General features: G+C 72.3%; 52 protein-coding genes (1 of these 52 running past the window's edge). 28 read left to right on the top strand and 24 right to left on the bottom strand.

Translation table 11 applies throughout. From position 1 onward, the window contains the following. The 6 genes from yeiP to WQ56_RS01305 all read right to left on the bottom strand — a co-directional run. Positions 1–224: the start of an elongation factor P-like protein YeiP gene (gene yeiP / locus WQ56_RS01330; protein WP_047135242.1), read on the bottom strand. Its footprint begins 343 nt before the window's first position; the window shows 224 of its 567 coding nt (coding positions 1–224); it begins with the start codon at positions 222–224; its stop codon lies beyond the left edge, outside the window. 13 nt (positions 225–237) lie between these two features. Next, positions 238–810 (bottom strand): retropepsin-like aspartic protease, encoded by a 573-nt coding sequence (locus tag WQ56_RS01325; RefSeq protein ID WP_047135241.1) that lies wholly within the window; start codon positions 808–810, stop codon positions 238–240. Between the two features lie 4 nt (positions 811–814). Next, on the bottom strand, positions 815–1585 hold the full coding sequence (locus WQ56_RS01320; protein WP_047135240.1) for an SDR family oxidoreductase: 771 nt from the start codon (positions 1583–1585) through the stop codon (positions 815–817). Positions 1586–1652: 67 nt separating this feature from the next. After that, a complete protein-coding gene (locus tag WQ56_RS01315) occupies positions 1653–2543 on the bottom strand; it encodes a hydroxymethylglutaryl-CoA lyase (protein WP_047135341.1) in 891 nt (296 codons plus the stop codon). A gap of 17 nt (positions 2544–2560) precedes the next feature. Further along, positions 2561–4537, bottom strand: coding sequence for an acetyl/propionyl/methylcrotonyl-CoA carboxylase subunit alpha (locus tag WQ56_RS01310; protein ID WP_047135239.1), 1977 nt, complete (start codon positions 4535–4537; stop codon positions 2561–2563). Continuing rightward, complete coding sequence (locus WQ56_RS01305) at positions 4530–5324, bottom strand: enoyl-CoA hydratase-related protein (protein ID WP_047135238.1); 795 nt, start codon at positions 5322–5324, stop codon at positions 4530–4532. Before WQ56_RS01305 ends, WQ56_RS01310 begins: the two co-directional genes overlap by 8 nt. A gap of 115 nt (positions 5325–5439) precedes the next feature. On the opposite strand from WQ56_RS01305, the gene WQ56_RS01300 reads away from it, so the two are divergent. The 3 genes from WQ56_RS01300 to WQ56_RS01290 are packed head-to-tail and all read left to right on the top strand — an operon-like array spanning position 5440 to position 7777. After that, positions 5440–5685, top strand: coding sequence for a FeoA domain-containing protein (locus tag WQ56_RS01300; RefSeq protein WP_047135237.1), 246 nt, complete (start codon positions 5440–5442; stop codon positions 5683–5685). Between the two features lie 14 nt (positions 5686–5699). Continuing rightward, positions 5700–7538 (top strand): ferrous iron transporter B, encoded by a 1839-nt coding sequence (locus WQ56_RS01295; RefSeq protein WP_047135236.1) that lies wholly within the window; start codon positions 5700–5702, stop codon positions 7536–7538. After that, a complete protein-coding gene (locus tag WQ56_RS01290; protein WP_047135235.1) occupies positions 7535–7777 on the top strand; it encodes a DUF6587 family protein in 243 nt (80 codons plus the stop codon). Before WQ56_RS01295 ends, WQ56_RS01290 begins: the two co-directional genes overlap by 4 nt. A 148-nt stretch (positions 7778–7925) precedes the next feature. Here the strand turns inward: WQ56_RS01290 and WQ56_RS01285 are convergent, their stop codons facing one another. From WQ56_RS01285 to WQ56_RS01260, 6 genes are all read right to left on the bottom strand, one after another. Further along, positions 7926–8312 carry a hypothetical protein gene (locus tag WQ56_RS01285; RefSeq protein WP_047135234.1) on the bottom strand — a complete coding sequence of 129 codons (387 nt, stop codon included), beginning with the start codon at positions 8310–8312 and terminating at the stop codon, positions 7926–7928. A gap of 1 nt (position 8313) precedes the next feature. Beyond that, positions 8314–8862, bottom strand: a complete 549-nt coding sequence (locus WQ56_RS01280; RefSeq protein ID WP_047135233.1) for a polymer-forming cytoskeletal protein — start codon at positions 8860–8862, stop codon at positions 8314–8316. A 135-nt stretch (positions 8863–8997) separates the two neighbouring features. After that, a complete protein-coding gene (locus WQ56_RS01275; RefSeq protein WP_047135232.1) occupies positions 8998–10605 on the bottom strand; it encodes a carboxyl transferase domain-containing protein in 1608 nt (535 codons plus the stop codon). Between the two features lie 145 nt (positions 10606–10750). Next, entirely contained in the window at positions 10751–11110 is a 360-nt protein-coding gene (locus tag WQ56_RS01270; protein ID WP_047135231.1) for a hypothetical protein, read from the bottom strand. A 351-nt stretch (positions 11111–11461) separates the two neighbouring features. Continuing rightward, positions 11462–11797 (bottom strand): hypothetical protein, encoded by a 336-nt coding sequence (locus WQ56_RS01265; RefSeq protein WP_047135230.1) that lies wholly within the window; start codon positions 11795–11797, stop codon positions 11462–11464. Positions 11798–11922: 125 nt separating this feature from the next. After that, entirely contained in the window at positions 11923–13098 is a 1176-nt protein-coding gene (locus tag WQ56_RS01260; protein ID WP_047135229.1) for an acetyl-CoA C-acyltransferase, read from the bottom strand. Positions 13099–13288: 190 nt separating this feature from the next. Here WQ56_RS01260 and WQ56_RS01255 point away from each other — a divergent pair, with 190 nt between their 5' ends. Together WQ56_RS01255 and WQ56_RS01250 are read left to right on the top strand one after the other, a co-directional pair. Next, the gene (locus WQ56_RS01255; RefSeq protein ID WP_231583313.1) at positions 13289–16105 is read left to right on the top strand and encodes an autotransporter serine protease; all 2817 of its coding nucleotides are present in this window, start codon (positions 13289–13291) and stop codon (positions 16103–16105) included. 454 nt (positions 16106–16559) lie between these two features. Further along, positions 16560–16964: a transposase gene (locus WQ56_RS01250; protein ID WP_343123201.1), complete on the top strand. Its 405-nt coding sequence runs from the start codon at positions 16560–16562 to the stop codon at positions 16962–16964. Between the two features lie 358 nt (positions 16965–17322). Here WQ56_RS01250 and WQ56_RS01245 read toward each other — a convergent pair whose 3' ends face one another. The 3 genes from WQ56_RS01245 to WQ56_RS01235 all read right to left on the bottom strand — a co-directional run bounded on the left by WQ56_RS01245 (position 17323) and on the right by WQ56_RS01235 (position 21633). After that, complete coding sequence (locus tag WQ56_RS01245; protein ID WP_047135228.1) at positions 17323–18480, bottom strand: acyl-CoA dehydrogenase family protein; 1158 nt, start codon at positions 18478–18480, stop codon at positions 17323–17325. A 149-nt stretch (positions 18481–18629) separates the two neighbouring features. Further along, complete coding sequence (locus WQ56_RS01240) at positions 18630–19730, bottom strand: Glu/Leu/Phe/Val dehydrogenase dimerization domain-containing protein (RefSeq protein WP_047135227.1); 1101 nt, start codon at positions 19728–19730, stop codon at positions 18630–18632. A 340-nt stretch (positions 19731–20070) separates the two neighbouring features. Continuing rightward, positions 20071–21633 carry a phospholipase D family protein gene (locus WQ56_RS01235; protein ID WP_047135226.1) on the bottom strand — a complete coding sequence of 521 codons (1563 nt, stop codon included), beginning with the start codon at positions 21631–21633 and terminating at the stop codon, positions 20071–20073. A gap of 168 nt (positions 21634–21801) precedes the next feature. On the opposite strand from WQ56_RS01235, the gene mltG reads away from it, so the two are divergent. Genes mltG through WQ56_RS01215 form a run of 4 tightly spaced genes read left to right on the top strand, consistent with a single transcriptional unit; the run spans position 21802 to position 24920 of the window. Beyond that, a complete protein-coding gene (mltG, locus tag WQ56_RS01230; protein WP_082132114.1) occupies positions 21802–22962 on the top strand; it encodes an endolytic transglycosylase MltG in 1161 nt (386 codons plus the stop codon). Then, positions 22959–23600 (top strand): dTMP kinase, encoded by a 642-nt coding sequence (tmk, locus tag WQ56_RS01225; protein WP_047135225.1) that lies wholly within the window; start codon positions 22959–22961, stop codon positions 23598–23600. Before mltG ends, tmk begins: the two co-directional genes overlap by 4 nt. Beyond that, positions 23597–24538 (top strand): DNA polymerase III subunit delta', encoded by a 942-nt coding sequence (locus WQ56_RS01220; protein ID WP_047135224.1) that lies wholly within the window; start codon positions 23597–23599, stop codon positions 24536–24538. Before tmk ends, WQ56_RS01220 begins: the two co-directional genes overlap by 4 nt. Positions 24539–24560: 22 nt before the next feature. Then, entirely contained in the window at positions 24561–24920 is a 360-nt protein-coding gene (locus WQ56_RS01215; protein WP_047135223.1) for a PilZ domain-containing protein, read from the top strand. 18 nt (positions 24921–24938) lie between these two features. Here WQ56_RS01215 and WQ56_RS18380 read toward each other — a convergent pair whose 3' ends face one another. Further along, the gene (locus tag WQ56_RS18380; RefSeq protein ID WP_047135222.1) at positions 24939–25199 is read right to left on the bottom strand and encodes a hypothetical protein; all 261 of its coding nucleotides are present in this window, start codon (positions 25197–25199) and stop codon (positions 24939–24941) included. Between the two features lie 78 nt (positions 25200–25277). On the opposite strand from WQ56_RS18380, the gene WQ56_RS01205 reads away from it, so the two are divergent. Then, a complete protein-coding gene (locus WQ56_RS01205) occupies positions 25278–25853 on the top strand; it encodes a TetR/AcrR family transcriptional regulator (RefSeq protein WP_047135221.1) in 576 nt (191 codons plus the stop codon). A gap of 31 nt (positions 25854–25884) precedes the next feature. On the opposite strand, the gene WQ56_RS01200 is transcribed toward WQ56_RS01205, so the two are convergent. After that, complete coding sequence (locus WQ56_RS01200; RefSeq protein WP_047135220.1) at positions 25885–27954, bottom strand: 3-hydroxyacyl-CoA dehydrogenase NAD-binding domain-containing protein; 2070 nt, start codon at positions 27952–27954, stop codon at positions 25885–25887. A 236-nt stretch (positions 27955–28190) separates the two neighbouring features. On the opposite strand from WQ56_RS01200, the gene rpoE reads away from it, so the two are divergent. From rpoE to recO, 9 genes are all read left to right on the top strand, one after another. Beyond that, positions 28191–28817 carry an RNA polymerase sigma factor RpoE gene (rpoE, locus tag WQ56_RS01195; RefSeq protein WP_047135219.1) on the top strand — a complete coding sequence of 209 codons (627 nt, stop codon included), beginning with the start codon at positions 28191–28193 and terminating at the stop codon, positions 28815–28817. Then, positions 28814–29761: a sigma-E factor negative regulatory protein gene (locus WQ56_RS01190; RefSeq protein WP_047135218.1), complete on the top strand. Its 948-nt coding sequence runs from the start codon at positions 28814–28816 to the stop codon at positions 29759–29761. Before rpoE ends, WQ56_RS01190 begins: the two co-directional genes overlap by 4 nt. An 80-nt stretch (positions 29762–29841) precedes the next feature. Beyond that, positions 29842–31383 carry a Do family serine endopeptidase gene (locus WQ56_RS01185; protein WP_052772752.1) on the top strand — a complete coding sequence of 514 codons (1542 nt, stop codon included), beginning with the start codon at positions 29842–29844 and terminating at the stop codon, positions 31381–31383. 172 nt (positions 31384–31555) lie between these two features. Beyond that, positions 31556–33364, top strand: a complete 1809-nt coding sequence (gene lepA / locus WQ56_RS01180) for a translation elongation factor 4 (RefSeq protein ID WP_156170174.1) — start codon at positions 31556–31558, stop codon at positions 33362–33364. Between the two features lie 93 nt (positions 33365–33457). Next, a complete protein-coding gene (gene lepB, locus WQ56_RS01175) occupies positions 33458–34252 on the top strand; it encodes a signal peptidase I (RefSeq protein ID WP_047135217.1) in 795 nt (264 codons plus the stop codon). Between the two features lie 27 nt (positions 34253–34279). Continuing rightward, the gene (locus WQ56_RS01170) at positions 34280–34660 is read left to right on the top strand and encodes a DUF4845 domain-containing protein (RefSeq protein WP_047135216.1); all 381 of its coding nucleotides are present in this window, start codon (positions 34280–34282) and stop codon (positions 34658–34660) included. Beyond that, complete coding sequence (gene rnc / locus WQ56_RS01165; protein ID WP_047135215.1) at positions 34644–35327, top strand: ribonuclease III; 684 nt, start codon at positions 34644–34646, stop codon at positions 35325–35327. Before WQ56_RS01170 ends, rnc begins: the two co-directional genes overlap by 17 nt. 62 nt (positions 35328–35389) lie before the next feature. After that, positions 35390–36298 (top strand): GTPase Era, encoded by a 909-nt coding sequence (era, locus tag WQ56_RS01160; RefSeq protein WP_047135214.1) that lies wholly within the window; start codon positions 35390–35392, stop codon positions 36296–36298. A 95-nt stretch (positions 36299–36393) separates the two neighbouring features. Beyond that, a complete protein-coding gene (recO, locus tag WQ56_RS01155; RefSeq protein WP_052772751.1) occupies positions 36394–37125 on the top strand; it encodes a DNA repair protein RecO in 732 nt (243 codons plus the stop codon). Positions 37126–37137: 12 nt separating this feature from the next. Here recO and WQ56_RS01150 read toward each other — a convergent pair whose 3' ends face one another. After that, positions 37138–37866 (bottom strand): response regulator, encoded by a 729-nt coding sequence (locus WQ56_RS01150; RefSeq protein WP_197076395.1) that lies wholly within the window; start codon positions 37864–37866, stop codon positions 37138–37140. 34 nt (positions 37867–37900) lie between these two features. Between WQ56_RS01150 and WQ56_RS01145 the strand changes: the two genes are divergently transcribed. The 9 genes from WQ56_RS01145 (at position 37901) to WQ56_RS01105 (ending at position 46609) form a co-directional block, all read left to right on the top strand. Then, positions 37901–39943, top strand: a complete 2043-nt coding sequence (locus WQ56_RS01145) for a hypothetical protein (RefSeq protein WP_047135212.1) — start codon at positions 37901–37903, stop codon at positions 39941–39943. Positions 39944–39978: 35 nt separating this feature from the next. Next, positions 39979–40572, top strand: coding sequence for a YdbL family protein (locus WQ56_RS01140; protein ID WP_047135211.1), 594 nt, complete (start codon positions 39979–39981; stop codon positions 40570–40572). Between the two features lie 621 nt (positions 40573–41193). Next, positions 41194–42531, top strand: coding sequence for a 23S rRNA (uracil(1939)-C(5))-methyltransferase RlmD (rlmD, locus tag WQ56_RS01135; RefSeq protein WP_047135210.1), 1338 nt, complete (start codon positions 41194–41196; stop codon positions 42529–42531). Between the two features lie 4 nt (positions 42532–42535). Continuing rightward, the gene (locus WQ56_RS01130; protein ID WP_047135209.1) at positions 42536–43039 is read left to right on the top strand and encodes a CYTH domain-containing protein; all 504 of its coding nucleotides are present in this window, start codon (positions 42536–42538) and stop codon (positions 43037–43039) included. Positions 43040–43077: 38 nt separating this feature from the next. Then, positions 43078–43761, top strand: a complete 684-nt coding sequence (locus tag WQ56_RS01125; RefSeq protein WP_047135208.1) for a DsbA family oxidoreductase — start codon at positions 43078–43080, stop codon at positions 43759–43761. 88 nt (positions 43762–43849) lie between these two features. Further along, positions 43850–44830 carry a beta-N-acetylhexosaminidase gene (gene nagZ / locus WQ56_RS01120; RefSeq protein ID WP_047135335.1) on the top strand — a complete coding sequence of 327 codons (981 nt, stop codon included), beginning with the start codon at positions 43850–43852 and terminating at the stop codon, positions 44828–44830. Further along, the gene (locus WQ56_RS01115; RefSeq protein ID WP_047135207.1) at positions 44827–45387 is read left to right on the top strand and encodes a hypoxanthine-guanine phosphoribosyltransferase; all 561 of its coding nucleotides are present in this window, start codon (positions 44827–44829) and stop codon (positions 45385–45387) included. The genes nagZ and WQ56_RS01115 overlap by 4 nt, the downstream gene beginning before the upstream one ends. 167 nt (positions 45388–45554) lie before the next feature. Further along, positions 45555–46310 carry an S-methyl-5'-thioinosine phosphorylase gene (locus WQ56_RS01110; protein ID WP_047135206.1) on the top strand — a complete coding sequence of 252 codons (756 nt, stop codon included), beginning with the start codon at positions 45555–45557 and terminating at the stop codon, positions 46308–46310. A gap of 92 nt (positions 46311–46402) precedes the next feature. Next, positions 46403–46609: a cold-shock protein gene (locus tag WQ56_RS01105; RefSeq protein WP_047135205.1), complete on the top strand. Its 207-nt coding sequence runs from the start codon at positions 46403–46405 to the stop codon at positions 46607–46609. Positions 46610–47603: 994 nt separating this feature from the next. Here WQ56_RS01105 and dld read toward each other — a convergent pair. The 6 genes from dld to btuB all read right to left on the bottom strand — a co-directional run bounded on the left by dld (position 47604) and on the right by btuB (position 55853). Further along, on the bottom strand, positions 47604–49319 hold the full coding sequence (dld, locus tag WQ56_RS01100; RefSeq protein ID WP_047135204.1) for a D-lactate dehydrogenase: 1716 nt from the start codon (positions 49317–49319) through the stop codon (positions 47604–47606). Positions 49320–49329: 10 nt separating this feature from the next. Continuing rightward, positions 49330–50472, bottom strand: a complete 1143-nt coding sequence (lldD, locus tag WQ56_RS01095; protein WP_047135203.1) for an FMN-dependent L-lactate dehydrogenase LldD — start codon at positions 50470–50472, stop codon at positions 49330–49332. Between the two features lie 11 nt (positions 50473–50483). After that, entirely contained in the window at positions 50484–51287 is an 804-nt protein-coding gene (lldR, locus tag WQ56_RS01090; protein WP_047135202.1) for a transcriptional regulator LldR, read from the bottom strand. Then, the gene (gene lldP / locus WQ56_RS01085) at positions 51284–52972 is read right to left on the bottom strand and encodes an L-lactate permease (protein ID WP_047135201.1); all 1689 of its coding nucleotides are present in this window, start codon (positions 52970–52972) and stop codon (positions 51284–51286) included. The genes lldR and lldP overlap by 4 nt, the downstream gene beginning before the upstream one ends. A gap of 246 nt (positions 52973–53218) precedes the next feature. Further along, positions 53219–53848 carry an NAD(P)H-binding protein gene (locus WQ56_RS01080; protein WP_047135200.1) on the bottom strand — a complete coding sequence of 210 codons (630 nt, stop codon included), beginning with the start codon at positions 53846–53848 and terminating at the stop codon, positions 53219–53221. Positions 53849–53987: 139 nt separating this feature from the next. Then, positions 53988–55853 carry a TonB-dependent vitamin B12 receptor gene (gene btuB / locus WQ56_RS01075; protein ID WP_047135334.1) on the bottom strand — a complete coding sequence of 622 codons (1866 nt, stop codon included), beginning with the start codon at positions 55851–55853 and terminating at the stop codon, positions 53988–53990. Positions 55854–55986 lie beyond the last annotated feature (133 nt).

The following is a 55986-nucleotide window of genomic DNA, read 5'->3' as shown; positions in this document are numbered from 1 at the left end:
TACGAGAAGCTGGCCTGGCGCCGGGCCAGGTCGACCTCGCGCAGGTCGTCGTCGCCGTCGAAGCTGGCGTCGAGCTTGTTCCCGCCCGGCACGCTGTACATCGTGAAGCGGAAGCGCACGTTGCCGCCGCGGCCCTGCGGCGAGCTGCGCTCGATGTCGCGGATCTGGTAGACCCCGCCGTTGTGTTCGACCACGTTTCCTTTCTTGACGTCGTAGGCTTTCATTCGTTCTGCGCTTTCAGTGGGAGACGGACGCCGCGGGCGCGGCGGGATTGCGGAGATGGAGCCGCAGGTGGGGGTAGTCGATCACCGCCTGGCCGCGGTCGAGCACGTCGGCACCGAGCACGCCGTCGATCGCCGGCAGTCCGCGCTGCGCGAACGCGGCGGTCACGTGGTCGAGCGCCAGGAAGTGCGCGGTGAAGTCGTCGTCGCGGTAGTCGCCGATCGCCAGGCGGCTGCCGGGCAGCGTGGCGATGGCGAGGTTGCCGGCGCCGGCCCCGGTCGCCTGCAGCCCGCTCGAGGCGTCTGCCTGGCGGCCGTCGGCGAAGCGCGCCTGGCGGGCGCGGTCGATGACGGTGCGCCCGGCCCCGGTGTCGATCAGGAACGTGCCGGCGACGCCGTTGATGCGGACCTCGACCGCGAGGTGCGCCTCGCCGTAGCGGCGCATCGGCACCGTGTCGTAGCCGCGCTGGGCGAGCAGGCCGGAGAGCGTGCCCGCGCTGGCCGTCGTCGCGTCCCCTGCATGGGCCGGCGCGAACGCGAGCAGCGCGAGCAGCAGGCCCGTCGCCGGACCGGACGACGATGCGGGCATCGACCTACTTCGGCGCGAGCCGCACCGCGCCATCGAGGCGGATGGTCTCGCCGTTGAGGTAGCGGCTGGACAACAGGTGTGCGACGAGGTCGGCGAATTCCTCCGGACGGCCCAAGCGCGACGGGAACGGGATCGATGCCGACAGCGACTGCTGCACCTCCTCTGGCATGCCGTCGACCATCGGCGTCCAGAAGATGCCCGGCGCGATCGTGTTGACGCGGATGCCGAAGCGCGCCAGTTCGCGTGCCATCGGCAGCGTCATGCCGACCACGCCGCCCTTGGATGCGGAGTACGCGGCTTGGCCGATCTGGCCTTCGAACGCCGCCACGCTGGCGGTGTTGACGATCGCGCCGCGCTCGCCGTCCTCGCCGGGCGTGTTGTGCTGCATGACCGCGGCCGCGGCCTTGGCGACGTTGAAGCTGCCGACCAGGTTGACCATGACCGTGCGGCTGAAGGTCGCCAGCGGCATCGGCGCCTCGCGGCCGAGCACGCGCCCGGCACCGAGGATGCCGGCGCAGTTGATCGCGGCGTTGAGTCCGCCGAGGAAGTCGCGGGCGGCCTCGATGCTCGCCGCCACGCCGGCCTCGTCCGCGACGTCGGTGCGCAGGTAGCGCGCGGCGTCGGTGCCCAGCGCCTCGACCGCCTCGGCGCCCTTGGCGTCGTCGATGTCCAGCAGCGCGACGCGGCCGCCGTCGGCGACGATGCGGCGGGCCACGGCCAGGCCGAGGCCGGAGACGCCGCCGGTGACGATGGCGCGGACGGAATCGGGGGTCATGCACGATCCTCGAAGGACGGAAACGGGCAGTCTAACCGCTGCGCCGCGGCGTTTCGCGGTGTTGCGCTCATGCGCTCGCCGCGAGCGCGCGGCCGGCCTTGCTGCCGGTCTCGCGCCCCAGTCGCGCCGACAGCCAGGCGCCGGTCTGCGCCAGCAGCGGCAGGTCGACGCCGGTGCGCAGGCCCAGGCCCTCCAGCAGGTAGACCACGTCCTCGGTGGCGACGTTGCCGCTGGCGCCGCGCGCGTAGGGGCAGCCGCCGGTGCCGGCGACCGCCGCGTCGACGACGCGCACGCCCGCCTCGATGCAGGCCAGCACGTTCGCCAGCGCCTGGCCCCAGGTGTCGTGGAAATGCACCGCCAGCGCCTGCATCGGCACCTCGTCGGCGACCGCACGCAGCATCGCGCGCGCGCGGGCCGGCGTGCCGACGCCGATCGTGTCGCCGAGCGAGATCTCGTAGCAGCCCATGGCGTGCAGCGCCCGGGCCACGCGCACCACGTCGGCCAGCGGCACCTCGCCCTGGTAGGGACAGCCGAGCACGGTGGAGACATAGCCGCGCACGCGCACGCCATCGGCCTGCGCGCGTGCGAGCACCGGGGCGAAGCGCGCCAGCGACGCCTCGATGCCGGCATTGATGTTCCGGCGGTTGAACGCCTCGGAGGCCGCGGTGAACACCGCGATCTCGTCCGCGCCGGCCGCGCGGGCGCGGTCGTAGCCGGTCTCGTTGGGCACCAGCACCGGATAGGCGACGCCGTCGCGACGCGCAATACCGGCGAGCACGTCGGCGGCGTCGGCCAGCTGCGGCACCCACTTCGGGCTGACGAAGCTGGTCGCCTCGATCGTGCGCAGCCCGGTCGCCGACAGGCGGTCGACCAGCGCGATCTTCTCGGCCGTCGGCACGATCGCCGCCTCGTTCTGCAGGCCGTCGCGCGGCCCGACTTCGACGATACGCACGTCCACGTCGGCCGGGCGCGCGCTCACTCGAGCACCGCCAGCACCGCGTCGGCCTCGACGAAGTCGCCGGCGGCAGCGCGCAGGTCGGCGACGACGCCGTCGCGCGGCGCCTTGAGCGCGAGTTCCATCTTCATCGCCTCCATCACCAGCAGTTCCTGCCCGGCGTCGACCCGGTCGCCGGCCTGCACGCGCACCGCGACGACGCGACCGGGCATCGGCGCGCGCACGCGGTCGTCGCCGGCGGCAGCGTCGGCGCTGCGCCCGCGATCGGGGGCGACCGGCGCCAGCGCCAGCCGCACGTCGCCGTCGTGCAGCACCAGCATCGACGGATCGGCGAACACCGCAAGGCTGCGCCCGCGGCCGTTGATGCGCGCCGACAGCCGGCCGTCGCGCAGTCGCGCGCCGCGGACCTGGACCTGCGTCTCGCCAACGGCGACGTCGTAGTCGCCCGCGTGGCCCGACACCGCAAGGTCGTGCCGCTGGCCGCGATGCTCGAAGGCCACGCGCCGGGACGCGTGTGCGCCCAGGCGCCAGCCGTCGCCGCGTGCCCACGGTGAGGCGTCGTCGCCGGCGGCCTGCCCGGCGAGCAGCGTCGCCGCGGCGGCGGCCGCGAGCCACTGCGGATCGGGCGCCGCGTCGCCGGTGGCGGGCACGAACTCGTCGAGATGGCGGTCGAGATAGCCGGTGTCGATCGTGCCCTCGACGATCGTGCGGTGGCGCACCAGGCGCTCGAGGAAGGCGATGTTGGACTTCGGCCCCTCGACCGCGCACTGCGCCAGCGCTTCGCGCAGCCGCGCGAGCGCGCGCGGCCGGTCGCTGTCGTGGACGATGAGCTTGGCGATCATCGGGTCGTAGAAGATCGTGACCGTGTCGCCCTCGACCACGCCCGCGTCGATCCGGACCTGCGCCGAGGGCGTCGGCAGCCGCAGCCGGCGGAGCGTGCCCGAGCCGGGCAGGAAGCCCGCCTCCGGGTCCTCGGCGTAGAGCCGGACCTCGATCGCGTGGCCCTGGCGCGAGATCGCGTCCTGCGCCAGCGGCAGCGGCTGCCCGGCCGCCACGCGCAGCTGCCATTCGACCAGGTCCAGCCCGGCCGTCATCTCCGTCACCGGGTGCTCGACCTGCAGCCGGGTGTTGATCTCCATGAAGAAGAACTGCCCGTCGGGCGCGACGATGAACTCGACGGTGCCGGCGTTGGCGTAGTCGATCGCGCGCGCGGCCTGCACCGCGGCCGCGCCCATCGCGCTGCGCAGTTCGGGCGTCAGGAACGGGGAGGGCGCTTCCTCGAACACCTTCTGGTAGCGCCGCTGCGCCGAGCATTCGCGCTCGCCCAGGTGGATCGCATGGCCGTGGGTGTCGCCAAAGACCTGGATCTCGATGTGCCGCGGCGACTCGATGTAGCGCTCGAGCAGCACGCGGTCGCGTCCGAAGGCATTGCGCGCCTCGCGCTGGCAGCTCTCCAGCGCCGCGGCGAACGCGTCGGGCCCGCGCACGATCCGCATGCCCTTGCCGCCGCCGCCGTGCGCGGCCTTGATCATCAGCGGAAAGCCGATGCGCACCGCCTCGCGCGCCAGCAGGTCCGGGTCCTGGTCCTCGCCGGTGTAGCCGGGCACGACCGGCACGCCGGCCGCGGCCATCAGGTCCTTGGCCCCGGCCTTGCTGCCCATCCTGCGCATCGATGCCGCCGACGGCCCGACGAAGCGGATCCCGGCCGCCTCGACCGCCTCGGCGAAGTCGGCGTTCTCGCTCAGGAAGCCGTAGCCGGGATGGATGGCCTGCGCGCCGCTGGCGCGCGCGGCCTCGAGGATCGCATCGCCGCGCAGGTAGCTGTCGGCCGGCTGCGGCCCGCCGATCGGCCAGGCCGCGTCGGCCAGCCGCACGTGCTGCGCATCGGCGTCGGCCTCCGAATACACCGCGACGGTGCGGATGCCGAGCCGGCGGCAGGTGCGGATCACGCGGCAGGCGATCTCGCCGCGGTTGGCGATCAGGAGCGTGTCAAACATCCGGTGTCTCCACCCAGGCCGGCGCGCGCTTGTCGAGGAACGCCGACAGGCCCTCCTGGCCTTCGGCCGAGACGCGCAGCGCGGCGATCAGCGCGGCGTTGTCGTAGTCGAGCCGGTCGCGGTCGGTCGCCGCGACGACCTCGCGCACCAGCCGCTTGGCATCGCCCGCGGCGAACGGGCCGGCGCGCAGCAGCAGGGCCACCTGCCGGTCCACCTCGGCGTCGAGCGCGTCGGCCTCGACGACCGCGTGCAGCAGGCCGATGTGCAGCGCCTGCGCCGCGTCGAACACCTCGGCGGTCGCGAACCAGCGGCGCGCCTGCCGGGCACCGATCGCGGCGACGACGTAGGGCGAGATCACCGCCGGGAGCAGGCCGAGCCGGCTCTCGGTCAGGCCGAACTTCGCCCCGGGCACGCCGATCGCGATGTCGCAGCACGCCACCAGGCCGACCCCGCCGCCGAACGCGGCGCCATGCACGCGCGCGATCGTCGGCCTGGGCAGTTCGTCGAGCGTGCGCATCAGCCGCGCCAGCGCGAGCGCGTCGTCGCGGTTGTCCTGTTCGCTGGCGGCGGCCATGCCGCGCATCCAGTGCAGGTCGGCGCCGGCCGAGAACGAGGCGCCGGCGCCTTCGATCACCACCACCCGGACCTGCGGATCGTCGCCGAGCTGTTCCAGCGCCGTGGTCAGCGCGGCGATGAGGCCGGCGTCGAAGGCGTTGTGCAGGGCGGGGCGGTCGAGGCGGAGGCGGGCGACGGCGTCGCGGCGTTCGAGCAGGAGGGCATCGGGCATGGGCGCTGGCGTCGGGCGAAACAGACCGGATCATAACGAGTCGCGCGCAAAGGCCATGCCGCAGTGCAACCCGGGAGTAAGGTCGCGACCCATTCCCATTCGTGCCGGATCCGTCTTGAACCTCTGCCAGTTGCCGCGGCGCACGCCCGGCGTCGTCGCCGCCGTCGAGGCGGTCGGCGCGCACGATCCGATCGCCCGCCGGCTGGGCGAACTGGGCTTCGTGCCGGGCGAACCGGTGGAGGTGGTCGCGCTGGCGCCGTTCGGCGGCGACCCGTTGCTGGTGCGCGTGGGCTTCACCCGCTTCGCGCTGCGCCGCAGCGAGGCCGCGCGGGTCCGGGTGCGCGCGGAGACGCCGGCGTGAGCGCCACCGCACCGATGCCGCGGCTGGCGCTGGTCGGCAGCCCCAATGCCGGCAAGACCGCGCTGTTCAACCTGCTGACGGGCAGCCGGCAGAAGGTCGCCAACTACGCCGGCGTGACCGTCGAGCGCAAGGAGGGGCGGATGCGCGGCCCCGGCGGCGAGGACTGGGCGCTGCTCGACCTGCCGGGCGCCTACAGCCTGCAGCCGGCGAGCCTGGACGAGCAGATCACCCGCGACCTGTGCCGCGGCTTCTATCCCGGCGAGCCGGCCCCCGACGTGCTGGTGTGCGTGGTGGACGCGACCAACCTGCGCCTGCACCTGCGCTTCGTGCTGGAGCTGCGCGCGCTCGGCCGGCCGATGGTGGTGGCGCTGAACATGGCCGACGCCGCCGCGCGCCGGGGCATCGTCGTCGACGTTGCGGCGCTCGAGGCGCGGCTGGGCCTGCCGGTGGTCGAGACCGTGGCGATCCGCCGCGACGGCGCGCAGGCGCTGCGCGGGCGGCTGGCCGAGACGGTCGCCCGGCCGCGGCCGCCGGCCGGCGCGGACGACGGGGACGACCTGCACGCGCAGGTGCGGGCGCTGCTCGCGGCGACGGTGACGATCCCACGGCGCACCGCGCGCATCGACGACGCCCTCGACCGCTGGCTGCTGCACCCGGCGTTCGGCCTGCTGGCGCTGGCGGCGGTGATGTTCCTGGTGTTCCAGGCGGTCTACGCCTGGGCGACGCCGGTGATGGACCTGATCGACGCCGGCACGTCGGCGCTCGGCGGCTGGGTCTCGGACACGCTGCCGCCCGGGCCGCTGACCAGCCTGCTCGCCGACGGCGTCATCGCCGGCCTCGGCGGGGTGGTCGTGTTCCTGCCGCAGATCCTGATCCTGTTCCTCTTCATCCTGGCGCTGGAGGAATCGGGCTACCTGCCGCGCGCGGCGTTCCTGCTCGACCGGCTGATGAAGGGGGCCGGGCTGTCGGGCCGTTCGTTCATCCCGCTGCTGTCGAGCTTCGCCTGCGCGATCCCCGGGATCATGGCCACGCGCTCGATCCAGGACCCGCGCGACCGACTGGCGACGATCATGGTCGCGCCGCTGATGACGTGCTCGGCCCGCCTGCCGGTCTACGCGCTGCTGATCGGCGCCTTCATCCCGCAACAGCAGGTCTGGCGCGTGCTCAACCTGCAGGGGCTGGTGCTGTTCGCGCTGTACATGGCCGGCATCCTCAGCGCGCTGGCGGTGTCGTTCGCGATGAAGAAGTGGCGCCGGGACCGCAGCGAGCATCCGCTGCTGCTGGAACTGCCGTCCTACCGGCTGCCGCACGCGCGCGACCTGGCGATCGGCCTGAAGGAGCGCGCGATGATCTTCCTGCGGCGCGTGGGCGGGATCATCCTCGCGCTGACCGTGCTGCTGTGGTTCCTGCTCTCGTTCCCGGCGCCGCCCGACGGCGCGACCGGGGCGGCGATCGAGTACAGCTTCGGCGGCCGCATCGGCCATGCGCTGGCGCTGGTGTTCGCGCCGCTGGGCTTCAACTGGCAGATCTGCATCGCGCTGATCCCGGGCCTGGCGGCGCGCGAGGTCGCGGTCGCGTCGCTGGCCACGGTGTACGCGCTGTCGGCCGTCGACGACGATGCCGCGGTCCAGGCGCTGACCCCGATCATCACCGACGGCTGGTCGCTGGCCACCGGCCTGTCGCTGCTGGTGTGGTTCATCTACGCGCCGCAATGCCTGTCGACCTGGGCGACGATCCGGCGCGAGACCGGCTCCTGGCGGCTGATGGCGATCAACGCCGGCTACCTGTTCGCGCTGGCTTATCTCGCCTCGCTGCTCACCTACCAGGTCGCGGTCGCGCTGGGGGCGGGGTGAGCGCCGGTCCCGACCCGCAGCTCGTCGCGCAGTACGCCGCGGTCGCGGTGCTGGTCGTCGTCAGCGCCTGGATCGTGCTGAAGAAGCAGGCGCCGGCGGCCGCGCGACGCCTGCGCATCGCACTGGCGGTGCCGCTCGTGCGCGCCGGCCGGCCGGCGTGGATGCAGGCGCTGGGCCGGCGCATCGCGCCCGCGCCGCGGCCCGGCGCGGGGTGCGGTGGCTGCGACGGTTGCGGTTGACGCCGGGCGGGATCTCCCGCGCCCGATGCGGCGGGCGGCGAGGTCAGGAACGCGGCACACGCGTCGGGATCGAAGGTCGGCCGCGCGTACAGCGACGCGGTGCGGACATCGGGCGGATCGCGGCCGCAGGGAAGGGGCGGACGCGGGGTCAGTGCCGGCCGCGCCGGTTGGGCGCGCGCGGCGGGCGGCGCATGTCGTTGGTCGGCACGACCTCGACCGCCAGGTTGAACGTGCGCTCGTCGCCGGCGAACAGCGCGCCCACACCCACGACCTGGCGGTTGAGCTCCTTGCCCGCGTCGTCGCGGATCACCAGCACGACCGAGTATTCCCACGCGCCGCCTTCGCTCGGGTGACGGATCGTGCCTTCGACCTGCAGCGCGGTCGTCGCGTCCTGCGTGCCGACGCTGGTCGCCGCGTCGGCGTCGAAGCGCAGGTAGTGCCGGCACGCCGGACAGCGCGCCGAGCTCTCGAGGATCGTGGTCTTGCAGTGCGGGCAGACGCGCGTGGCACCCGCCGCACCGGCGCGGGCGTTCATGTCAGCCGGCGTCGAGCGTCGCCGCGTCCTTGCCGCGCGCCGCCGGGCGGTCGTCGGCCTTGACCTCGCCCCAGCCGCATTCGATGTGCCCGCGGATCTTCGAGCCCGCGGCGACGGTCAGCGAGCCGGCCTTGAGGTCGCCGGTCAGCACCGCCGAGTCGCGCAGCTCGACCAGCGATGCCGAGTCGATGTTGCCGTCGAGCTCGCCCGACACCAGCACCTGCTTGGCGCGCACGCCGCCGTTGAGCTTGGCGCCGTGCTCGATCGTCAGGTTGCCCTGCACGTTGACGTCGCCCTTGAAGCGGCCGGCGATGCGCACATCGCCCGTGCCCTCGATCTTGCCCTCGATCGTCAGGTCGGAGGCGATGATCGATTCCTTGGCCGACGGCGCGGCGGCGCTGCGCGGCGGGACGACCGGCGCCGGCGCGAAGTCGGCCACTGCCGGCGCGGGCGGCACCGGGTCGCGCAACGGGGCCGGCGGGAGCGGGGCGTCGTTGCCGGGAGCGGGCGAATCCTTCTTGACGGAACCGGACTGGGGGAAGATGGCCATGTCGCGCGTTACCTCGGGAATGGACGGGGACGGCCCCGACGCTTGCATCGGGGCGGGCCGCGCCGCGGGGACGACGCGGAAGGCCGAGACTAGCACGCACCCCGTTGCAGGCAACCGGCGCGGCCGCGCCGTCGATCACATGCGGAAGACGCCGAATCGCGCCGGCTCGATCGGCGCGTTGAGCGAGGCGGCGATGCCCAGCCCGAGCACGCGCCGGGTATCGGCCGGGTCGATGATGCCGTCGTCCCACAGCCGCGCGGTCGCGTACCACGGGCTGCCCTGGCGCTCGTACTGCGCGCGGATCGGCGCCTTGAACGCGTCCTCGTCGTCCGTGCTCCATTCGTCCCCGCGCGCTTCGATGCCGTCGCGACGCACCGTCGCCAGCACGCTGGCGGCCTGCTCGCCGCCCATCACGCTGATCCGCGCGTTGGGCCACATCCACAAAAAGCGCGCGCCGTAGGCGCGACCGCACATCGCGTAGTTGCCGGCGCCGAAACTGCCGCCGATGACGACGGTGAACTTGGGCACGCTCGAGCAGGCGACGGCGGTGACCATCTTCGCACCGTCCTTGGCGATGCCGGCGTTCTCGTACTTGCGGCCGACCATGAAGCCGGTGATGTTCTGCAGAAACACCAGCGGGATACCGCGCTGGTTGCACAGCTCGATGAAGTGCGCGCCCTTGAGCGCGCTCTCGGCGAACAGGATGCCGTTGTTGGCGACGATGCCCACAGGCATGCCATGGATGTGCGCGAAGCCGGTGACCAGGGTCTTGCCGTAGCGCGCCTTGAACTCGTCGAACTCGCTGCCGTCGACGATGCGCGCGACGACCTCGCGGACGTCGAACGGGCGGCGCGTGTCGCGCGGCACGATGCCGTAGAGCTCGTTGGCGGCAAACAGCGGCTCGCACGGTTCGCGCAGCGCCAGCCGCGACGTGCGCCGCAGGTTGCAGTGGCCGACGATGCCGCGCGCGATCTGCAGCGCGTGTGCGTCGTCCTCGGCGAAGTGGTCGGCCACGCCCGACAGGCTGGTGTGCACGTCGGCGCCGCCGAGCGCCTCGGCGTCCACGACCTCGCCGGTCGCAGCCTTCACCAGCGGCGGGCCGCCGAGGAAGATCGTGCCCTGTTCCTTGACGATCACCGACTCGTCGCACATCGCCGGCACGTAGGCGCCGCCGGCGGTGCAACTGCCCATCACGACCGCGATCTGCGGGATGCCGTCGGCGCTCATGCGCGCCTGGTTGTAGAAGATCCGGCCAAAGTGCTCGCGATCGGGGAACACCTCGTCCTGCAGCGGCAGGAAGGCGCCGCCCGAGTCGACCAGGTACACGCACGGCAGCCGGTTCTCGCGCGCGATCTCCTGCGCGCGCAGGTGCTTCTTGACGGTCATCGGGAAGTAGGTGCCGCCCTTGACCGTGGCGTCGTTGGCGACGACGACGACCTCGTGGCCCTGCACGCGGCCGATGCCGGCGACCACCCCGGCGGCCGGCGCGGCGCCGTCGTACATCTCCTCGGCGGCGAGCGGGGCGATCTCCAGGAACGGGGAGCCGGGATCGAGCAGCGCGACGATGCGGTCGCGCGCGAGCAGCTTGCCGCGCGCCGTGTGCCGGGCCTGGGCCGCCGCGCCGCCGCCCTCGGCCGCGCGCGCCAGGCGCCGACGCAGTTCCTCGGCCAGGCCGCGGTGGTAGCCGGCGTTGTCGACGAAGTCCGCCGAACGCGGATCGAGCTGCGAAGTCAGTGCCGGCATGTGCGAGAACCCGCCTGGAGGAAAACGGCAAGCATACGGAACCGGCGGCGCGCACGCAGGCGATGCGCACGCGCAAAGCCGCGTGGGGAGGCGCGCCACAAAAAAGCCCGCCTTGCGGCGGGCTCGGGACATCGTGCGTCGAGGCTCAGCGGTCGGCGCGCTCTTCCATCCGCTCGCCGGTGTTCTCGATCGCCTCGCCGGCGCGCTGGGTGGCGCGGCCGGTGGCGGCGGCGGCATCGCGCGCGGCGGCCTCGGAACGGGCGGCGGCTTCGTCGGCGGCGACTTCGGCACGGCGCATCGCGTCCGACGATGCGGCCGCGGCGGCGTCCGCGCCCTCGCGTGCGGCATCGCCCGTCGCCGATGCGGCGTCGGAGATTGCGCGGCCGGCGTTGTCGGCCGCGGCCGAGGCCTCGGCGCGCTCGCGCTCTGCATCGGCGCTGTGGTTGTTGCAGGCGGCCAGCGCCAGGGCGGCGACGGCAGTGGCGGTCATCAGGGTGAAACGCATGGCATGTCTCCTGTCGGGGCGGGTCTGGACACGGAGCGTGAATGCGCCGATGTGATCGCGATGACAAGGCGGGCCCCGCCAGTCAGAAAAGTCCTTCGTCGCAAGTCTGGGGAATCCTCCTGCGCACTTGACTGTGGCGGTCGGCTTCGGAGGCCGCGTCGCGCTGGCCGGGGACTGCTCCCCTGGCGGTAGCCCGATGGCTCTACTCGAAAGCGGTTACCGAAAGGCCGACCTTCCGCTGCCCATTTGAAGAGGCGCACTTTACGTACTTGGGAGAAAAACAAAAAAGCCGCCGGGCGAACCCGGCGGCTTTCTGCATTCAGCACGATGGCGCGAAGGCCATCGCGTGAATTACGGAGCGACGTCTTCCGCAGCGTCCTTGGCGTCTTCGGCCTTGGTCTCTGCGTGGTCGGCGGCGTCCGCAGCGTGCTCGGCAGCAGCGTCGGTGCCGGCAGCGGCAGCGTCGGCAGCGGCTTCGGCAGCGGCGTCAGCAGCGGCAGCGGCGTCGTCGGCGGCGGTCTGCGCGGTCTCGGTGACGGCCGGATCGGTCGTCTGGTCCGAAGCGACCTGGGCGTCGGCAGCGGCCTCGGCAGCGCCTTCGGCCGAGCTGTTGGCCTGGTCGGCGTTGCTGCAGGCAGCCAGCGCAACACCCATGGCCAGGGCAAGCAGAGCCTTGTTGATCGTCATTGTGTCTTCCTCGTCTGAAAGTGTGGGCAACGCGCTAAATGCGCGCCGGCAACATCATGACAAGCCGCGAACGGCTGTCAAGCGGGGCTTCGTGGTTTTTTCGTAAAAATCACGTTAACCGAAGTTCACGCCATTTCGACGGCAATTGCGGTCGCTTCACCGCCGCCAATACAAAGCGAGGCAACTCCGCGACTTAGCCCACGCGCCTTGAGCGCGTGCACCAGCGTCACGATGAGGCGGGCACCGCTCGCGCCGATCGGATGGCCGAGTGCCAGTGCACCCCCATTCACGTTCAGGCGGTCGTGCGGGATGCCCAGATCCTTCATCGGCGCCATCGCGACGTTCGCGAACGCCTCGTTGACCTCGAACAGGTCGACATCTTCGACCTTCCAGCCCGCCTTGTCGAGGACGTTGCGGATCGCCGTCACCGGCGCGGTCGTGAACCACTCGGGAGCCTGGGAATGGCGCGCATGGGCGACGATCCGCGCCAGCGGCGCGAGCCCGCGGGCCGAGGCCTCGTCGGCGGACGTGAGCACGAGGGCCGCGGCGCCGTCGGAGATGCTCGACGAGCTCGCCGCGGTCAGCACGCCGTCCTTGCCGAACGCCGCGCGCAGCGTGGGAATCTTGTCGAGCTGGATCCGGCCGGGTTGCTCGTCGGTGTCGAAGCTCGCCTCGCCCTTGCGGGTCTTCACGACGACCGGGACGATCTCGTCCTTGAACGCGCCCGACGCGATCGCGTGCTTGGCGCGGGTCGCGCTCTCGACCGCGTAGGCGTCGAGATCCTCGCGGCTGAAGCCGTACTTCTCGCTGGCGATGTCGCCGAACACGCCCATCGACTTGCCGTCGTAGGGATTGGTCAACCCGTCCCAGGCCATGTGGTCCAGGAACTCCGCGCTGCCGTAGCGGATGCCGCCGCGCGCGCCGGGCAGCAGGTGCGGGGCGTTGGTCATCGATTCCATGCCGCCGGCGACCACGACCTTCGCGGTGCCGGCCTTGATCATGTCGTGCCCGTACATCACCGCCTGCATGCCCGAACCGCAGACCTTGTTGATGGTCACGCAGCCCGTGGCGTCGGGGATGCCCGCCGCGCGCGAAGCCTGGCGCGCGGGCGCCTGGCCCAGGCCCGCCGGCAGCACGCAGCCGATGACGGTCTCGTCGACCTGGTCGGGCGCGATGCCCGCGTGCTCGAGTGCGGCGGCGATCGCGGTCGCGCCGAGCGTCGGCGTCGGCACGCCGGTGAACTGGCCGAGCATGGAGCCGATGGCGGTGCGCTTGGCGCCGACGATGACGATGTCAGTCATGGGGTGGAACTCCGTGTTGCGCTGCGTGCGATGGCTCGATTATCGCATCCGACCGACACGCGTGGCGTCGGCGATGCGCCCTGGCGTCCGTCCCGATGGCGCGTACCGCCGATTGCGCGTATAGAAGAGCGCGCAGGGGACGCCGACCGTGCCGTGGGGTGCGGGGATCGCCTATGGAAGAGGGAACACGATGACGGATCCGATGAATGCGCCGCTCGCCGGCGCGTCGCGCTCGCTGCTCGCCTGTGCACTGGCGAGCGTCCTGGCTGCCTGCGGCGGCGGTGGCTCCGGCGGCGGGCTGCTGCTGCCCGATCCGCCGCCGGTCATCGCGCCCAATCCGCCGCCCACGGTCGTCGAGCGGCCCGATCCGGCCTACAGCCGCCACCTCGCCGACACCGGCGCCTGGACGGCGCACGATGCCGGCTACACCGGCCGCGGCGTGCGCATCGGGTTCCTCGACAGCGGCGTCAACCGACAGCATCCGGCGCTGCGCGACCGCGTGGTGTCGAACCTGGTCTACGTCGGACGGGACAACGACCTCTCGGTCGACGATGCGGTGGGGCACGGCACCGCCGTCGCGCAGGCCGCGGCCGGGCGCCCGTTCGGCACGTGGCCGGGCGGCGTGGCGCCCAATGCCGAGATCGTCTCGGCACGCATCATCTCCGACAAGCCGCCGGTCGACGACGGCTCGGGCAACGGCAATCCGGTGGATGGCCCGATCGGCGTGGAGGCGATCCACGCCGAGCTGATCCGCCGCGACGTGCGGATCATGAACAACTCCTGGGGCGGGTTGTACATGACCGGCGACGACGCGGCGCGCCGGATCGCCGCCGAGTACCGGCCATTCGTGGTCGGCCACGGCGGCCTGGTGGTCTTCGCCTCGGGCAACTCGAAGGACGCGCATCCCTCGGACCTGGCCGCGCTGCCGAGCCAACGCGGCGCCAACGGCAGCCTGCCCGGCGGCGATCTCGAGCACGGCTGGCTGACGGTGTCGGCGCTGGCCGAGAACAGCACCACGCGGCTGGCCGACTACTCCAACGCCTGCGGCATCGCGATGCGCTACTGCCTGGTCGCGCCGGGCACCGTCGTCGTCACCGGCACCGACGACGCGCCCAACCGGCCCGAGTACTGGAAGTACAGCGGCACCTCGCTCGCCGCGCCGCTGGTCTCGGGCGCCGCGGCGCTGGTGTGGGAAGCGTTCCCGTACTTCGACAACGACCTCGTGCGCCAGACCTTGCTCGGAACGGCGACCGACCTCGGCGCGCCGGGCGTCGATCCGGTGTTCGGCTACGGCGCGCTGAACGTCGCCAAGGCCGTCGGCGGACCCGCGAAGTTCGACTGGGGCGACGTGACCGTGAACTTCGCCGGCACCTCGACTTGGCGCAACGCGATCACCGGTGCCGGCGGCCTGGTCAAGCGTGGCAGCGGCACGCTGCAGCTGGACGGGCTCGTGGACTACCGCGGCGCGACGCGTGCCGAGGGCGGAACGCTGGCGTTCGCAGGCACGGTACCCGGCGCGGCGACCGTGTCGCCCGGCGCGACGCTGCGCTTCGGTGGCGCGCGCGTCGGCGGCACGCTGGTCAACAACGGCACGGTCGCAGTCGCCGGCCATATCGGCAGCCGGACGATCGCGGGCGATTTCCGGCAGAGCGCGGGCGGTCGGCTGGCGTGGCAGGTCGGCGCGCCGCTGCAGGTGACCGGCAACGCGTCGCTGGCCGGCGAACTGCAGGTGACCGGCATCGTCGGCGGCTATGTCCATTCGGCGCGCGAGACCGTGGTCCAGGCCGCAGACGGCCTGACCGGCACCTTCGGCAGCCTGACCCGCGGCACGGGCGTGTTCCTGGACGCCACGCTCGGCTACGACGCCAGCCGGGCGTGGCTCGACATCGCCCGGCTCGACGTCGGCGCGACCGCGATGTCGCTGCCCGGCATCACCGCGCAGGCGCAGGGCGCGGCCGATCGCGTCGAGGGCGCGTTCTCGCGCATCGATGCGCAGGACGGCCCTGGCGCGCCGGTTGCCGACGGATTCGTGCGGGCGGCGGGCGCGTTCCAGCGCCTGCCCGACGAGGCGAGCGCGCTCGCGGCGCTCGACAGCCTGTCCGGCGCGCAGCATGCCGCGGCGCTGTCGGCGACGTTCGACAACGTCGACATGACCCGCCGCCTGGTCGCCGGGCGCGTGGGCGCGCTGGCCGCCGACGGAACGGGCGCCGGGGTGTGGCGGGACACGCTGGGGCAGGGCGGTCGCGGTGGCTTCGCGCGCGATAGCTTCACCGTCGCCGGCTGGAGCCTGGGACGCGACCACGTGCTCGGCGACGGGCTGGTCGCCGGCTTCGCGTTCGGCGAGCTGCGCGGCGACGGCATCGCGCAGGCGCGCGGTGACCGCAACCGCGATCGCCAGACGCAGGCCCAGGCCTACCTCGCGCGGACGTTCGGCACCGGTTACGCCATGGTGCAGCTGGGCAGCGGCCGCTTCGACCGCGACCTGCAACGCACGCTCCATGTCGGCGCGATGCCGCAGGGCGTCTCGACGCGCTATGCGGGCCACTACACCCAGGCGGCGGTCGAGGCCGGGCGCCACTGGCGGGTCGGGGCGGCCGAGTTCGGGCCGTACGCGGGCGCCGAGCAGGTGCGGCTGCGCAGCGACGGTTTCGACGAGCTCGGTGGCGACGGCTTCGGCCTGCGCAGCGCGGGCTGGTCGGCCGAACGCACGCAGGCGGTCGCCGGCGTGCGTGCGCGCTGGGACGGTCCGGCGTTCTCGCTGCACGGCTACGGCGAATGGCAGCAGACGCTGTCGGCGACGGGCTTCGACCTGCAGGCCAGCTTCACCGGCATCGAGGCCTGGGCGCCGATCGCCGGCCTGGACCCGGCACGCTCGGGCGGCCTGTTCGGCATCGGCCTCGACAGCCGCCCGACGCCCCGCTCGCTGCTCGGCCTGGGCCTGGACCAGCGCTTCGGCCCGCGCGGCAGCGATCGCATGCTCTCGCTGCGCTATGCGTACGGGTTCTGACGCGATGCGGTAGCGCTGCCTCGACCCGTAGGCGCGCGCGCGCGCGAGGGATTGTTCCTGCAATCCTGTCACGCGCGATGGGCTGCCCGGCACAGCCCACCGCGCGCAAGCGCGCTCCTACAGGGTCGGGACGAGTTTCAAAGCCCGCTATCGCAGCGCCTATGTAGGAGCGCGCTTGCGCGCGAGGGCTTTCCTGTGGTGTCGTCGCAGACCAATCGGCGGTCCAGGGCAAGCTCATCGCGCGCAAGCGCGCTCCTACGGGTTGGAGGCGAGAATTCAAGCTCGCATCCGCAGCACCTACCGCGCTTCGCGGCTGTTTCCGATGGTGCTCGGCTGACGCGTCCATCAGCATGGCGACATGCCATCGTCCCCTGGACATCGCGCGCTCCGACGCGGCCGACGGTCGATCCGTGGCGGCGCCTATCTGGTCACGGCGACGACTTGGCGACGATGCGTGCGGTTCGGTGGGTTCGACGTGGGGCGGTCGGCGTGCACCGCGTTCACGCGTCCTCGCGCCATGGGCGATGCCCAGCTTCTCGCCTGGGTGCTGATGCCCGATCACGTGCATTGGCTGATCCAGTTGGAACACGAACCGCTGGCGCGCGTGGTCGCGCGGATGAAGGCAGCGGTCAGCCGGGAACTGCACGAAGCCGGGCTGGTCGATGGTCCAGTCTGGGCGCGGGCCTTCCAAGACCGTGCGATCAGGCGGGACGAGGATCTGCGCGCGGCGGCGAGGTACATCGTCGCCAACCCGCTCCGCGCCGGGCTGCGTACGTCGCTCGGGATGGGCCCTGAGCGGAACGGCGATTCGCGCGCAAGCGCTCCTACAAGGCGCGTATCGCCCGGATCACGCGTGTAGGCACACGCTCGCGTGCGATGACTTTCCTCGTCGCGCCGATCGTGCACGCGTCGACAGGCGGGGGCGACGCCGCAGGACTTCGCACACCTGTAGGAGCGCGCTTGCGCGCGATGGGGCTGGCCCGTAACGGCGATCGCGCGCGAGCGCGCTCCTACAGGACCTGCTGTGCCCGAATCGCGTGTCGCCGGCGCCGCTTCGCGCGAGTCCACAGACCAACGGGGCCGATGCGCCGCATCGAAACCGTGGGAGCGTGCTTGCGCGCGAAGGGGCTTGCCCGGAACGACGCTTCGCGCGCGAGCGCGCTCCTACAAGGGCGTGCGACGACGCCGCGGTGAAGGCCCGGGCGCGACGTGGCAGCTCAGTGCTTGCCGTCGAACAGCTCGCGGCCGATCAGCATGCGGCGGATCTCGTTGGTGCCCGCGCCGATGGCATAGAGTTTCGCGTCGCGCAGGATGCGGCCGGTCGGGTACTCGTTGATGTAGCCGTTGCCGCCCAGTGCCTGGATCGCCTCGAGTGCGACCTGCACCGCGGCCTCCGAGGCGTGCAGCAGGCACCCGGCGGCGTCGATGCGCGAGGCGTGGCCGGCGTCGAAGTCGCGTGCGACCTGGTAGGCGAACGCGCGGCTGGACTGCAGCGCGGTGTACATGTCGGCGATCTTGGCCTGCATGATCCCGAAGGTGCCGATCGCCGCGTCGAACTGTCGGCGCTCGCGCACGTAGGGCAGGGCGATGTCGAGCGCGGCCTGCATCAGGCCGATCGGCCCGCCGCTGAGCACCAGGCGTTCGGTGTTGAGCCCGCGCATCAGCACCTTGACGCCGCCGTGGACCTCGCCGAGCACGTTGGCGGCCGGGATCTCGCAGTCCTCGAACACCAGTTCGCAGGTGTTGGAGCCGCGCATGCCGAGCTTGTCGAGCTTCTGCGCGGTGCGGAAGCCCGGCATGCCCTTCTCGACGAGAAACGCGGTCATGCAGCGGCTGCCCGCGTCCTTGCCGGCGGTGCGCATGTAGACGATCAGCACATCGGCCTCGGGGCCGTTGGTGATCCACATCTTGTTGCCGTTGGCGGCCCACACGTCGCCGCGCAGCTCGGCGCTGCAGCGCATCGAGCCGACCACGTCCGAACCCGCGCCGGGTTCGCTCATCGCCAGCGCGCCCTTCCACTCGCCGCTGCACAGCTTGGGCAGGTAGGTCCGGCGCTGCGTGTCGCTGCCGTTGGCATGGAGATTGGCCACGCACAGGTTGGAGTGCGCGCCGTACGACAGGCCGACCGAGCCCGACGCGCGCGAGATCTCCTCCATCGCCACCAGGTGCGCGAGATAGCCCATCTCGCTGCCGCCGAACTCGGCCGGCACCGTCATGCCCAGCAGGCCCAGCTCGCCCAGCTTGGGCCACAGGTCCTGCGGGAACGCGTTCTCGTGGTCGATGGCCTCGGCGCGCGGGGCGATCTCGGCCTGGGCGAAGCGCCGGACCGCGTCGCGCAACGCGTCGAGTTCCTCGCCGAGCGGGAAAGTGCGCATCTGGTCTCCTGGTCAGAACGGGGCCGCGACGCGGCCGATGGCGGCGAAAGCGGGGAAGGAACAACGGGGTGGGTTGTGCGTTTGCAGCATTTCCATGCTCCGGAAACGACGATGGGGCCGCAGCCCCATCGTCCTCGATCCGGTCGCCGTCAGGCGCCGCGCACGCGGCCCTGGAAGCGCGGCGCCGCGCGCCCGAGCGGCAGCTTGAGCTTGCCGATCGTCTCGATGCGCTCCTCGGCCAGGCGGTCGGCGGCCCGGTAGGTCGGGATGCCGTCGCGCTCGGCGATCTCGAAGATGCGCGTGAGGTTGTGGTAGATCGTGCGCATCATGCGCATCGCGCGCTCGCGGTTGTAGCCGTCGATTTCCAGCGAGACGTTCATCACGCCGCCGGCGTTGACCGCATAGTCGGGTGCGTAGAGGATGCCGCGCTGCTCGACCTCGTCGCCGATCGCGTTGTTGGCGAGCTGGTTGTTGGCCGCGCCGCAGATGATCTTGGCCTTCAGGCGCGGCAGCGTCTTCTCATTGACCGTGCCGCCCAGCGCGCACGGCGAGTAGACGTCGGCGTCGACGTCGTAGATCTCGTCCAGGCCCACGGCCTCGGCACCGTACTCGCTGACCGCGCGCTCGACGCGTTCCTTGTTGATGTCGGTGACGAAGATCTTCGCGCCGCGCTCCTTGAGCAGCTTCACGAACTCGATGCCGACGTGGCCCAGGCCCTGGACCGCGTAGCTGTAGTTGCCGACTTCCTCGTTGCCGAACTTGCGGTTCAACGACGCCAGCAGACCCTGCAGCGTGCCGTAGGCGGTGAACGGCGACGGATCGCCCGAACCGCCGTGGACCTGGTGCACGCCGGTGACGTACTGGGTCTCGCGGTAGACGAACTCCATGTCGTTGACGTCGATGCCGACGTCCTCGGCGGTGATGTAGCGGCCGCCGAGCGACTCGACGAACTGGCCGAAGGCGCGGAACAGGCCCTCGGACTTGTCGGTCGCCGGATCGCCGATGATCACGGCCTTGCCGCCGCCGATGTTCAGGCCGGCGACCGCGTTCTTGTAGGTCATGCCGCGCGACAGGCGCAGCACGTCGTTGAGCGCGTCCTGCTCGGATTCGTAGGGCCACATGCGCGTGCCGCCCAATGCCGGGCCCAGCACCGTGTTGTGGATCGCGATGATCGCCTTCAGGCCGACGTCCTTGTTGTGGCAGAACACGATCTGCTCGTGACCGGTGGTGTCGAGGTGCTCGAAAATCATTCAGTGCTCCGTCGCGGGCGATCGCCCGACGCATGGTTGGCTGGAGGCGGCATGGGGCTGGCGGAGGTGACCGGCGAGGCCGCCGTGGACGTCCGACTGGAGCCGCACGTCTCGGGAACGCGGCATTTTACGCGCCTGCGCCGGGATTTGTTGAAGGCGAAACCAATCGCAGGAAAGCCTCGCTGGATCAGTAGGTTGCATGCCGCTAGATGCGTGACATCCATGCTGCGATGCATCAATGCCAATCGCCTCTGTAGGAGCGCGCTCGCGCGCGATGAGGCATTCCCGGTGGAGGCACCATCGTGCGCGAGCATGCGCCTACTGGAGTGTGTTTGCGCGCCTACAGCTGCGACTCGATCGGCAGCCAGCGCACCAACGCCGCCGTCGCGCGCTGGAGGCGGGTCGCGTCGGGCTCGCTGTCCAGCGCCGCGGGCGGGTCGCGCGCGCGGTCGAGCCAGCGCAGCCGGTCTTCGCCGTCGAGGTACACCCAGTAGCTCATGCCCGGATCGACGAGGTGCAGGTACTCGTCGAGCAGCGCCGCGCCCAGGCCCGGGTCGTCGAACAGCACGCCCATCTCGGTGTTGAGGTTGGCCGAGCGTGGGTCGAGGTTGAACGAGCCCACGAAGCCCCGCCGGCCGTCGATCAGCACCGCCTTGGTGTGCAGGCTCGCGCCGCTGCTGCCGAACAGGCTGCTGGCGGCCTTGGCCTCGGCCTGGCTGCGGGTCTCGAACAGGTGCACGCCGCCTTCGAGCAGCGGCTTGCGGTAGCGCGCGTAGCCGCCGTGCACGGCGACCACGTCGTTGGCCGCGAGGGAATTGGTCACCACCGACACGTGGACGCCGCGGCCGGCGAGCGCGACCAAGCCGTCGGTGCCGTCGCCGCCGGGCACGAAGTACGGCGAGATCAGCAACGCGCTGCGCCCGGCCGCGCCGATCTCGTCGACGAGGTGTTCGACCAGCCAGTTCTCGCGCTCGCCGCCGCGCCACTTGATCGGCGGGTCGGACAGGATCCGGATCCCCTCGCTCCAGATCGGCGTGAGCGCCTGCGAGAAGTAACGGCGCACGCTCGGCGAGACGTCCATCGCATCGAGGAAGCGGCGCGCCTCGGGGCTGCGTGCCTCGTCGTGGATGCGGTCGAGCACCGTGCGCAGCGTCTGCGGCGGCTTGCGGTTCAGCGCCGCGATCGGCACCGCGGCCTCGCTGTTCCAGAAGTCGTCGAAGATCGTACTGGCGTCGGCGACAGCGGGCCCGAACACCACGACGTCGAGGTCGTGGAAGTTGAACGCCTCGGCGGCGCTGAAATACTCCACGCCGATGTTGCGCCCGCCCACCACCGCCACCCGGCCGTCGGCGATCCAGGCCTTGTTGTGCATGCGGTGGTTGACGCCCCAGGCGCGCTGGATCATCTCGAGTACGCGCAGCGGCCCGGTGCGGTTGCGGAACGGGTTGTAGACGCGCAGTTCGATGCCGGGGTGCGAGTCCATCGCCAGCAGCGTGGCGTCCATGTCGCCGATGCCCACGTCGTCGAGCAGGATGCGCACCCGCACGCCGCGCTCGGCGGCTTCCCAGGCCTCGTTGGCCAGCATGCGGCCGGTCAGGTCGTCGTGCCAGATGTAGTACTGCAGGTCGAGGCTGCGCCCGGCCTGCCGCGCGGAGATCGCGCGCGCGGCGTAGGCGTCGACGCCGTCGGGCAGCATGATCGCGCCGGTCTTGCCCGGGTGGCGTGCGAGCAGCGGCGCCAGTTCGCGGTCGAGCGCGGTGCCGTCGTCGGACAGCGGCAGCGTCGTGCTCGGCAGCCCGGTCGCCGGCGGCATCAGCCGGTCGGCGACGAACACGCTGCTGACCGCCATCACCAGCAGGGTGAACAGGCCCCAGGCCAGGAGTCTCTTGACGCGCTTCTTCATGGCGGGGGGGCGGGCCGGCGGCGGGGCCGGCTAGGATCGCAGAAGTCGGCCTGCCACGCGTCGCGGCCGATCGCGGGCGCTGGCCGGGGACAGGCGCAGGTCACGCCGCGCATCGGCGCCACGGTATCCTGACGTCCCCCGTTCCGGACCCGACGGCCGCCGCCGCCCATGACCCCACCCGTGAAACGCCGCTGGCGCGGCCTCGGCCTGCTGTTCGTCCTGTCCGCCCTGCTGGTCGGCGCCGGCGCCTACCTGCTCTACGACCGCTACGCCGGCTTCGCCGACACGCCGCTGTCGGGCGCCGGGGACGGCCGCACCTTCACCGTCGAGCGCGGCGATTCGTTCCAGCGGGTGCTCGCCCGGCTGCGCGAGGCCGGCGTGGTGGAAGGGCACGAACTGGAATGGCGCGTGCTGGCGCGCCAGCTCGGCGCCGATGCCAGGATCCAGGTCGGCGAGTACCCGCTCGATGCCACGACCACGCCGCGCGCGCTGCTGCTGCGCATGCGCGACGGCAAGGTCATCCACCATCGCTTCACGATCGTCGAAGGCTGGAACATGCGCGAGTTGCGCGCCGCGCTCGCCCGCGCCGAACTGCTGGCGCAGCGGCTGCCCGAGCTCGACGACGCCCGCCTGATGGCCGAGCTCGGCTTTGAGGGGGTGCACCCCGAGGGCCGCTTCCTGCCCGAGACCTACCTCTACACCCGCGGCGACAGCGATCTGGACGTGCTGCGCCGGGCCAATGCCGCGCTCGAGGCCGCGCTCGACCGCGCCTGGGAATCGCGCGACCCCGGCCTGGCGCTGGAGGACCGCGAGCAGGCGCTGGTGCTGGCCTCGATCATCGAGAAGGAGACCGGCGTGCCCGAGGAGCGGCCGCGAATCTCGGGCGTCTTCAACCGCCGCCTGCAGTTGGGCATGCGGCTGCAGACCGATCCGACGGTGATCTACGGCATGGGCACCGCCTACGACGGCAACATCCGGCGTCGCGACCTGCAGACCGACACGCCCTACAACACCTACACCCGCGACGGGCTGCCGCCCACGCCGATCGCGATGGCCGGACAGGCCGCGATCGAGGCGGCCACGCATCCGGCGCCGGGCGACGCGCTGTACTTCGTCGCGGTCGGCGACGGCAGCGGCCGTCACGTGTTCTCGCGCAGCTACGCCGAGCACAACGCCGCGGTGCGCGAGTACGTCCGGCGCTACCGCGCGCGCTTCGGCGGGGGCGATGCGAGCGCGGGCAGCGCGGCGCAGGCCGCGGCCGGCGGCGAGGCCGCGCCGCCGAACGAGGCCGAGGTCGAGGCCGCGACGGCCGAGGAGGGCGGGCCGTGAGCGCATTGCGGTCGTATCCGCGCTTCGTGACGATCGAGGGTGGCGAGGGCGCCGGCAAGACCACCGTGCTGCGCGCGCTGTGCGAGGCGCTGCAGGCCGGCGGCGACGAGGTCGTGTGCACGCGCGAGCCCGGCGGTACGCCGCTGGCCGAGATGATCCGCGGCCTGCTGCTCGACCCGGGACACGCGCCGGCGTCGGCGCAGACCGAGCTGCTGCTGGTGTTCGCCGCGCGCGCCCAGCACGTGGCCGAGACCATCGTGCCGGCGCTCGAGCGCGGTGCCTGGGTGATTAGCGACCGCTTCACCGATTCGAGCTACGCCTACCAGGGCGGCGGCCGCGGGCTCGACGCCGCGCGCATCGCCGGGCTCGAGCGCGACTACGTCGGCATCGAGCCGGCGCTCACGCTGCTGCTCGACCTGGGCGTGGCCCAGGGACGGGCGCGGGCGCGCGGCCGCGACCCGCGGCCCGACCGCATCGAGTCGGAGCGCGACGAGTTCTTCGAGCGCGTGCGCGCAGCGTTCCTGCAGCGAGCGCAGGCGCATCCGGCGCGCTTCCGGGTGATCGACGCGACCCGGACGGCCGACGTCGTCGCGGCCGACGCGGTCCGCGCGCTGCAGACCCTGCGGGTGCCGGCATGAGCGCGGCGGTCGACGCAGGCGGCTTCGCGCCGTGGCAGCAGCGGATCTTCGCGCAGACGCGCGCGACGCTCGATGCGCAGCGACTCGGCCATGCGCTGCTGTTCTGCGGGCCGGCGCTGCTGGGCAAGCGCGCGGTGGCCGATGCGCTGGCCGCGCACGTGCTCGGTGCCGCGCGCGACCCGCGGGTCACGCAGCTGCTGGCGGCCGGCAGCCATCCCGACTTCCATCCGGTCTCGTTCGTGCCGACCAAGGACGGCACGAAGCTGCGCACCGAAATCGTCATCGAGCAGATCCGCGGGCTGTCGGACAAGCTGTCGCTGACGCCGCAGTACGGGCAGGCGCAGGTCGCGATCGTCGATCCGGCCGACGCGATCAACCATGCGGCCTGCAACGCGCTGCTCAAGACGCTCGAGGAACCGCAGCCCGGCCGCCACCTGTGGCTGGTGGCCGCCAATCCCGCGCGGCTGCCGGCGACGATCCGCAGTCGCTGCCAGCGCATCGAGTTCCGGCTGCCGCCGCGCGACGAGGCGCTGGCCTGGCTGACCGCGCGGGGACATGCCGAGGCCGATGCGGTCGAGGCGCTCGACGCGGCGAAGGGACACCCCGGGCTGGCCGCCGACTGGCTCGACGCCGGCGGCATGGCGCTGCGGCGCGAGGTGCACCGCGACCTGGCGGGCCTGGCCAAGGGCGAACTGGCGGCGGTGGCGACCGCCCAGCGCTGGGCCGGCGACGAGCAGGCCGGGGCGCGGTTGCGGCACGCGGCCGACCTTGCGCTGGCGCGCGCGGCCGCCTTGACCGACCCGGCGGGAATCGCGAAGCTCGCGGCGTGGTTCGACGCCGCCAACCGCACCCGCGACCTGCTCAGGACCACGGTCCGCGCCGACCTGGCGATCGCCGAGCTGCTGCTGGGCTGGCGCGGCGCCGTCGCCCGTCCATGACCTTCACCGGGGAACCGAACCGATGAGCGCAACCGGAGCCGCCGCACGCCAGGGCATCCTGTCGTTGCAGATCAAGGACAAGGCGTCGCTGTACAACGCCTACATGTCCTATCTCAAGCAGGGCGGCATCTTCGTGCCCACCCCCAAGCGCTACTTCATCGGCGACGAGGTGTTCCTGCTGCTGACGCTGCCCGAATCGGGCGAGCGCCTGCCGACCGCCGGCAAGGTCGTCTGGGTCACACCGGCCGGCGCGCAGGGCAACCGCGCGGCGGGGGTGGGCGTGCAGTTCGCCGACACGCCGGAGGGCGAGGCGCTCAAGGGGCGGATCGAGACGCTGCTGGCCGGCGCGCTGGGCTCGGAGAAGGCCACCCACACGATGTAGGCGGATGCGCCGCGGGCGTCAGCGCGCGTCGGCGACCATCGCCCGCAGCGCGGGGTGCCGGATCTGCACGATGTCGAACAGGCCGGCCGCGCGCAGGTAGACCGCGCGTCGCAGCACTTCGTCCTCGTAGCGGCGGCGCAGGACCTCGTCGTCGTGCTCGTCGATCGCCAGGCGCGCGAGCTCGACGAATTCCTCGACCCACGATAGCGCCGCGTAGGCGTCGGGCGCCGCGGTTCGCGCGTTGTCGACCAGCGCAGGCGGCGTATGAATGGAGGTCACCACGTTGGAGTCCTTAACTGTACCGGCTGGACGGTATGGTCTAGACTCGGCGGCCCGTCGTCAACCCCTTGGCCGGTAATGACCCGCAAACGCAGCGACGCCCGCGAACGCATCCTCGAGGCAGCGCTCGTCGTCTCCCAGCAGGTCGGCGCGGCGCATCTCACGCTCGACGCGGTGGCGGCCGAGGCCGGCGTCAGCAAGGGCGGGCTGCTGTACCACTTCGCCAGCAAGGACGCGCTGCTGCGCGGCATGGTCGACCACCATCTCGACGAACACCGGCGCACGCTGGAGAACGCGATGGCGGAATTCCCGGCGACGCCGGGCGGCTATCTGCAGGCGCTGGTGCAGGCGCACCGCGACGAACGCAAGGACGGGCTCCACGAACCCCATGCCACGCGCTCGTTCATCGCCGCGGCGGTCAACACGCCCGAGCTGATGGACGGCCCGCGACGCTTCGTCGCCGAGCACGTCGACCGGCTGCGCCCGCTCGGGGCGCGGTTCCCGGAGGCGATGCTGCTCACGCTCGCGTTCGACGGGCTGTTCTTCGGCGAGACCTTCGAGATGCTCGACCTGACGGCCTCCGAGCGCGAGGCGATCGTGCAACTGCTTGCCGAGCGCGCCGCGGCGATCGCGAAGGCGGCCGACGGCGCGTGACGCGGGGCCGGGCGTCGTCGCCCGGCCGGCTTCAGCCTGCGCGCAGCGCGGCGCCGTCCCAGCCCGGGCGCGGCGCGAAGCGCTCGCCATGGCGCGCCTGCAGCGTGCGCAGGCGCTCGAGCACGACGTCGACGCCGGTCTCGCGGATGTACTGGATCGGACCGCCGCGGAACGGCGCGAAGCCGGTGCCGAAGATTACGCCCGCATCGAGCAGGTCGGCATCAGCGACGACGCCGTCGTGCAGCGCGGCGACCGCCTCGTTGAGCAGCGGCAGCACCAGCCGGTCCTGCAGGTCCTCCGGCGCCCGGTAGTCCTTCGGCACCTCGGGCTTCTTCGGCTTGCCGTCCTCCCACGCGTACAGGCCCTGGCCGTCCTTCTTGCCGCGCTTGCCCGCCTCCGGCGGCGTCGCCAGCGACTCGGGGATGCGCAGGCCCAGGAACGGCGCCAGTTCCTGGCCCACGCCCGAGGCGATGTCCAGGCCCACGGTGTCGATGAGCTCGATCGGTCCCATCGGCATGCCGAAATCCACCGCCGCGCGGTCGATCGCTGCCCCCGGGATGCCCTCGGCATATGCGGTCGCGGCCTCGAGCATGTACGGGAACAAAAGCCGGTTGACCAGGAAGCCCGGGGTGCCGGCCACTGGCACCGGCAGCTTGTCGATCGCCTTGCAGAACGCCGCCAGCCGCTGGATCGTTGCCTCGGCGACGCCGTCGTGGTGGACGATCTCCACCAGCGGCATCGACGCGACCGGATTGAAGTAGTGCAGGCCGGCGAACTGCGCCGGCCGCTGGACGTGGGCGCGCAGTTCGTCGAGCGGGATCGACGAGGTGTTCGTCGTCAGCAGCGCCTCCGGTCCGAGCTTCGGTTCGACCGTCGCATACAGGCCGCGCTTGGCCTCGGCGTTCTCGACGATCGCCTCGATGACCAGATCCGCCGCGGCGATGCCGTCGCCGGCCAGGTCCGAGCGCAGCCGCGCGGCGACCTCGGGGCGCCTGGCCTCGTCGCGGACCTTCTTCTCGAACAGCTTGGCCGCGCGCGCCTGTGCCTTGTCGATGAACGCCTGCTCGCGGTCCTGCAGCGTGACCTCCAGCCCCTTGTAGGCCGACCACGCGGCGATGTCGCCGCCCATCACGCCGGCGCCGACCACGTGCACGCGCCGGATCGGTGCCTGCTGCGCGCCGGCCTTGCCGCCCAGGCCCTTGAGCCGCTCCATCAGGAAGAACACGCGCGTGAGGTTGCGCGCGGTCGAGGTGCCGGCGAGCTTGACCACCGAGCGGCGCTCGGCGTCGAGCAGCGCACGGGTGTCGCCCGAGGCGCGCTTCCAGGTCTCCACCATTGCGTAGGGCGCGGGGTAGTGCTTCTTCTTCGCCTTGCGCGCGACCTGCTTGAGCAGCACCGGCGCCAGTGCCTGCCGCGCCGGCCAGGTGTTGGTGAGCCAGCCCAGCGTGCGCTGCTTGAGCGGCCGCGTCGTCCCCTTGAGCGCGAGCGCCGCGGCCGCGTCCACCAGCAGCGCCGGCTCGACGACCTTGTCGACCAGGCCGATGCCGCGCGCGGCCTTGGCGGGCAGCGCGCGCCCGGTGAGCATCATGTCGAACGCGGCCGGCGCACCGACCAGCCGCGGCAGGCGCACGCTGCCGCCCCAGCCCGGATAGATGCCCAGCTTGACCTCGGGCAGGCCGATCTTCGTCGACGGGTCGCTGCTGGCGACGCGGTAGTCGCAGGCCAGCGCGATCTCGGTGCCGCCGCCCATGCAGAAGCCGTGGATCGCGGCGACCGTCGGGCAGGGCAGCTCGGCCAGGCGCTGGAAGGTCGCCTGCCCGCGGCGGATCGAATCGCCGATCGTGCCCTTGGCGTCGAACGCCTGGAACTCACGGATGTCGGCGCCGGCGATGAAGCCCTTGTCCTTGGCCGAGCGGATCACCAGCGCCTTGGGCGGGTCGAGCGCGAGGCGTTCGAGCAGCGTGTCGAGCTCGATCAGCACGTCCTGGGCGAACGTGTTGACCGATTCGCCGGCGCGGTCGAACGCCAGCACGAGGACACCGTCGTCGCGCGATTGCGCTTGCCAGTGGCTGAAGCGAAGCCCGTCGAGGCCTGCGAACATACGGCACCATTCTTCGGAGTATGGGAATCCGCCTATGATCCCGAGGTCGGTTCCGCGCCGTCAAATCGCCGCCGGTGGCGGGGTGGTCCGGGCGCCGGCTTGCGGAACGCCGGTCGCGGCCCCAAGGAATGCATCCACGGTGCGGCGACGATGCCACACCCGTCGTGACGGAACTTTTCGCGCGACCGCCTGTCTCATTGCCCGTGCCAGGCCGGGCCACGAAGGAGGTCCGGCCGATGGCCGAGCAACGCGACAGCCGGGAGTACGGAACTCTGGACGAGGAACTGGTCAAGCGGGTGCAGCGCGGCGACACCGCGGCATTCGACCTGCTGGTGCGCAAGTACCAGCACCGCATCGCGGCGCTGATCGGGCGCTACGTGCCGGACTGGAGCGAATGCCAGGACGTGGCGCAGGAGACCTTCATCCGCGCCTATCGCGCGATCGCCAGCTTCCGCGGCGACGCGCAGTTCTATACCTGGCTGCACCGCATCGCCGTCAACACCGCCAAGAACCACCTGGTGGCGCACAACCGGCGGCCGCCCACCGACGACGTCGACGTCGACGATGCCGAGCACTTCGACTCGGCGATCCGCCTGCGCGACGGCGACACGCCGGAACGTGAACTGATGCGCCAACAGCTGGAACAAACGGTGGTGCGTGCGGTCGAAGCCCTGCCCGAGGAACTGCGCATGGCGATCAACCTGCGCGAGGTCGACGGCCTGAGCTACGACGAGATCGCCGAGCGCATGGGATGTCCGATCGGCACGGTGCGTTCGCGGATCTTCCGGGCGCGCGATGCGATCGATCGCGAGCTCAGGCCCCTGATGGACAACGAGAGACAAGTGGAGCGCGTGACCCGATGAGCCCTTCCGACGACATCGATGCCCTGCAGCTCGGTCCGGACCCGGACAAGCTCGAGCTGTACCACCGCCAGCAACTGTCGGCGATGCTCGACGACGCGCTGCCGCAGGACCAGGCGCGGTTCCTGCGCCGCCGCCTGCAGCACGACGCCGAGCTGTCGGCGTGCTTCGAGCGCTGGCAGGTCTGCGGCGACGTGCTGCGCGGCCGCCACGTCTCGCTGCTGCCGCCCGATTTCGCCGACCGCGTCGCCCGCGGCATCGCCGATGATGGCGTCGCCGTCGCGCCGGTCGCGGCCGGACGCCGTCCGCGCCTGCTGCGCTGGGGCGGCGGTGGCGCCGCACTGGCGGCGTCGGTCGCGCTCGCCGCGCTGTTCGTCGGCCGGCCCGGCGGCGTGCCGGGCGCGGGCGAGAAGATCGTGGCGCCGCTGCCCGCGGTGGCGCTGAGCGGCGAGCCGCTGGCCACCGATGCCGCGGCCGACGCCTCGGCGTTCGCGACGCACGAGCCGGCCGCACCGGCGCAGGCAGCCGCGGCGGCGGGCATGGCGGCGATCGCGATCGCCGAGGTGCCCAGGCGCAGCCAGGCCGGACGCGACGCGCGGACCCCTGCGGTACGGCGCGCGCGCGATCCGGCACCGGTGCAGGTGGCGGCGGCGACGCCGGTCGCCGAGGCGCCGGCGCAACCGGCGACCGCCACGGCGCAGGTCGAGGCCGCGTTCGCGGCCGCCGCGTCGGACGCCGGGCTGCCGGCCGCGCCCTCGGTCGCGCGGCCATGGCCGAAGGCCGGCGCCCTCGCGCCGGATGCGCGTTTCTCGGTGCGCTACGGCGGCGGCTTCGACGCGCCGTCCTGGGCGCGCAGCGAGGCGCCGGCCAGCGACGTGCTGCCGAGCTTCCCGGTCGAGCCCCGCGCCGTGCGCCAGGCCCCCGGCGACGCGCCCGCGCAGCCCTGACCGCCCGCGCCGCGCCATCCCCGGCACGTCGCCGCCCCGCGCGGCGACCGATCCTTCCCGTTTCGAATCCCGGATTCCCCATGACCTCGATGAAGAAATCCCTGCTCGCCGTGTCCCTGGTCGCCGTGCTGTCGGCGGCGACCACCGCGCTCGTACTGCCCAACGCGACCGCGCAGTCGAACGCGACGCCGTCGGCCGCCGATGCCGCCAACACCGTGTCCTCGACGCCGCAGGCGCCGCTGGTCAGCGGACTGCCGGACTTCACCCGGCTGGTCGAGCGGGTCGGCCCGGCCGTGGTCAGCATCGAGTCGACCGCCGGCACGCGCCAGACGCGCGGCCAGCAGATGCCCGACGACGCGCAGATCCCGGAGATCTTCCGCCGCTTCTTCGGCCCGGGCTTCGAGTTTCCCGGCGGACCGGGCGGTCCGGGGCAGGGCATGCCGCGCGCGTCGATGGGCACCGGCTTCCTGATCTCGTCCGACGGCTACCTGCTGACCAACCACCACGTCATCGAGGGCGCGGACGAGGTCAAGGTGCGGCTGTCGGACCGGCGCGAGTTCCAGGCCCAGGTCGTCGGCAGTGATCCCGAATCCGACGTCGCCGTGCTCAAGATCGACGCCAGCGGCCTGCCGATGCTGCGCATGGGTAACGCCGCGGCGGTCAAGCCCGGCCAGTGGGCGGTCGCGATCGGCTCGCCGTTCGGCTTCGAGCAGTCGGTGACGGCCGGCATCGTCAGCGCCGTGCAGCGCTCCAATCCCTATGCCAACCAGCAGTACGTCCCGTTCATCCAGACCGACGTGCCGATCAACCGCGGCAACTCGGGCGGTCCGCTGCTCAACGTCGCCGGCGAGGTCATCGGCATCAACTCGCAGATCTTCAGCAACTCCGGCGGCTACATGGGCGTGAGCTTCGCGATCCCGATCGACGTGGCGTCGAACGTCGCCGACCAGATCAAGAAGACCGGCAGCGTGCAGCGTGGCCAGCTCGGCGTGCAGATCGGGCCGGTCAGCGCCGACGAGGTCGCCGGCTTCAAGCTGCCCGACGCGCGCGGCGCGCTGGTGAGCGTGGTCGCGCCGGACAGCCCGGCCGAGAAGGCCGGCATCGAGCCGGGCGACGTGATCCGCGCCGTCGACGGCGCACCGGTCAACACCTTCAGCGACCTGCCGCCGCTGGTCGGCAGCAAGGCGCCGGGCACGCGGGTCAAGCTGGAGGTGTTCCGCGATGGCCGCAGCCGCAACTTCGACGTGACGCTGATCCAGCTCGACGGCCAGGCCTCGGCCGGCGCCGCGCGCGGCGCCCCCGACCGCGGGGCCGCGCCGTCCACCCAGGGCAATCCGCTCGGTCTGGCCGGCCGCGACCTGGATGCGGCGCAGCGCCGGCAGTACGGGCTCTCGGGCGAGGAGGGCGTGCTGGTCGCGAGCGCCGGCCGCGGCGCCGCCGCGACCGCCGGCATTGCGGCCGGCGACGTGATCCTGCGCGTGGGCCGCACACCGGTCGGCAGCGCGGCCGCGCTCGACCGCGCGCTGCGCGACGTCAAGCCGGGCGACACGGTGATGCTGCTGGTGCGCGGCCGCGGCGGCGCGACCCAGTACCGCGCGGTGTCGGTGCCCGACGCGCCCTGACGGCGCTTGCGGACCGGTCGGTCCTGTCGGAGGCCCGCGGCGATCGCCGCGGGCCTCCGCGCGTCCGGGTGCCCGGTTTCCCCGCGCCGGCGGATCGCGCGGCGCCGCCGCCGCGGCGGTGGCCGCCATGCGATAATCGCCCGTTATCCCGACGACGGCCCGGCCGCCGCACATGACCCACGATCCCATGCGGAACATCCGCAACTTCTCCATCATCGCCCACGTCGACCATGGCAAGTCGACGCTGGCCGACCGCATCATCCAGCTCTGCGGCGGCCTCCAGGCGCGCGAGATGGAGGCGCAGGTGCTCGACTCGAACCCGATCGAGCGCGAACGCGGCATCACGATCAAGGCGCAGTCGGTCTCGCTGCCGTACACCGCGCGCGACGGCCAGACCTACCATCTGAACTTCATCGACACGCCCGGCCACGTCGACTTCAGCTACGAGGTCAGCCGCTCGCTGGCCGCCTGCGAGGGCGCGCTGCTGGTGGTCGACGCGGCGCAGGGCGTGGAGGCGCAATCGGTCGCCAACTGCTACACCGCGGTCGAGCAGGGGCTCGAGGTGGTGCCGGTGCTCAACAAGATCGACCTGCCGACGGCCGACATCGACCGCGCGAAGAACGAGATCGAGGCGGTCATCGGCATCGACGCCGAGGACGCGGTCGCGGTCAGCGCCAAGACCGGCCTGAACGTCGACGAGGTGCTCGAGGCGATCGTGCACCGGATCCCGCCGCCCAAGCCGCGCGACACCGACAAGCTGCAGGCGCTGATCATCGACTCGTGGTTCGACAACTACCTGGGCGTGGTGTCGCTGGTGCGCGTGATGCAGGGCGAGATCAAGCCCGGCGCCAAGCTGCTGGTGATGTCGACCGGGCGCAGCCACCAGGTCGACAACGTCGGCGTGTTCACGCCCAAGCGCAAGCCGTTGCCGCAGTTGCGTGCCGGCGAAGTGGGCTGGATCACCGCCTCGATCAAGGACGTGCACGGCGCGCCGGTCGGCGACACGCTCACGCTGGCCGGCGACCCGGCGCCCAGTCCGCTGCCCGGTTTCCAGGAGATGCAGCCGCGCGTGTTCGCGGGCCTGTTCCCGATCGACGCCGAGGACTACCCGGCGCTGCGCGAGGCGCTCGAGAAGCTGCGCCTCAACGACGCCGCACTGCGCTTCGAACCCGAGAGCTCGGAGGCGATGGGCTTCGGCTTCCGTTGCGGCTTCCTGGGCATGCTGCACATGGAGATCGTGCAGGAGCGGCTGGAGCGCGAATACAACCTCGATCTGATCAGTACCGCGCCGACCGTGGTCTACGAGGTGCTGCGCACCGACGGTGAGATCCTCAGCCTCGACAACCCGGCCAAACTGCCGCCGGTCAACCAGATCGAGGAGATCCGCGAGCCGATCATCCGCGCCAACGTGCTAACCCCGCCCGACTACGTCGGCAACGTCATCACGCTGTGCGAGGAGAAGCGCGGCAGCCAGATCGGCATCACCTACATGGGCAGCCAGGTGCAGATCAGCTACGAGCTGCCGATGGCCGAGGTCGTGCTCGACTTCTTCGACAAGCTCAAGTCGGTCAGCCGCGGCTACGCCTCGCTCGACTACCACTTCCTGCGGTTCCAGGCCGGCCCGTTCGTGCGCGTGGACACGCTGATCAACGGCGACAAGGTCGATGCGCTGTCGCTGATCGTCCATCGCCAGCACGCCGACCGGCGCGGTCGCGAGCTGACCGAGAAGATGAAGGACCTGATCCCGCGGCAGATGTTCGATGTCGCGATCCAGGCCGCGGTCGGCTCGCAGATCATCGCGCGCACCACCGTCAAGGCGATGCGCAAGAACGTGCTGGCCAAGTGCTACGGCGGCGACATCTCGCGCAAGAAGAAGCTGCTCGAGAAGCAGAAGGAAGGCAAGAAGCGCATGAAGCAGGTCGGCCGCGTCGAGATCCCGCAGGAAGCCTTCCTCGCGGTGCTGAGTACCAGCCGGGAGTAGGGATGCGGGATTCGGGATTCGGAAGAGCCGGGGTGACCCGCCTGTCCGTATCCCCAATCCCCAATTCCCAATCCCGGCTCCAAAGGAGCCCTCATGAAATGGTTTGAGACCGCATTGGTTGTCCTGACGCTGCTGACCGGCGTCATCTGGCTGCTCGACCGGCTGGTGCTGGCGAAGGCGCGCGCGCGCAGGGGCGGGTTGATCGAGGCGAAGGAGCCGGTCCTGGTGGACTACTCCAAGGCCTTCTTCCCGGTGCTGTTCGTCGTGCTGATCCTGCGCAGCTTCGTCGCCGAGCCGTTCCGCATCCCGTCGAGCTCGATGATGCCGACGCTGCTGATCGGCGACTTCATCCTGGTCAACAAGTTCAGCTACGGCATCCGCCTGCCGATCACCAACAAGAAGGTGATCGAGATCGGCGAGCCGGCGCGCGGCGACGTGGTGGTGTTCCGGCCGCCGCAGCATCCCGACCAGGACTGGATCAAGCGCGTGATCGGACTGCCGGGCGACACCGTGGAGTTCCGCGACAACCAGGTCTTCGTCAACGGCACGCCGTTCGGCTACGAACGCCTGGGCCGCTACGAGGGCGTGGGGCAGGGCGCGGAGATGACCGGCGCCTCGCTCTACGAGGAAACCATGCCCGACCGCAGCCACCAGATCCTGCACATCGACGAGGCCGCGCCGTTCCACATGGGCGAGGGCACCTACCAGGTGCCGCAGGGCCACTACTTCGTCATGGGCGACAACCGCGACCGCAGCGACGACGGCCGCTTCTGGGGTACGCTGCCCGAGACCCAGCTGCGCGGCAAGGCGTTCCTGATCTGGATGAACGTCGATTCGCAGGCGCCGGGCTGGGTCGACTGGGGCCGGATCGGCAGCGGCATCCGCTGACCGGAAGGCGGGACGGAAGGGGGCATCATGAAACGCACGCAACGCGGCATCACCCTGCTGGGCTTCGTCGTCGTCCTGGCGGTCGTCGGCTTCTTCGCCTACGTCGGGATGAAGCTGTTCCCGATGTATTCGGAGTACTACAGCGTCCGCTCGGCGCTCAAGGGCCTGGCCGCCGAGCCGGGCATCGCGACCGCCGACACCGCGCGGATCCGCGAGCTGTTCTTCCGCCGGCTGCAGATCAGCTACGCGGAGAACGTCAAGCCCGAGCACGTGAAGATCACCCGGGTGCCCGAGGGCCTGCGCATGGACGTGCGCTACGAGGTGCGCCGGCCGATGATCGGCAACCTCGATGTCGTCGGCCGGTTCGAGGCCAGCCAGGCGTTCGTGGGCGATGGCGGGCGCGGTTGACCGCCAGCAGGGCCGGTTCGCGGGGTATGCGTTCCGTGACCCGGGGTTGCTGGCGCAGGCGCTGACCCACCGCAGCGCGGGCGCGCCGCACAACGAGCGGCTGGAGTTCCTCGGCGACGCGGTGCTCGGCGCGCTGGTCGCCGAGGCGCTGTTCGCGCGCTGTCCCGGCGCGGACGAAGGCACGCTCACGCGCGCGCGCGCCGAGCTGGTGCGCGAGTCGTCGCTGGCCGCGGTCGCGCGCGAACTCGACCTCGGCGCGCGGCTGGTGCTCGGCCCGGGCGAGATGAAGTCCGGCGGCCACCGCCGCGATTCGATTTTGTCCGACGCGCTCGAGGCGGTGATCGCGGCCGTCTACCTCGATGCCGGCCTGGAGACCTGCCGTGCGGTGGTGCTGCCGCTGTTCGAGCGCGCGCTCGCGGCGCTGGCCAGCGGGCGGATCGCCAAGGACGCCAAGACCCGGCTGCAGGAATGGCTGCAGGCCCGGCAGCGAGCCCTGCCGGTCTACGAACTGCTGGCCGAGACCGGCGAGGAGCACGCCCGCACGTTCGTCGTGCGCTGCGTGCTCGCCGATGCCGGCATCGCGGCCGAGGGCCAGGGCAGCTCGCGTCGCGCGGCCGAGCAGCAGGCGGCCGACGGCGTCGTCGCGCTGATCGAACGCGGCGCCTGAACGCGCCGGCGGCAGGGCGGCGCCGGCCGCCGGCCGCAGCGGGTTTTCCGTAGAATGCCGGGATGACAGATCCCCATTCCGCGCCCCATCGCGCCGGCTTCGTCGCCGTCATCGGCCGGCCCAACGTCGGCAAGTCCACGCTGGTCAACGCCCTCGTCGGCGCCAAGGTCAGCATCGTCTCCAACCGGCCGCAGACCACCCGGCACCGCCTGCTGGGCATCGCGACGCTGCCCGAGGGGCAGCTGCTGCTGGTCGACACCCCCGGCATCCACCGCGAGCAGAAGCGCGCGATGAACCGGGTCATGAACCGCGCGGCCCGGGGGGCGCTCGAGGGCGTGGACGCGGCGCTGCTGGTCGTGGTCGCCGGACGCTGGGACGAGGAGGACGCGCTGGCGTTCGACGCGCTGCGTGGTGCCGGCGTGCCGGTGGTACTGGTGGTCAACCAGATCGACCGGATGAAGGACAAGACCGCGCTGCTGCCCTATCTGCAGCAGGTCGCCGAGGGCCGCGAATTCGCCGGCGTGGTGCCGCTGTCGGCGCTCAAGCGCAACGGCCTGCAGCAACTGGTGTCGACGGTGCTGCCGCTGCTGCCCGAGCAGCCGGCGCTGTACGGCGAGGACGAGATCACCGACAAGAGCCAGCGCTTTCTGGCCGGCGAACTGGTGCGCGAGCAGTTGATGCGCCAGCTCGGCGCCGAACTGCCGTACGCGACGACCGTCGAGATCGAGAGCTTCACCGTCGACGGCGCGATGCTGCGCATCGGCGCGGTGATCTGGGTCGAGCGCGAGGGCCAGAAGGCGATCGTCATCGGCAAGGCCGGTACCCGGCTCAAGGAGATCAGCACCAAGGCGCGGCTTCAGATGGAGCGGCTGTTCGACGCCAAGGTGTTCCTGGAGACCTGGGTGCGCGTGCGCGAGGGCTGGTCCGACGACGAGGCGGCGCTGAAGGCGTTCGGGTACAGCGATTCGTAGTGCGTGATCGGTGATGCGAAAGGGCGGTCTCCCGTGACGGTTCGAGCGCTCCGGACGCCGCGTCCTCCACGCACGCATCCCCCCGCGTCGGTCGCATGCGCCTGATCGACTCCGCATTCGTCCTGCATGCCCGCCCGTGGCGCGAGACGAGCCTGCTGGTCGAGGTGCTGAGCCGCGAGCACGGACGGCTCGGCCTGATCGCGCGCGGCGTGCAGGGGCCGAAGAAGCACGTGCTGCGTGCCGCGCTGCAACCGCTGCAGCACGTCCGCCTGGAGGCCCAGCTGCGCGGCGAGCTGGCGCAGTTGCGCGGCGCCGAGGCGCTCGACGCCGCGCCGCGGCTGACCGGCGACGCGATCCTCGCCGGCTTCTACCTCAACGAGCTGGTGCTGCGGCTGGCGCCGCGGCAGGACCCGCTGCCCGAGCTCCACGATGCGTACGCGGCGGTGCGGGCGCGCCTGCGCGTGCCCGGCGGCCTGGCCTGGAGCCTGCGCCGGTTCGAGCGGGCACTGCTCGATGCGCTGGGCGTCGGCCTGCCGCTCGATACCGACGGCGACGGCCAGCCGATCGATCCCGCGGCGCGCTACCTGCTCGATCCCGAGCACGGCCCGCGCCGGCTGCACCTGGACGGCGCCGCAGCCTCGCGCAGCGCGGCGGCGACCGGGCGCGCGCTGCTCGCGCTGGCGGCCGACGCGGCGGCGCCCGAGACCGAGGACCTCGCCAGCCTGCGGCGCGCGCTGCGCGGCGTGCTGGCGCATCACCTGGGGCCGCGCGGCCTCAAGTCCTGGGAACTGGCGGCCGAGCTCGCGCAGCGCGGCGGAACGCGCTGACGCAGCTGCCGGCTACGCGGCCGCGAGGGTCGCGTCGATCGCGGCGAGGAACCGGTGCAGCGCCGCGTCCGAGTCGGGGGACGCGTGCAGCCCGGCCGCGGCCGCGCACAGCCGGTCGGCGCCGACGAAGCCGCAGCCGGCCCGCAGCTTGTGCAGCAGGCCACGCATGGCCGCCGCATCGCCGCGGCGCGCGGCCAGCACGATGCCGTCGCGCGCCTGCGGCAGTTCGCCCAGGAACAGGCCGCGCAGCGCATCGGCGTTGGCGGCGTTGCCGCCGACCGCGGCCAGCGCGGCGCGCGCATTCCAGACCGGCGCGCGTCCCGGTGCCGCCATCTCCATGCCCGCGTCGGCCGGGGGCGGGGGCGGGGGCGTAGCGGCTGGGCGGGTCTCGACCAGGCCGCGGATCGCGGCACGCCAGTCGGCGGCCGACAGCGGCTTGCTCAGCGCGATCGCGAAGCCGGCCGCGCGCAGGGCGTCGAGCGATTCGCGCTCGCGCGCGGCGGTATGCGCCAGCGCCGGCGTGCCCAGCCCCAGGGCGCGCAATCGGGCCAGCAGCTCGATGCCGCTGCCGTCGGGCAGGTTGGCGTCGATCAGCCAGGCGTCGTGCGCATCGGCGGCCGCCAGCGCGGGCGCGTCGGCGACCGTCCCGGCGACGTCGACCTCGGCCGGCAGCGCGGCGGCCGCGTCGAGCAGGAAACTGCGGCTCGTGGGGTCGTCCTCGACCAGCAGCAATCTGGGCATCGGTCGCTCCATGCGATGAAGGTATCCTGCGGCGATGGTCCGCCGCCTGCTGTCGATCCTACCGCTGTTGCTGGCCTGCGTGCCGGCGGCGCAGGCGCGCACTGCCGAGGCGCGGATCGCGCGGGTCGCGACTCCTGTGGCGACACTCGAGCGCGTCCGGCTGACGCTCGACTGGCCCGAGGACGCGCCGCAGGGCCGGCTGCGGCTGCGGGCCGGCCTCGTCGACGCCGGTGCACTGGGCTGGCGGCTGCGCGACGTCGACTGGCGGTGCCCGCTGACGCGGATCCGGCCGGAAGGCGCCAGCGTGCGGTGGCGCTGCGACGGCCCGGTCCGCGACGCCACCGGCGCCGCATTGCGGCTGTCGCTGGAGCTCGACGGGCAGGACCTCGATGCGCGCCTCGCGGACGGGGACGGCGCGCTGCAGCTGGCCCGGCGCGGCGCCGCGCCCGACCGCACGGCGATCGACCTGCGCAGCGTGCCGGTGGCCTGGGCGCAGGCACTGGTGCGCGAGGCCTGGGCGGCGGCGCAGTTGCGCGACGGCCGGCTCGACGGCGCGCTGTGGATCGACGCGCCGGCGGATGCCCCGGTCCGCATCGCCGGCACGCTCGCGGTGCGCGATCTCGCGCTCGACACCGAGGACGGGGCCATCGCGACCGAAGGCGTGGGCGCCGACCTGCGGGTCGACCTGCGGTTGCCCGACGCGGGTCCGGCCCTCCGGCTGGACGGTGCGCTGCGTGGCGGCGGGCTGCTGTTCGGTCCGGCGTATCTCGCATTGCCCGACACCCCGATCGCGCTCGGCCTCGACCTCGCGCGCAACGCCGCCGGAGACTGGGCGCTGCCGCGGCTGGCCTGGCACGACGGCGCGGCGCTGCGGCTGGACGGAACCGCGGCGCTGTCGCCCGAGGGCGGCCTGCGGACGCTGTCGCTCGTGGCGGCCAGCCGGGATGCCGCACCGCTGCCATCGCGCTACCTGTCGGGCTGGCTCGGCCCGGCAGGGCTGTCGGGCCTGACGCTGCACGGCGGCGTCGAGGCATCGCTGGCGCTGTCCGGCGGCGCACTGCGAGAGGCGGACCTGCGGTTGCGCGGGCTGGACGTCGGCGACGCCGAGGCGCGGTTCCGCTTCGACCGGCTCGACGGCGCGATCCGCTATTCGGCGCAGGCGCCGGTGCGCAGCGCGTTCGCCTGGCGGGGCGGGGCGCTGTACGGCATGCCGTTCGACGCTGCGGCCTGGAGCCTGGAGAGCGCCCGTGGGCGGATGCGGCTGCGCGAGCCGGTCGCGCTGTCGTTCCTCGGCGGCGAGATCGGCTTCGAGGCGCTGGCGCTGCAGTTGCCCGGCGACGACGGCGACGGGCAGGGCGGGGGCCTGCGCATGCGCACCGCGTTGCGGCTCGACGAACTGGACATCGGCCGGCTGGCCGCGGCGCTGGACTGGCCCGCGTTCGAGGGCCGGCTGAGCGGCCACATCCCGACGGTGCGCTACGCCGACAACCGGATCGACTTCGACGGCGGCCTGTCGATGCAGCTCTTCGGCGGTCGCGTCGACGTGTCGTCGCTGGCGATCGAACGGCCGTTCGGCGTCGCGCCGACGGTCAGCAGCGACCTGGCGATCGAGGCGCTCGACCTGCATGCGCTGACCGGCGTGTTCGGCTTCGGCAGCATCGAGGGCCGGCTGCACGGGCGCATCGACGGCCTGCGCCTGATCGACTGGACGGCGACCGCGTTCGACGCCGAACTGCACACCCTGCGCACCCCCGGCGTGCGCCAGCGCATCAGCCAGCGTGCGGTGCAGGACATCTCCAGCGTCGGCGACGCATCGTTCGTCACCAGCCTGCAGGGACGGGCGATCGCGCTGTTCGACGACTTCGGCTACCGCGGCATCGGCATCTCGTGCCGGCTGCGCAACCAGGTGTGCCGGATGGGCGGCCTGCGTTCAGCAGGCAACACCTTTACTATCGTCGACGGCGCGGGCCTGCCGCGGCTGGACGTCGTCGGCTTCAACCGCGACGTGGACTGGCCGACGCTGGTCGAGCGCCTGGCCGCCGCCGCAGGCGGCGACGTGGCCCCGGTCATCGACTGAGCGCCGCGCCCCGTATCGACACAGGAGAACACCCGATGGCGCGTTGGATGGGACTGCCGGCCGTGGCCGCGCTCGCACTCACGGCATGCGTGACGATCAACGTCTATTTCCCCGCGGCCGAGGCCAAGGAAGCGGCGCGCGAATTCGTCGAGAACGTGATCGGCGATGCGCCGGCCGCGCAGCCGCCGTCGACGACGCCGGGCGGCGGCATGGCCCAGCGCAGCCCGCGCTTCGACCCGTGGATGCTCCTGGGCATCGGCGCCGCGCACGCGCAGACCCCGGACGTCACGATCCGCACCCCCGCGATCCAGGCGATCCAGTCGCGCATGGAGCAGCGCTTCAACGGCACGCTGCGGCCGCACTTCGACTCCGGCGCGCTCGGCTTCGGCAGCAACGGGCTGGTCGTGGTCCGCGACGCCTCGCAGTTGCCGATCAAGGACCGGGTCGCGGTCAACACCGCGGTCGCCGACGACAACCGCGATCGCCAGGCGGTGTACCGCGAGATCGCCGTCGCCAACGGACATCCCGAGTGGGAGGCGCAGATCCGCGACGTGTTCGCGCGCCAGTGGATCCAGAGCGCACGCGCCGGTTGGTGGTACCAGCAGGGCGGGAGCTGGACGCAGAAGTAGGATCGTCCCGAGTGCGGGAATGGGTTTCACTTCGGAAGGGTAGCGGCCTGCCGGCCGGAAGCCGCTCTCCCCTCGGTCAGGACATCCTGTCCTGACTCGGGCGCGCGCCATCCATGGCGCGCTCGACGCGGCCACCGGCCGCCAGTCCGCTGCCATGGACGGTTGCAGTCCGACTTCGGGTAGACGCAGAAAGTCGTCTGGCTGAAGAAGTCGCGTGCTTCTCGGCCTCAGTGCGTCGTGCTGGTCGGGGATTGCGATAGCAGGCCAGGGATGGCCTGCGGCGGCGAGTCAGCCATGGGTGAGTGCGGGCTGCTCGCGCGGCATGCCGCGCAGCCCACACGAACGCCCGGCGTGCTTCGCCGGGCCGGACCGCGGAGCGGGCTGACCGAGCCGGGGAGCAGTCCCCGGCCGGCGCGATGCGCGCTCCGGAGAAGAACGCCTTAATGGAGTGAGCGTGAGCAAGATTCCCTTCGGAACGTGGTGAAGAATCAGAAGTAGTGGACTTCGGCACCTGATGGACGATCTGCGTCGGCGTATGTGATACCCGTCGCGCAGGCCCGGTCCGACAACGTGCCGGCTTCTGCGACAATACGCGGCCTTTCCGCCCGCAGCCTTCGCCACGTGGCCCGCAAACGCCTCGACCAGACCCCTTTCCAAGTCGACATCCTCGACTTGACCCACGATGGCCGCGGCGTCGCGCGGCTGCCCGACGGCAAGGCCGTGTTCGTCGCCGGCGCGCTGCCGGGCGAGCAGGTCGTCGCCCAGCGCACCGCGCGCTCGCGCAGCTTCGACGAGGCGGTGACGCTCGAGGTGCTGCGCGCTTCGGAGCACCGGATCGCGCCGCGCTGCGCCCATTTCGGCGTCTGTGGCGGCTGCGTGCTGCAGCATCTCGATGCCGAGCAGCAGATCGAGGCCAAGCAGCGCGTGTTGCGCGAAAACTTCGAGCGCATCGGCCACGTCACGCCGCAGCGCTGGATGGCGCCGCTGGTCGACCGCGCCTGGGGCTACCGCCGCAAGGGGCGCTTCTCGGTGCGGCGCGTGGAGAAGAAGGACAAGACGCTGGTGGGGTTCCGCGAGCGCGATCCGCGCTTCGTCGCCGACCTGCACGAATGCCACACGGTGATCCCGCCGATCGGCGCGGCGATCCCGGCGCTGTGCGCGCTGGTCGACGGGCTCGACGCCCGTGCCGACATCCCGCAGATCGAGTTCATCGCCGGCGACCCGACGGCCGAGTTCGACGGCGTGGCGCTGGTGTTCCGCCACCTGCAGCCGTTGGGCGAGCGCGATCTCGCCGCGCTGACCGCCTTCGGCCAGCAGCAGCGGATGGCGATCTTCCTGCAGCCGGGCGGCAACGACAGCGTGCACCCGCTGTGGCCGCAGGCGCCCGCGCTGTCGTTCCGGCTCGAGGCCTGGGACGTGGAACTGAAGTTCCGTCCGCTCGACTTCATCCAGGTCAATGCCGGCCTCAACGGCACGATGATCGCGCGCACGCTCGACCTGCTGGATGTCCAGCCAGACGACCGTGTGCTCGACCTGTTCTGCGGCCTTGGCAACTTCACGCTGCCGCTGGCGCGTCGCGTGCGCGAGGTTGTCGGCGTCGAGGGCGAAGCCGGATTGGTCGCGCGCGCGCGGGAGAATGCCGCGCACAACGGGCTGGAGAACGTCCAGTTCCACGCCGCCGACCTGACCCAGGACCAGCGCGGCGCGCCCTGGATGCGCCAGGGCTTCGACAAGCTGCTGCTCGACCCGCCGCGCTCGGGCGCGATCGACGTGCTGCGCCAGTTGCCGCTCGAGCGCTTCGGCCGCATCGTCTACGTCAGCTGCCACCCCGCGTCGCTGGCGCGCGACGCCGGCTATCTGGTCAACGAGCGCGGCTGGAAGCTCGCCGACGCCGGCGTGATGGACATGTTCCCGCAGACCGCGCACGTCGAGTCGATCGCGGTGTTCGAGAGGACATAGCGCCATGGCCTTGGAGATCGAACGCAAGTTCCTGGTGACCTCGGACGCGTGGCGCGCGGCGGCGCACGCGGTGGTGCCGATGGCGCAGGCCTATCTCAACGACATGGCCGCGCTCGACAGCGGTGCGCAGAAGGCGTCGGTGCGGGTGCGCATCGAAGGCGAGGCGGCGTTCGTGAACATCAAGTCGCGCGCGCTCGGCCACACCCGGCAGGAGTTCGAACTGCCGCTCCCGGTCGACGACGCGCACGCGCTGCTGGGGCTGTGCGTCGGCGGACGGGTCGAGAAGCGCCGGCACCTGGTGCGGCACGACGGCCACCTGTGGGAGGTCGACGAGTTCCTCGGCGACAACGCCGGGCTGGTCGTGGCCGAGATCGAGTTGGGCGCGCCCGACGAGGCCTTCGGGCGGCCCGACTGGCTCGGCGAGGAGGTCACCGATCGCAAGCGCTACTACAACCTCGCGCTGGCGACGCATCCGTTCTCGCGCTGGGACGCTGCGGAACGCGCCTGAGGCGAGCGCGACGCCGGTGCGCGGCGCATGATGCGGGCATGAGAATCGACATCTGGTCCGACGTCGTCTGCCCGTGGTGCTGGATCGGCAAGCGCCGGCTGCAGCGCGCCATCGCGCTGTTGGGCGACGACGCCCCGGCGATCGACATCCACTGGCATCCCTATCTGCTCGATCCCGACGCCGACGACACCCCGGTGCCGCTGCGCGAGGCGTATGCGCGCAAGTTCGACGGCGCCGAGCGCACCGCGCAACTGCTCGCGCAGATGCAGGCCACCGCACGCGCCGAGGGCCTGCCATTCGACTTCGACCGTGGCCAGGTCCGCGTGACCACGCTGCCGGCGCACCGGCTGCTGGCGCTCGCCGCGCAGGAAGGCGACCCCGACGCGGTCGGCGAGGCGCTGTTCCACGCGCACTTCGCGCAGGGGCGCAACCTGGCCGATGTCGAGGTGCTGGTCGAGGTGGGCACCGCCGGCGGGCTGGACGCGGCGCGCGTGCGCGGGCTGCTGGCCGGCGACGAGGGCGAGGCGGAGGTGCAGGCGCGGATCGCGCAGGCCCAAGCGATGGGCATCCGCGCGGTGCCGACGTTCGTCGTCGACGGGCGGCTGGCGGTGCAGGGTGCGCAGCCGCCCGAGGTCCTCGCCGCGACGTTGCGCCGGGCGCTCGACGCCGCCGTCCCGCCCGCCGCGCCCGGTGCGGTCTGCGGTCCGGACGGCTGCGCCTGAACGCGGCGGCGTCTGCCGCCGGCGCCGCGCGTGCATCTGCGACAATGCGCGTCCGCGCCGACCGGCGCGCTCGATGGAGACGTCCGCAATGCTCGTGATCGGCGTGGCCGGCACCGAACTCACCGCGCAGGAGCGCGACTGGCTGCAGCACGATGCCTGCGCCGGCGTGATCCTGTTCAAGCGCAACGTCGCCTCGCGCGCGCAGGTCGCCGAGCTCGCGGCCGCGATCCGCGAGGCCGCGCCGCGTCCGCAGCTGGTCTGCGTCGACCAGGAAGGCGGCCGCGTGCAGCGCTTCGTGGAGGGCTACACGGCCTTGCCGGCGCTGGCCGGCTTCGGCGCGCAGTACCTGGCCGATCCCGACGCGGCGCTCTCCGAGGCGCGCGCGCACGCGCGACGCATGGCCGGGGAAGTGCGCGGCAGCGGCGTCGACCTGAGCTTCGCGCCGGTGGTCGACGTCGGCCACGGCAACCTCGCGATCGGCGACCGGGCGTTCTCGGAGGACCCGCACGTGGTCGCCGCGCTCACCCGCGCCTACGTCGAGGGCATGCACGAGGCCGGCATGGCGGCCACGCTCAAGCATTTTCCGGGCCACGGCTCGGTCCGCGAGGACACGCATTTCGACCAGGCGGTCGACCGTCGCAGTCTCGAGGACATCCGCGCGCACGACCTGGTGCCGTTCGTCGCCGGCATCGACGCCGGCGCCGATGCGGTGATGCTCGCGCACGTGATCTACCCGCAGGTCGCGCCCGAGCCGGCCGGCTATTCGCCGCACTGGATCGGGACCATCCTGCGCGGCGAGCTCGGCTTCCGTGGGGTCGTGTTCTCCGACGACATCGGCATGGCCGCCGCGTTCTCGGCCGGCGGCGTCAAGGCACGCGTCGATGCGCACCTCGATGCCGGCTGCGACGTGGTGCTGGTCTGCCACCCCGAACTCGTCGCCGAATCGCTCGCCGCCGTCGAAGGCCGCGCCCTCAACACCATGGCGCTGACCGGCCTGATCGGTCGCGGCCCCCTCGGCTGGGACGGCGCGCTCGCCGCGGCCGCCCCGCGCAACGGAGACATCGCATGAACATCCCCCGGCTCGACGACGTGCTCGACAGCGCGGATCTGCTGTTCGACCGCGACGCGCTCGACGAGGCGATCGAGACGATGGCCGACGGCATCGCCGACGCCTACGGCGACGACGAGGTGCCGCCGCTGTTCGTCACGGTGATGCACGGCGGCATGCCGTTCGCCGCGCAGCTGGCGTTCGCGCTCGGCGAGCGCGACGTCGACCTGCAGTTCGACTACCTGCACGCGACCCGCTACCGCGGCGCGACCACCGGCTCGGGCCTGGCCTGGCTGCATCGCCCGGCGACGCCGCTGCAGGGCCGGCGCGTGCTGCTGGTCGACGACATTCTCGACGAGGGCCATACGCTCAAGGCCGTGCGGCACTGGTGCGAGAACCAGGGCGCGAGCGAGGTCCGGGTCGCGGTGCTCGCGGTCAAGGTGCACGACCGCTGCGTCGAGGGCGTGGAGGCCGACTACGTCGGCGTCGAAGTGCCCGACCGCTATGTGTTCGGCTACGGCATGGACTTCCACGAGCAGGGGCGCAACCTGCCGGGGATCTACGCGCTGGCCGAGTGATCGCCGGCGCGGCGGTCCGCAGGGCCGTCGCGCCATCGGGCCCCGTCGCGGTACGTCGGCCTCGCGCACCACTGTCGCCTGCATGCGTGCGCGCTCGCTCCTGGAAGGACCGGGCCAGGCGCTATCATCGCGGTCCCGCGTCGCCCGGCGCCCGACGAGAGACCCCGATGACCGCATCCATCGACCTGGCCGTGATCGGCGGTACCGGGCTGTACGCGCTGGCCGAGCTGCAGGATGTCGAGACGCACCAGCCGGTGACGCGCTACGGCGGGCTGTCCGGGCCGGTGCGGGTCGGCACGCTGGACGGTCGCCGCGTGGCGTTCCTCGCGCGCCACGGCGAGGGCCACTCGGTGCCGCCGCACCGGGTCAACTACCGCGCCAACCTCGCGGCGCTGCAGGCGCTCGGCGCCGCGCGCGTGCTCGCGCTCAACACCGTCGGCGGCATCACCGAGCATTTCGGCCCGCGCGTGCTCGCATGCCCGGACCAGCTGATCGACTACACCTGGGGCCGGGTGTCGACGTACTGCGAGGAGGAGGGCAGCGAGGTGCTGCACGTCGATTTCGGCAACCCGTACACGCCTTCGCTGCGGCGGGCGATCGTCGCGGCGGCCGGGCGCGCGGGCGTGGCGCTGGTCGATGGCGGCTGCTACGGCGCCACGCAGGGGCCGCGGCTGGAGACCCGGGCCGAGATCGCGCGCATGCGCCGCGACGGCTGCGACCTGGTCGGCATGACCGGCATGCCCGAGGCGGGACTGGCGCGCGAACTCGGTCTCGACTACGCGTGCCTGGCGATCGTCGCGAACTGGGCGGCCGGTGCCGGCCCGCAGGTCGACGAGGTCATCACGTTCGAGGACGTGCTGGCCAACGTGGCCGCGGCATCGGCCGGCATTCCCCAACTGGTGCGCGCGCTGCTCGCGGAGTGATTGCAACGCGGGCTGAATGCTTTGCATACTCGGCCCGTCGGTCGTCCCTTGCAGGCCGCCGGCATCACGTATCCAGACGAGGTCAGACGTTCATGCAATACGGCACAGTGAAGTGGTTCAACGATGCGAAGGGATTCGGGTTCATTGCGCCCGAGGACGGGAGTGCGGATGTGTTCGTGCACTTCTCGGCGATCAACTCGACGGGCTTCCGGTCGCTGCAGGAGGGGCAGCGCGTGAGCTACGAGGTGACGCAGGGACCGAAGGGGGCGCAGGCCTCGGGCGTCGCACCGGTCGCCTGACCGCGCGCACGCAGCAACGCGAAGCCCCGCGCAAGCGGGGCTTTTTTGTGGTCGCGGCACTCGGCAGGCGCTGGACGTGGTGCGATGGCGGGCCGGAAAGCGGGATACGGGGACACTGCTGGGTGCGATGACGCAGTCTCGATGTCGAGCACCGCGAGCGAGGCTGATGGTGCATCGTGGGCGCCTGCCGGGTACCGCGCCCAGTCGCGGCCCGATATCCGCTTGGTGGTCACGGCACCCGGCAGGCGCTGGACACGGTTGCGACGGCGGGCGGGAAACCGGGGTACGAGGACACTGCTGGGTGCGATGACGCAGTCTCGATGTCGAGCGCCGCGAGCGAGGCTGATGGTGCGTCGTGGCGCCTGTCGGGTACCGCGCCCAGTCGCGGCCCGATATCCGCTTGGTGGTCACGGCACCCGGCAGGCGCTGGACACGGTTGCGACGGCGGGCGGGAAAGCGGGATACGAGGGCACTGCTGGGTGCGATGACGCAGTCTCGATGTCGAGCGCCGCGAGCGAGGCTGAGGGTGCGACGTGGGCGCCTGCCGGGTACCGCGCCCAGTCGCGGCCCGATATCCGCTTGGTGGTCCCGGCACTCGACAGGCGCTGGACGCGGGTGCGATGACGGGCCGGAAAGCGGGATACGAAGAAGCTGACGCGCCGCGATCTCGTTATCGGATGCTGCGATCGAGGCCAATGGCCTGTAGGAGCGCGCTTGCGCGCGAGGCGATTGCTCGAACACCTGTCGCGCGCGGGCGCGTGCCCACAGATTGTGCTGACCAGCCCCAGGGGCCGGGGGACGATCGTGGGCGCCTGCCGGGTACCGCGCCCAGTCGCGGCCCGATATCCGCTTGGTGGTCACGGCACCCGACAGGCGTTGGATACGAATGCGATGGCGGACCGGAAGGCGAATATTCGATTGCGGTCGACAGGCGCTGGACTTGGTGCGATGGCCGGCCGGCAAGCGGGGTGCACTGTGTGGGTGCGACGCGCGGTCAATGCGGGCAGTCGCAGTCGGTCCAGTGCGCGCCCTTGGGGGTGTGGCCGATGCCGGGGTTGAAGCTGTTGGTCGGGTCGAGCGTGCGGTAGAACGCGGCGAGCGTCGGCTTGGCGGGATAGAGGTGGCCGACGTTGTGCTCGGCCGGGTATTCGGCGCCGCGCGCGTCGAGCAGGGCCCACATCGCATGCTCGATCGCCAGTGGGTCGTGGCCGGCCTTGACGATGTAGTCCTGGTGGAACACGTGGCACAGGAAGTGCCCGTAGTACAGCCGGCCGGCGAGTGCCGAGTCGATGTCCGGCGGCAGCGTCTCGACCCAGTCGCGATCGTCGCGGCGCAGCGCGATGTCGAGCGCGACGATGTCGGCGACCTCGCGTCGGTGCGCCTCGCGGTAGCGGACCGCCGCGCTGGCGATCGCGAAGCGATGCAGGAATGCCTTGCGGCCCTCGTCGGCGGTGCAGCGGAACCAGCTGCCCGACGTGCGTGGGGCGAAATGGCGGTCCAGGAACCCCTCGGTCGCCGCGGCCTGCGCCGTACCGACCTTGAGCAGCAGGTGGTGGGCGTAGCGGTCGCGGAAGTCGCGCAGCCGGCGCGGCAGGTGATCGGGCAGCAGCGACACCAGCGCCTGCAGCGCCCGGTCGCTGGCGCCGCGCAGGCCGACGCGCTCGAGCAGGCCGTCGACCCGGCTCTTGCACGCGAACGCCGCCGGGACCTTGTCGGTGCCGAAGCGGTCGATCAGCAGGAACACGTCCTTGCCGTACCGCGCGCCGATGTCGAACGCGTCGCGGTGGACGTACTCGCCGGCGATCGGCAATTCGTCCAGGCCGGTCAGCAGATAGCGGCGGATCGCGGTGAGATCGTCGGGATCGTTGCTGCCGACATAGAGCACCGTTGCCGGCTCGCGCGGGAAGGTGTCGAGCCGCACCGCGAACACCGCCAGCCGGCCCGCGGACCCGGAGGCCTCGTGCAGTCGCGAGGGATCTGCGTTGTAGCGCGCCGGCGTCGGCGCGTCGACGTCGCGCACGTCCTGCGCGTAGCGCCGGTCCGAGGCCGCGCGGTCGGGCGCGGGGTCGACGTCCGCGGGGCCGTAGTCGCCGGCCTCCAGCCGCGCGAGCACCGTCTCGGGATCCTCGCCCAGGTCGATGCCCAGGTGGTTCACCAGCCGCAGCGCGCCGTCGGCGCCGCGCTGCGCGTACAGCGCCAGCTCGGTGTAGGCCGGCCCGCGGCGCACCAGTGCGCCGCCGGAGTTGTTGCACACGCCGCCGAGCACCGAGGCGCCGATGCACGACGAGCCGATCACCGAATGCGGCTCGCGGTCGAGCGGCGCGAGCGCCTTCTCCAGCCGGTCGAGCGTCGCGCCGGGCAGGCAGACCACCTGGCGGCCGCCGTCCAGCAGCTGGATGCCCGCGAGCCGCCGGGTGCTGACCAGCACGATGCCGCGGTCGTAGCCGTCGCCGTCGGGCGTCGAGCCGCCGGTCAGGCCGGTGTTGGCGGCCTGCATGATCACGATCGCTCCGGCGTCGACGACGGCCTGCAGCACGCGCCACAGCTCGACCAGGCTGCCGGGGCGGGCGACCGCGAGCACCGGGCCGTCGCCGAACCGGTAGCCCTTGCGGTAGCGGCGCGTCGCGCGCTCGCCGCTGAGCACGTGGCTGCGGCCGACGATGCCACGCAGTCGGTCGAGCAGGGCGGGGGCGTGCGTGCGGGTGGTCATCGCAACGTCCTCATCGCGGCGGCGCGACCAGCGCGTCGCGGCCGATCGCAGCGATCGTGCGCGAGCCGGTCAGCGTCATCGCCACGCGCATCTCCTTCTGCAGCAGGTCGAGCAGGTGCTCGACCCCCGACTGGCCGGCCGCGGCCAGGGCGTAGACGAACGCACGGCCGAGCAGCACCGCGTCGGCGCCCAGCGCCAGCATCCGCACGATGTCCAGGCCGTTGCGCACGCCCGAGTCGGCGAGGATCTTGAGCGACCCGCCCACCGCGTCGGCGATCGCCGGCAGCGCGTGCGCGGTCGACAGCACGCCGTCGAGCTGGCGCCCGCCGTGGTTGGAGACCACGATGCCGTCGGCGCCGAAGCGCACCGCGTCGCGGGCGTCGTCCGGGTCGAGGATGCCCTTGATGACCATCGGCCCGGTCCAGAACGCCCGAATCCACTCCAGGTCCTTCCACGAGATCGACGGGTCGAAGTTCGCGCCCAGCCAGCCGATGTAGTCGGCCAGCCCGGTCGGCGCGCCGCGGTAGGCGGAAATGTTGCCCAGGTCGTGCGGCCGCCCGTGCAGGCCGACGTCCCAGGCCCAGCCCGGATGCGTGGCGGCCTGCCACAGGCGCCGCAGCGCCGCGTTGGGACCGCTCATGCCCGAGTGCGCGTCGCGGTAGCGCGCGCCGGGCGTGGGCATGTCGACGGTGAACACCAGCGTGGTGCAGCCGGCCGCCCGCGCGCGTTCGAGCGCGGCGCGCATGAAGCCGCGGTCGCGCAGCACGTACAGCTGGAACCACATCGGCCGGTCGATCGCCGGCGCGACCTCCTCGATCGCGCACACCGAGACCGTCGAGAGCGTGAACGGGATGCCGCGCGCGGCCGCCGCGCGGGCGGCCTGCACCTCGCCGCGGCGCGCGTACATGCCGGTCAGCCCCACCGGCGCCAGCGCTGCGGGGAAGGCCAGCCGCTCGCCGAACAGCTCGGTCGACAGGTCCAGCTCGGCCATGTCGCGCAGCACGCGCTGGCGCAGCGCGATGCCCTCCAGGTCGGCGACGTTGCGGCGCAGGGTCTGCTCGGCGTAGGCGCCGCCGTCGATGTAGTGGAACAGGAACGGCGGCAGCCGCCGCCGGGCGGCGGCGCGGTAGTCGGTCGAGGCGGAGATGATCATGGCGGGGGCTTTCAGCTGTGCGACGGCGGCAGGCGCGAGGCGCGGGTGCGGCGCGCCTCGTTCTCGTCGAGCTCGCGCAGCGAGGTGTGCACGAACTCCAGGTGGGCGTGGGCGGCGGCGCGGGCCCGCTCGGGATCGCCCGACAGCACGGCGTCGCGCATTTCCCGGTGCTGCACCGACAGCGGCTCGAACGTGCGCGGCGACAGGTAGAGCTTCTCGCGGCTCTGCGAGATGTTGGTCTGCAGCAGGTCGAACAAGCCGCGCATGACCTGCAGCAGCACCAGATTGTGCGAGGCCTCGGCGATCGACAGGTGGAACGCGGCGTCGGCGCGCGCCTCGCCGGCCGGATCGTCGTGGCCGTGCACGGCCATCATCGCGTCGAACGCGCCGGCGATGCGGGCGCGGTCGTCGTCGGTGGCGCGCAGCGCGGCATGCCACGCGGCCATGCCTTCCAGCCCGTGCCGGATCTCGAGCACGTCGTAGCGGTACTCCGGATCGCTGCGGAACACGCTGACGAACGGCTGCAGCGGCTCGACCACCCGCGGCGCCGCGGCGTCGCGCGCGCACAGGTAGGTGCCGCCGCCCTGGCGCGCATGCAGCACGCCCTGGCTGGCCAGCTGCGCGATCGCCTCGCGCAGCACGGTACGCGACACGCCCAGCTCGAGCGCGAGCGCGCGCTCGGCCGGCAGCCGGTCGCCGGCGCGCAGGCCGCGCTCGTCGATCAGCGCCAGCACGCGCTCGGCGACCTGGTCGGACAGGCGCGGACGGCGTGCGCCGATGGTTTCGGGACGGGTGGCCGGGGAGGGCGCGCTCATCCGGGAATCATCCATGTCAGCACGTGCGCCTGCAGCGTGGTGATGAGGCCGACCATCGCCGCGAAGATCAGGCTGTGCTTGACGGTGAAGCGGAACAGGTCCGACTCGCGCCCGGCCAGGCCGACCGCGGCGCAGGCGATCGCGATCGACTGCGGCGAGATCATCTTGCCGGTCACTCCGCCGGTGGTGTTGGCCGCGACCAGCAGCACCTCGGGCACGCCGATCTGCTGCGCGGTATTGGCCTGCAGCGCGGCGAACAGCGCGTTGGCCGAGGTGTCCGAGCCGGTCAGGAACACGCCCAGCCAGCCCAGGAACGGCGAGAAGAACGTGAAGGCGTCGCCGGTGTGGGCCAGCGCGAGCGCCAGCGTCGCCGACAACCCCGAATAGTTGGCGACGAACGCGAACGCCAGCACCATGCCGATCGAGTAGATCGGCGTGCGCAGTTCGCGCAGCGTCTCGCCGAACGTCGACAGCGCCTGCGCCGGGCGCATGCGCAGCAGTACGATCGACACCAGCGCCGCGAACAGGATCGCCGTGCCGGTGGCCGAGAACCAGTCGAAGCGGTAGATCGCGTCAAAGGGCAGGGGCTCGGGGGCGATCGGCGGGGTCTTGTCGACCAGCCGGTGCAGGAACGGCACCGGCACCGCGAGCACCCAGCTCTCCAGCGCGCCGCCGGGCGCGAACAGCGCCTTGAACGGCTTGACGCTCCAGATCGACACCATCGCGGTCAGCACGATGAACGGCGACCAGGCCTTGACGATCGCGCCGGGCGAGTGCCGCGCGGCATCCGTCGGCACCGCCGCTGCCGTGCCGGCGGGGACCGCCGGTGCGGCGTCCGCGGCGTCGGGTGCGAAGCGGAAGATGCGGCGCGGCTGCCAGACGCGCAGGAACAGCGTCAGGCACACCAGCGAGGCGATCGCCGAGGTGATGTCCGGCAGTTCGGGGCCGATGTAGTTCGAGGTCAGGAACTGCACGATCGCGAACGAACCGCCGCCCACCAGCACCGCCGGCCAGGTCTCGCGGACGCCGCGCCAGCCGTCCATGATCGCCATGACCCAGAACAGCACGACGATCGTCAGGAACGGGAGCTGACGGCCCGCCATCTGGCCGATCTCGAACGCCTCCAGCCCGGTGACCTGGCCGGCGACGATGATCGGGATGCCCATCGCGCCGAACGCGACCGGGGCGGTGTTGGCGATCAGGCACAGGCCGGCCGCGTACAGCGGCTTGAAGCCCAGCCCGACCAGCAGCGCCGCGGTGATCGCCACCGGCGCGCCGAAGCCGGCCGCGCCCTCGAGGAACGCGCCGAACGCGAAGCCGACCAGCAGCATCTGCAGTCGCTGGTCCGGGGTCACCGACAGGATCGAGGCGCGGATGATGTCGAACTGGCCGGTCTTGACCGAGACCTTGTAGACGAACACCGCGCCGATGATGATCCACGCGATCGGCCACAGGCCGTACATGAAGCCGTAGGCCGCCGACGCGAACGCCCGGTCGACCGGCATGCGGTAGAACAGCAGCGCGACGCCGAGCGCCAGCGCGACAGTCAGCGTGCCGGCCAGCCAGCCCTTGAGCCGCGCGACGACCAACGCGAAGAAGAAGAAGGCGATCGGGATCAGTGCGATCGCACTGGAGATCCACAGATTGCCGGCAGGATCGTAGATCTGCGGCCAGGCCTGTTGCATGCGCACTCCCGGTGAGGGGCAGACCCGCATCCGGCGGATCTTCGGAAATTGGTCATACCATTGTCTGGAATGATTGACCGGAGCGCGGCGATTTAACCCCTTGAGCCAGGCGATGGTCAACGAGACCAAAGTACTAGGCGCATATTGGTGTGACCAATTGGCGCGGAGCATCGCGTGGATGTACGGACGGCCGCCGGCAGAACCGCCGCGTCCGGCGTCGTGCGCCGCCAGGCGCGCAGGGATCGGTCAGCTTCGGCCGATGAACGGTCTGCACCGCAGGAAGCCGCCGGTCTCCAGGCATTCGACGACGAACGCGGCGACCTCGTCCCGGGTCACGGCCCTGAGCTGCAGGTCGTGGGGCACCTCCAGCACCGCCTGCCATGCCCCGCGTCCGGGACGTGCGGCGAACGGCGCGGGCCGCACGAGCGTCCAGTCGAGGTCGGCCCGTTCGATCAGCGCTTCCTGCCGGTCCTTGTCGGCATACCGATGGCGGGTGACGAACGGAAACACGATGCGGTTGTAGAACCAGCCGCCGTGTCCGCGCGTGTCGCCCGCGCCGACGCCGGTGATCGCGACCAGACGCCGCACGCCGGTCTCCCGCATCGCGGCGATCGTCGCGCGCGTGGCATCGGAGAACAGCGTCGTCGGGCCCCGCCGGTCGACGCCCAGGCTCATCACCACGGCCTCGTGCCCGCGCATCCGCGCGGCCAGGAACCGCGCGTCGTCGGGCCGGCCGGCGGCGACGTCGACGCCCGGCACGGCGCGGATCCGGCCCGCAGTGCGGCTCTGCGCGGTGACGCGATGTCCCCGCGCCACCGCCTGGGCGACGACCCGGGCGCCCACGCCCCCCGATGCACCGATGACGAACACCCGCATGCCCAGTCCCTCCCGCGATGACGGCTTGCAGCCGGGCCCAGTGTGGTCGACGCCGCGGCGATCGGCCAGGCGCGCGGGTCCGGTCGCCCGCCGGCGCGCGGGCCGGGACAGGCACGCAGGGCGCCCGGCGTGCCGCGGCTCAGCGGGCCGTCGGCTGCCAGCGCAGGGCCAGGCCGTACTCGCGGCCGGGCTGGCGATACCACGCGGCCGTCTCGTAGTCCTTGTCGAGCAGGTTGGTGGCCCGCGCCTCGAGCGTCCAGTCGGCCGCGAACGTCCACGCCGCGCGCAGGTCCACCGTGCCGTGCCCGGCGAGCCGGGTCGTGTTCGCCGCGTCGTCGAAGCGGCCGCCGGCCGCGCGCAGCGTGGTGCCGACGCGCACGGCGCCGAAGCTGCGGTCGACGTCGAGCCGCCCGCTGTTGCGCGCGCGGCGGGCGAGCATGCGGCCGTCGTTGGCGCCGCCGCTGCGGTCGCGCGGGTCGACGTGGCTCAGCTCGGTGGACAGGTCCCAGCCGGCCAGCGTCGTCGCGAACGTCAGCTCGGCACCGCGGATGCGCGCCTGCTGGATGTTGGCCGGCACCCAGGCGCTGTCGAGCACGATCAGGTCGTCGACGCGGCTTTCGAAGACGTCGAACGACCAGCGCCACGCCCCGCCGGCCTGCGCCAGTCCCAGGTTGGCGGTCTTCGCGCGCTCGGGGTCGAGGTCGGGGTTGCCGCTGCCGAACGGGTAGTACAGGTCGTTGAACGTCGGCGCCTTGAAGCTGGTCGCCGCGCTCGCGTTGAGTCGCAGGCCGTGGGCCAGATCCAGGCCCCAGCCCAGGCTGCCGGTGGTGTGGCCGCCGAACTGTTCGTTGTCGTCGTGGCGCACGCCGGCCTCGACGAGGTGCGCGCCGAAGCGGGCCGCGTAGGCGGAGAACACCGCGAGGTTGCCGCGCGAGGTCGCCGCGTAGCCGGTCGTGCTGTCGATCTCGTCGGACATCCAATCCAGGCCCATCGACAGGCGCTGCGCCGGCGCGAGGCCGAAGTCGGCCTGCACCGAGGCGGTGTCGCGGCGGGTGTCGAAGCGGCTGACGTCGGTGCGCACGCCGGTGCCGGCGTCGCGGAAATGGTTCGTCGCCCGGTCGTCGTTGCGGCCGACCCGCACGGTCAGCGCGACCGCGTCCGACGGCGCGTACACCAGCGTGCCGCCGGCGACCTGCTGCACGACGTCGGCCTCGTTGCCGCCGAACGCGCTGCCGTCGTACTGGGTGAACGCATCGGCGCGCAGCGCGTGGCCCTCCAGTGTCAGGCCCTCGGCCAGCTCGACGCCGGCGCGCAGGTTCAGCGAGCGGTTGCGGTAGCCGTCGCGGTCGGGTTCGTCGACGTAGCAGCCCTGGAACAGCGCCTCCGAGCCCCGGCAGGCGTCGATGCCGTCGGTGCGCTGGAACGCCGCGTCGACCCCGAACCAGCCGCGGCCGCGGCGTCCGCCGATGCCGGCGCTGGCTTCGCGCAGGCCATGGCTGCCGGCGCCGATGCGCGCGTGCGGGACGATCGCGCCCTCGTGCCGGCGGGTGAAGATCTGGATCACGCCGCCGATCGCGTCCGAGCCGTACAGGCCCGAGCGCGGGCCGCGGACGATCTCCACGCGCTCGATCTGGTCGACCGGCAGGTCCTGGATCGCCGCCAGCCCCGCGGTCGCCGAGCCGATGCGCACGCCGTCGACCAGCACCAGCACGTGGTCCGACTCGCTGCCGCGCATGAAGATCGAGGTCAGCTTGCCCGGCCCGCCCTGGTTGGCGATCTGGATGCCGGCGCGGCCGCGCAGCAGTTCGGGCAGGTCGCGCGCCTGGCTGCGCTCGATCTGGGCGCGGTCGATGACCTGCGCCGGCACGAGCGTGTCGGCGAGCTTCGTCTCGACGCGGTCGGCGGTGACGAGCACGGCGTCGAGCTCGCCGGGCGCGGGCGCGGCGAGCGCGGATGGCGCGACGAGGGCGGTGGCGATCGCCACGGTCAGGGTGCGGAACGGCATTGCGGTCTCCTTGCGCGCGCGCATCGGGCGCGCGGCGACGGTCTGGCGGGCGAGGATCGCGGGAGCGGGCACGCACGGGCCGTCGTCCAGGCGCGGACGCGCCCGGAACGTCGCCGCGATGCCCGCCGCATCG

Source organism: Luteimonas sp. FCS-9 (assembly GCF_001014645.1).
Taxonomy (GTDB): domain Bacteria; phylum Pseudomonadota; class Gammaproteobacteria; order Xanthomonadales; family Xanthomonadaceae; genus Luteimonas.
This window is presented reverse-complemented; position numbering and strand designations above follow the sequence as displayed.

Bases quoted from the DNA above. Each gene is read 5' to 3' on its own strand.
- rpoE (WP_047135219.1), top strand. From the start codon at position 28,191: ATGGCCGAGCAACGCGACAGCCGGGAGTACGGAACTCTGGACGAGGAA.
- WQ56_RS01295 (WP_047135236.1), top strand. From the start codon at position 5,700: ATGCCGCGGCTGGCGCTGGTCGGCAGCCCCAATGCCGGCAAGACCGCG.
- lldP (WP_047135201.1), bottom strand. From the start codon at position 52,972: ATGCAACAGGCCTGGCCGCAGATCTACGATCCTGCCGGCAATCTGTGG.
- WQ56_RS01185 (WP_052772752.1), top strand. From the start codon at position 29,842: ATGACCTCGATGAAGAAATCCCTGCTCGCCGTGTCCCTGGTCGCCGTG.
- WQ56_RS01240 (WP_047135227.1), bottom strand. From the start codon at position 19,730: ATGATTTTCGAGCACCTCGACACCACCGGTCACGAGCAGATCGTGTTC.
- WQ56_RS01310 (WP_047135239.1), bottom strand. From the start codon at position 4,537: ATGTTTGACACGCTCCTGATCGCCAACCGCGGCGAGATCGCCTGCCGC.
- WQ56_RS01270 (WP_047135231.1), bottom strand. From the start codon at position 11,110: ATGCGTTTCACCCTGATGACCGCCACTGCCGTCGCCGCCCTGGCGCTG.
- WQ56_RS01320 (WP_047135240.1), bottom strand. From the start codon at position 1,585: ATGACCCCCGATTCCGTCCGCGCCATCGTCACCGGCGGCGTCTCCGGC.
- WQ56_RS01260 (WP_047135229.1), bottom strand. From the start codon at position 13,098: ATGACTGACATCGTCATCGTCGGCGCCAAGCGCACCGCCATCGGCTCC.
- lldR (WP_047135202.1), bottom strand. From the start codon at position 51,287: ATGAGCGCGCCCTCCCCGGCCACCCGTCCCGAAACCATCGGCGCACGC.
- WQ56_RS01115 (WP_047135207.1), top strand. From the start codon at position 44,827: ATGAACATCCCCCGGCTCGACGACGTGCTCGACAGCGCGGATCTGCTG.
- WQ56_RS01305 (WP_047135238.1), bottom strand. From the start codon at position 5,324: ATGCCCGATGCCCTCCTGCTCGAACGCCGCGACGCCGTCGCCCGCCTC.
- WQ56_RS01140 (WP_047135211.1), top strand. From the start codon at position 39,979: ATGGCGCGTTGGATGGGACTGCCGGCCGTGGCCGCGCTCGCACTCACG.
- WQ56_RS01255 (WP_231583313.1), top strand. From the start codon at position 13,289: ATGACGGATCCGATGAATGCGCCGCTCGCCGGCGCGTCGCGCTCGCTG.
- WQ56_RS01130 (WP_047135209.1), top strand. From the start codon at position 42,536: ATGGCCTTGGAGATCGAACGCAAGTTCCTGGTGACCTCGGACGCGTGG.
- WQ56_RS01190 (WP_047135218.1), top strand. From the start codon at position 28,814: ATGAGCCCTTCCGACGACATCGATGCCCTGCAGCTCGGTCCGGACCCG.
- dld (WP_047135204.1), bottom strand. From the start codon at position 49,319: ATGACCACCCGCACGCACGCCCCCGCCCTGCTCGACCGACTGCGTGGC.
- WQ56_RS01125 (WP_047135208.1), top strand. From the start codon at position 43,078: ATGAGAATCGACATCTGGTCCGACGTCGTCTGCCCGTGGTGCTGGATC.
- WQ56_RS01200 (WP_047135220.1), bottom strand. From the start codon at position 27,954: ATGTTCGCAGGCCTCGACGGGCTTCGCTTCAGCCACTGGCAAGCGCAA.
- WQ56_RS01280 (WP_047135233.1), bottom strand. From the start codon at position 8,862: ATGGCCATCTTCCCCCAGTCCGGTTCCGTCAAGAAGGATTCGCCCGCT.
- WQ56_RS01265 (WP_047135230.1), bottom strand. From the start codon at position 11,797: ATGACGATCAACAAGGCTCTGCTTGCCCTGGCCATGGGTGTTGCGCTG.
- lldD (WP_047135203.1), bottom strand. From the start codon at position 50,472: ATGATCATCTCCGCCTCGACCGACTACCGCGCCGCCGCCCGGCGGCGG.
- mltG (WP_082132114.1), top strand. From the start codon at position 21,802: ATGACCCCACCCGTGAAACGCCGCTGGCGCGGCCTCGGCCTGCTGTTC.
- WQ56_RS01110 (WP_047135206.1), top strand. From the start codon at position 45,555: ATGACCGCATCCATCGACCTGGCCGTGATCGGCGGTACCGGGCTGTAC.
- WQ56_RS01170 (WP_047135216.1), top strand. From the start codon at position 34,280: ATGAAACGCACGCAACGCGGCATCACCCTGCTGGGCTTCGTCGTCGTC.
- WQ56_RS01080 (WP_047135200.1), bottom strand. From the start codon at position 53,848: ATGCGGGTGTTCGTCATCGGTGCATCGGGGGGCGTGGGCGCCCGGGTC.
- btuB (WP_047135334.1), bottom strand. From the start codon at position 55,853: ATGCCGTTCCGCACCCTGACCGTGGCGATCGCCACCGCCCTCGTCGCG.
- lepB (WP_047135217.1), top strand. From the start codon at position 33,458: ATGAAATGGTTTGAGACCGCATTGGTTGTCCTGACGCTGCTGACCGGC.
- WQ56_RS01220 (WP_047135224.1), top strand. From the start codon at position 23,597: ATGAGCGCGGCGGTCGACGCAGGCGGCTTCGCGCCGTGGCAGCAGCGG.
- WQ56_RS01145 (WP_047135212.1), top strand. From the start codon at position 37,901: ATGGTCCGCCGCCTGCTGTCGATCCTACCGCTGTTGCTGGCCTGCGTG.
- WQ56_RS01275 (WP_047135232.1), bottom strand. From the start codon at position 10,605: ATGCCGGCACTGACTTCGCAGCTCGATCCGCGTTCGGCGGACTTCGTC.
- WQ56_RS01285 (WP_047135234.1), bottom strand. From the start codon at position 8,312: ATGAACGCCCGCGCCGGTGCGGCGGGTGCCACGCGCGTCTGCCCGCAC.
- lepA (WP_156170174.1), top strand. From the start codon at position 31,556: ATGACCCACGATCCCATGCGGAACATCCGCAACTTCTCCATCATCGCC.
- era (WP_047135214.1), top strand. From the start codon at position 35,390: ATGACAGATCCCCATTCCGCGCCCCATCGCGCCGGCTTCGTCGCCGTC.
- nagZ (WP_047135335.1), top strand. From the start codon at position 43,850: ATGCTCGTGATCGGCGTGGCCGGCACCGAACTCACCGCGCAGGAGCGC.
- WQ56_RS01325 (WP_047135241.1), bottom strand. From the start codon at position 810: ATGCCCGCATCGTCGTCCGGTCCGGCGACGGGCCTGCTGCTCGCGCTG.
- WQ56_RS01105 (WP_047135205.1), top strand. From the start codon at position 46,403: ATGCAATACGGCACAGTGAAGTGGTTCAACGATGCGAAGGGATTCGGG.
- rnc (WP_047135215.1), top strand. From the start codon at position 34,644: ATGGCGGGCGCGGTTGACCGCCAGCAGGGCCGGTTCGCGGGGTATGCG.
- WQ56_RS01215 (WP_047135223.1), top strand. From the start codon at position 24,561: ATGAGCGCAACCGGAGCCGCCGCACGCCAGGGCATCCTGTCGTTGCAG.
- WQ56_RS01205 (WP_047135221.1), top strand. From the start codon at position 25,278: ATGACCCGCAAACGCAGCGACGCCCGCGAACGCATCCTCGAGGCAGCG.
- WQ56_RS01245 (WP_047135228.1), bottom strand. From the start codon at position 18,480: ATGCGCACTTTCCCGCTCGGCGAGGAACTCGACGCGTTGCGCGACGCG.
- recO (WP_052772751.1), top strand. From the start codon at position 36,394: ATGCGCCTGATCGACTCCGCATTCGTCCTGCATGCCCGCCCGTGGCGC.
- WQ56_RS01150 (WP_197076395.1), bottom strand. From the start codon at position 37,866: ATGCCCAGATTGCTGCTGGTCGAGGACGACCCCACGAGCCGCAGTTTC.
- WQ56_RS01235 (WP_047135226.1), bottom strand. From the start codon at position 21,633: ATGAAGAAGCGCGTCAAGAGACTCCTGGCCTGGGGCCTGTTCACCCTG.